Genomic DNA, 57671 nt, shown 5'->3' on the forward strand with positions numbered 1-57671 from the left:
ACGATCTTCAAGCCGCGGGCGTCTGTCATTTTCCGGAATTCGGCATGCGTTACACCCTTCGGTGGATTGGCTTCGAGCTCCACGAAACCCAGAGATTTGATGGTATCGAGCGTGGCTTCTACTCCCTGGGGAAAGCCGTTGCGGAAAGTATAGGTTTGCAGACCGATTTCGCCCGTAAATGGAGCTTTCCCTTTTTGAGCCATCAGCCCGGTGCAGGCCAGCGTGCCGGCGGTTAGCAGGGTAAGAAAGAAACGTCGCATACGATGTTATTGAATTAGGTGGATTGCGTCAGATAAAAATAATTCTTTTTGACTGCAAAATACAATTAAATAGCGGGTTTGAGAAATGGGGGTGAGGGGTAAGGTGTGAGGCCTGAGGTTGGGGGGCCGGGCGGCATCTCAGTAGAATGGCGATTTTAATGGTTCTTTCCTGAAAATGTGATTCCGCCAGTCGTAGAAAGTCTGCATATAGACAAGAACCCGAATCCGGTAATACATACCGCTAACCGGCTTGAGTGAAGCGATGCCATGGTTGTTGAAATAGTAGCGATAGCCTGCCTGAAGTCCCGTTCCGAGCCAGCGGGTTGCTTTCCATTCCCCGTACATGGCTAATTGAAGCGGAAAGATTCTCATTCGTTCTGTATGCCCGGTACCGGATTCAAACGGCGCTGTGAATTTTGCCCGGCCAAGTCCGGCTTCTATAGGGCTTGAAAGCTTCCATCGCCGCCAGTCGTGGAGAGTCAGCCAATAGCCCAGGCTGACAAATCGAATGTCGGTGCTGGTTCCCGCGGGCAGTTGAAACGGGAGATCGAAATTCCGTAGCCCCATCACGTCATTTCTTCCTCTCTTGCCTGTCCAGTAGTAGCCTACCGTAATTTCATCCCTTTTCTTGCCCCATTCCCAGCCCACGCTGGTCCCACCCATTCGCAGCCGCCGGTTTTGGGAAAGCGACGTGCGCATATCAAGATGGACCTTTAGCAAGCCGGTTGTATCGCCCGCACTTTGCCCCGAACTCGCCGAGAGTGAAACCAGGCAAAACAAGGTGGCGGTAACGATCCGGAAGTAGTGAGGCATTTTCATGGGTTAGGCATAAAGGTGATCTTTACCCGGCTCCGTGGTGCGATCGAAGCTCAATATTAGGCAGTATTTTCCTGATTTTGAGAAAAATCAACTTTTATAACGAAGCTTGCCCGGTATATCGTTTACGGAAAACCCGCGCCAGTTTTGTTGAATTTTGCCCTATTGGTTAGTTTTGTATTGACATTTCCTAATGGAATTGGATGAATATAAGTTTACATCGCTTTGGACGAACCCCGTGACCCGACATTAGAGCAAAGGCAGCACAGTTTGCTTTGGGATCGGTTTAGAGCAGGCGATGAGGGGGCTTTTCGTGCTTTGACCGAAACCTACTACCGGGTTCTGGCCAATTATGGGATGAAGCTCAGCCGCGATAAAGATTTTGTGGCCGATTGCATCCAGGAGCTTTTCCTCGAATTATGGGAAAGAAGGCGATTTCTCGGCGATGCCGTTTTTGTCAAGTCCTACCTGCTCAAGGCTGTCCGGAATAAGATTATCAAGGAGAGCATTAAACTGCGGCGTTTTAAGGAACCTGAAGACCTGGAATTCGGCCGTGGCGAATACCATCCGATTGAGCTTGAAATCGTTTCTACAGAAGCCGAGCGCGAAAAAATAAATCATCTCAAAAGCCTTCTGGGTGATCTCACCAAACGGCAGCAGGAAATTATCTACCTGCGGTTCTATCAAAACCTTGAGTTCGATGAGATTTCGGAGGTCATGGGGCTCACCCGCCAGAGTGTAGCTAACCTGCTTCATCGTACCATCAAGGACATCAGGAGCAAATGGATAATATCGCTTTTTTTCTGGATTTTGCTTTAGGGTATGCTCTTGTAAATCAGAGAGATAAGATAATAATAATATTTTATTGAAAAATAATTGTGGGATTTTGGGTATGAAACCCGGAATCGCAGACCCTACCTGTGTAGGTATGGGAGTAAATAACTTTTGCTAAGCAAACGCAGGTAAGCGTACGAATGAAAGATCCGAATTTCGATGTTGAAGACCTGGCCGGCGATCCACGTTTTAAGCAGGTAATTCTTAATCCTGATGAACATGCGGTTCAATTCTGGAACCAATGGCGGGCTTTATCTCCAGCGCATGAATTGCGTTACCAGCGGGCGCGCCTTTTGGTGCTCGCAGTGACGGAGAAATATGACGAGCCCGTTTCGGACGAGGAAGTTGAACTTCGCCTGAGCCGTCTGGAGCAAAAGAGGCTGGACCGCACCGGGAGGACCGACCGCAAGATAGGGAAGCGCGTAAGCTGGTGGTGGGCTGCGGCCGGTTTGCTTGTTGCCGGTGGGCTTGCAATAGGTATACTTCGGCTGAACGGGCCCTTTTCTGCTGATTCTCCGGGCAAAGATACGTTCGCAACCGGCGGATTGATCCGGGCTGAAGAAGAAGCCGGAGCCGGTTTGGTAATAAGAGAAAATAAAACAGGCGCCAACCTGACGCTGATGTTGAATGACAGCAGTGTGGTTACGTTGTTCCCGGGCGGGGTGTTGAAATTCCCGGGCCGGTTTGACGGCGCTCAGCGAAAGGTAGAGCTTGTAGGTGATGCTTTTTTCGAAATCACTCCGAATCCCGAAAAACCTTTTTTAGTATTTGCCCGGGAAACGGTTGTGAAAGTGCTGGGCACGAGCTTCAGGGTTCGGGCGCTTCAAAACGATCACGAGGTCAGGGTCAGTGTGACATCCGGTCGGGTTTCGGTTTTCCGAGCGTCCGATTTTGAAGACGTCACCTCAAAGCGGATTACGGATGAGCGGGCGGGTCTGGTGCTGGTGCCGCACGAGGAAGCCATCATGAACCGGCAAACGTTGAAATTGAAGAAGTCGGGGCTAAAAAGCGGGCTTTCACCCGGCAGGCAGGATTTGGTGCAGGAGCTTATTTTTGACGATACGTCAATTGCCGACGTTTTTCATGCGCTGGAAAAAACCTACGGCATGGAAATCGAATTTGATGAAGACGCTTCGCGCAAGTGCCCGATTACGACCTATTTCAGGGAAGAATCCCTGTTGGAACGGATTAACACCATTTGCCAGGCAGTTGGGGCGACCTACCGGCCTGAGAACGGAAAAATAATAGTGACCGGGATCGATTGCACCAGTTACTGAGGGGAATTAAGCCTTATCGTTATACGTATAAACCAAACGCCTATTGAGAAAAACCTACGATTTTTAAAAAAAATGAGCTAATGGTGATTGCAGCACCACTAGCTCCTGCCCCTTCCAATGTTCGACGAGTGGACACCAATTAATTGGTGACAGGGGGATTTTTGCCTTCAATCTTTCAATGATTTTAACAAAAACGATCAAAAATATGGAAAAAAACCAGGGAGCAATGCGTCTCCTGCGAAGTCTTATGAGAATTTCGATGTTTCAAATCCTGCTGGGCCTTGCATTTGTGGGGAGCAGCCTGGCCCGCCCGGTGGACGCGCAGAATGCGCTCAGCCAAAAGCTGACGATTCGGGCCGAAAACAGGGATCTGAGGCAAGTGTTGATTCAGTTGCAAAGGATTGCTAACGTACGTTTCACGTACAGTTCCGCGATTATTCCATCGAGACAAAAGGTGACTGTAAACGCTGTTAACCAACCGCTTTCAGATATACTGGACCAGGTTTTCCGCAGCAGTGGTGTGCGGTACAAACTCGTGGGCAGGCAAATTATTCTTCAGAAGTCGGTAACGCAGGGGGTCCGGAGCGAGGAGCTGCGGCTGAACCTGCGGAATAATCCGTTTTCAATCCCGGACCGGACCATACGCGGTACCATAAAGGACGAGAGCGGAGAGCCGCTTCCCGGCGTAAGTATTCTTGTAAAGGGCACGCAAACGGGAACTACTTCTAATATCGATGGTACTTTTCAAATAGAAGTTCCTGAAACCCCCAGTAACCTCGTTTTCAGCTTTGTCGGATATGAGTCAAAGGAGATCGTGGTGGGGCCCGAATCGGTGCTGGATGTGGTGCTGAAAGTAGATGTAAAGTCGCTTTCCGAAATCGTGGTAGTGGGTTATGGCACCCAGAAGAAGGTTAACCTGACCGGATCAGTATCGGTTGTAAATGGGGATCAGCTGACACGCCGTCCGGTAGGACAGGCTTCATCGGCGCTGCAGGGTACAGTTCCGGGGCTTACCGTGACCCAACGGTCAGGACAACCCGGAAGAGACAATAGCAACCTCCGGATCAGGGGTGTCGGAACAACCGGTGACTCCGACCCTTTGGTTATCGTGGATGGGGTAGAAGCGAACATTAATAGCGTGGATCCCAACGAAATCGAGAATATTTCTGTGCTTAAAGACGCATCATCGGCCGCCATTTACGGTTCTCGCGCGGCAAACGGCGTTATCCTGATCACTACCAAAAGAGGGAACGAAAAAGGCTTCAGCGTAAACTACAACGCTTATACGGGTTGGCAGAGCCCTACCGATATGCCCAAGATCGTAAACGGCCTCGATCACATGAAGCTGATCAATGAGGCGTACACCAATACCGGGAGAAGCGCTCTCTATACCGATCAGCAAATCCAGGACTATATCACCAAAGGGCCCGGAGACCGGGACCAGTTCCCCGACACCGACTGGCAAAAGCTTACCATGACGCAAAACGGGTTCATGCAAAGCCACTATGTGGGGGTAACAGGTGGTACTGATCGTTTGAAAGTTCTGGGTTCGCTGAGTTATTTTGACCAGGACGGGATTATTCCCAATACCAATTTCAAACGTTATAACCTTCGGGTGAATACCGACGCTAAAATAACGGACAAGCTGAGCACGTCGATGGATATTTTCCTTCAGCGCCGTGACCTGACGGAACCGTCTGTAGGAACTGCGTACATTTTTCACTGGATGCGCCGCATTCCTTCCAATCAGGCAGGTGTACTGTCTACGGGGCAGTACGGCGAGGGCTGGAACGGCGATCATCCCCTCGGGAAAGCAAGGGACGGCGGTCTCGCCCGCGAGAACGAAATCAGCTCGATTATTAACCTTAGCCTGAAGTATAAGCCGACCGACTGGTTGACAGGAAGTGTAATGTATTCTCCCAAGTTCGGCCTTCCTTATGTCAAGAAATTTGTAAATACCCTGCAGACCTATCGTTGGGACGGAACACCGAGCTATGCCACCCCGGTGCGGAATAACCTGCGGGAGCAGATGGACAGAAGCTGGTACAATAACCTGCGTGCTACCATTGCAGTGGATAAATCGTTCAATCAGGTTCACAATCTGAATGTGCTCGCCGGTTATCAGCAGGAAGACCAAACTGACCGGCTCCTGTCGGCTTATCGCGAGGTATTCCTCCTGCCTGACTACGAGGAGATCAATTCTGGGAACCGGTTAAATGAAATGACCGGCGGAACTGCCAAGCATTGGGCGCTTCGGTCGTTTTTTGGTCGGGTGAATTACAATTTCAAAGAGAAATATCTTTTCGAGGCCAATGCCCGCTATGACGGCTCGTCCCGATTTGGCAAAGGAAACAAATATGCGCTTTTTCCATCTTTTTCAGCCGGGTGGCGTATCATTGAGGAGCCTTTCATGAAGTCCTTGTCGTCGACCGTGACCGATTTGAAGCTCCGGGCATCCTGGGGTAAACTCGGAAACCAGAACCTCGTGGACGATAATAAAACGCCTATTCTCTACCCATTTGCTGCCTTTGTCGGCATCGGAAACAGTAACTACGTCATTGGCAACTCCCTGGTGACTGGTTCTGCGCTTAGTGAGTTGGCTAACTCGAACATCAAGTGGGAAACTACGACTGTTTCCAACATCGGACTGGACCTTGCCTTGTGGAACAATTTCAATTTCTCTTTTGAGTACTACCAGCGCCGGACAACCGATATCCTTTTGAGACTCGACGTGCCTACCATGATTGGTCTGACTGCGCCTTTCCAGAACGCCGGGATTGTCGACAACAAAGGATGGGACCTGACGGCTTCCTACCGGAACAAAGCCGGCGACTTTACCTACAGCGTAGCGATGAACCTGTCTGATGTGAAAAACAAAGTGGTCGACATGCGTGGCGTTTCCCGTTCAGACCGCCAGGTGAACAACGAAGGTTCGCCAATCCAGGCGTTCTACGGCTATGTGGCAGACGGCTTCTTCCAGACTGCAGCCGAAGTATCGGAGCATGCTACCCAATTCGGTAATGTTGCCGCCGGAGACATTCGTTACCTGGATCTCAATAACGACGGAAAGATCAATAACCAGGATCAGCGCGTGATCGGCAGCAATATTCCGAGGTATACTTACAGCACCAACATTGACCTGGGTTACAAAGGCTTTGATCTCTCAATTTTCTTCCAGGGGGTAGGTAAGGCCGACGGTATGCTGACAGGACATGGTATTATGCCTTTCTATGAAGGAAGCACCATCCAGGAATATCAGCGTAATAGCTGGCGGCCTGACAACACCGGTGCTGAGTTCCCGCGGTTGGCATTTAATGAAGCAAACAACATCCAGAATTCGTCGTTCTGGCTGAGAAGTGCTTCTTACCTGAGGCTGAAAAACCTTCAGCTTGGGTACAATTTCCCGCAGGAGTGGCTGAAAGGGCGGGTTCAAAAGCTGCGCCTTTATACCAGCGGCCAGAACCTGCTGACCTTCGATAAGTTTTATCCGGGCTTCGACGTGGAGGCGCCGGTAGGGAATGCCGGTTGGTACCCGCAAATGAAGGTGTTTACGGTTGGTCTTGACGTTCGGTTCTAATCTGATTTTCTGTCCAAATATGAAGTCTTCTAAATATATATTGCTGATTTTAGGTGTGTTGACACTGTCGTCCTGCCAGGATTATCTCGAGCGGTATCCGCTCGACAATCCTTCCGACGAAACTTTCCTGCGCACCGAAGCGGAGTTTGACATGGCTGTGACAAGCGTGTACAACTCGCTCTGGTATGACGGTTCGGGAGATGTGGCCGGCCCGTTTTTCCCCCTTATGGATGCCGCTACTGATATTGGCTGGGACCGCAACACCAGCCAGCTGCAGTACATGGGCATGGGTAGCGCCAATTCCGACAATACCTGGGCATCCAGTTTCTGGAGCCACTTCTATCGCGGAATCGGGCGGGTGAACTACATCCTGGCCAAGGCCGAACCTTTGGCCGCATTGGTCCCGGAGGCCAAGTACAAGCGGCAGCTTGCGGAAATACGCTTCCTGCGCGCCTTTTATTATTCGCTCCTGAACGAGGGATTTGGCGGCGTTCCCCTGGTTATAAAACCGCTTACGCTGAATGATTCTCAACTGGCAAGAAGCACGAAAGCCGAAATTACCGACTTCATTCTGTCGGAGCTGACAGCAATTCAGGGCGACCTGCTTACCGAAACCGGTGCGTCCAATAAAGGGCTGGTCAGCAAGGGTGCGGCGCTGGCATTGAAGTCGCGTATTGCACTCTATAACGGACGTTGGGATGTGGCCGCCGAAGCTGCCGATGAGCTGATCAAAATGGGGACCTATACCCTGCATCAGAACTATGCGGAGCTGTTCAGGTATGCCGGCCAGGACTCGCGCGAAATCATTCTTTCCGTGCAATACCTGAAAGGTTATAAAGTTCACTCCTACCCCCGTTTCTTCGGTTCGCGTATGTCATTGGGGCATTCCAACAAAATCCCGGTTCAGGCACTGATCGACTCGTACGAGTGTACCGATGGCCTTAACATCGACAAATCGCCTCTGTTTGATCCGAAGAAGCCCTTTGCTAACCGTGACCCGAGGCTCAATTACACCATCGTGCTGCCGCAGACGCGTTTTGAAAAGTATATTTTTGAAACGCACCCTGACAGCCTCATGACGTGGGACCTTTCGACGACACCGGCCCGGCGGGTGCAAAACACCGAAGCGACACATGCATACGCTACTTTCTCAGGGTACCTCTGGCGGAAGTATACCGATCCGGCCGATTATCCGGATATCAACAACAGTGACCTGGATATCATTATGTTCCGTTATGCCGAGGTGCTGCTCAATTATGCAGAGGCCCGGATTGAGGCGAACAAGATTGATCAGAGCGTGTACGACGCGATCAACGCCGTTCGTGGACGGAAAAGCGTAGAGATGCCTGCCATCAAGGCCGGCAAGACCCAGGCAGAGCTCCGCTCCATAGTCCGCAAAGAGCGTAAGTACGAATTTGCGGGCGAAGGGCTTCGGTTATTCGATATCCGCCGGTGGGGAATCGGGGAACAGGTAATGAATGGCCCGCTCCTCGGACGCGTGCGGAATGCTTTCCTGACCAATGCGCCTGCTATTGATGAAAACGGAACTCCCAATTACAGCAATGTCGGCAACAGGGCCGCTATGCGGGTGATTGAAGTGAGGAGCTTCCGTAAAGACCGGGATTACGTATGGCCGATCCCGCGCCTGGAGGCCGAAGTCAATAAACTGCTTGGGCAGAATCCAAATTACTAATATCTTGTTCTTGTTAGCCCGGGATCGACGGTTCCGGGCTAATTTAGCCCATCTTTCAAGTTGCAGTTCTGCATCATTAAACCCTGAAACGTTTTTAGTATGAAGAAAATTTTGGTTTTGTCAGTAGGGGCCTTGTTTTGCCTGGTCTCGTTGTTCGGTGTAGTGGGGTGTGGAAAAGGCAGCAAAGCAAATGAATATGACATTGTAGTATATGGCGGCACCTCTGCCGGGATTATCGCCGGTTATACAGCCAAGCAGTTGGGGAAGTCGGTGCTGGTAATTGAAGCCGGCAACCACCTTGGCGGGCTCACTACCGGGGGCCTCGGCGCCACAGACATTGGCAACAAATACGCGGTCACGGGGCTGGCTAAAGATTTTTACAGGAGAATTGGGGCGCATTACGGCAAGTTCGAGCAATGGACGTTTGAACCCCATGTGGCGCAACAGGTTTATGACGACTACATCCGGAAAGCCGATCTCGAAATAGTGAAACTTCACCGTCTGAAGGAGGTAAAAAAAGAAGGCGACCGGATTACGGAAATCGTGGTTGAAAACGCTGAATCGCCTGACGCTTCAACGGATCGTGCCATCAAGGCAAAAATGTTTATCGACGCTACCTACGAAGGTGATCTTTTGGCAAAAGCCGGGGTGAGCTACACCGTAGGCCGGGAAAGCAACGAGCAGTACGGTGAAACCTACAACGGCGTTCAGATGTCGCTTTACCACCAGCTGCCCGACGGCGTAGACCCTTACAAGGTGAAGGGAAAGCCTGAAAGCGGGTTGTTATGGGGCGTGGCTGACGGAACGCTCGCTCCGGCCGGTAGCGGAGACAAACTGGTACAAGCATATAATTTCAGGCTTTGTCTTACCCAGGACGCTGCCAACAAGATTCCGTTCACCAAACCCGAGGGATATGATTCGACGCACTATGAATTGTTGTTGAGAATCCTTGAAAAAGAGACCTGGACGACTGTCAGCAGCAGCTATACGAGAGATACGCTGGCCGGCGGGCGTATCGTGGTTAACCATTCCGGTAACTACCTGATCAAAGCTATGCCGAACGGAAAAACGGATGCCAATAATTTCGGCGGCTTTTCGACCGATATGATCGGCGCTAATTATGATTACCCCGAGGCAGACTATGCTACCCGTGCCCGTATCTGGAAAGAACATGAGATTTATACGAAAGGCCTGCTTTATTTCATGGCAAACGATTCGCGCGTGCCTGAACATGTCAGAAAAGACATGGGAACCTGGGGGTATACAAAAGATGAATTCAAAGATCACGGCGGCTTTTCACCCCAGCTTTATGTGCGGGAGGCGCGCAGGATGGTGAGTGACCTGGTGATGACCCAGCACCATTGCCAGGGCAGGGAAGTCGTGGAAGACGGTATCGGGATGGCGGCCTACGGAATGGACTCGCACAATTGTCAGCGTATTGTTGTGAATGGAATGGTGAAGAATGAAGGAGATGTGCAAATCGGGTTGGGCGTTCCTTATCCGATCAGTTACCGGTCTATTGTGCCTAAAAAGAGCGAATGCAGTAACCTTTTTGTCCCCATTTGTCTTTCGGCTTCGCACATCGCTTTCGGTTCCATCCGCATGGAGCCGGTGTTTATGGTGCTGGGACAGACTTCAGCGGTTGCCGCAGCAATGGCCATTGACGGCGGGGTGTCCGTCCAGGACATTGATGTAAAAAAATTACAGGCAAGTCTTTTGGAAAACCCGTTGGCGGACGGAAGCCAACCTGAAATCCTGGTTGACAATGACCATCCGCAATGGGTCGAGAAATCAGGAAACTGGCTGGAAAAACGCGGTGGTTACGGTCGGTCACACCTGGAGCTGCAGGCAAAAGCCGACGCAGCAGATTTTGTACGCTATACGCCCGAAGTGAGCCGGGATGGTGAATATGAAATTTTCATGTACTTCTCCAATTTTGACCGCCTTGCTGACGAGATTGCCGTGAAAGTGACTACGGCGACGGGAGAAAAAGAAGTGAATATTAAGACCGGTGAGGTTCAGGAGCTGGGCCTGCCGTCAGGTGACTGGATTTCATTGGGGAAATACAACGTACAAAAGGGAAAAAGCGCCAGTGTTACCGTTTTAGGTAAGGGTAATTCGAAGGATGTAGTTGCCGACGCGCTTATCTGGCGGCCTGTCCGGTAGAGCTCCGGCCGCTCTTCGGTTCTGGCATCTTTTAAACCGTTTATATTCAGGTATCTAATAAGGTAATTATGGGAAAAATTTCAATCTTTTTACTTTCTCTTTTTTGTGTGCTGATGTCGGGCGCTTTCACGCCTGTCGCCCAAAAAACTACCGCTGCTTCAGAAGCCGATGTGGTGGTTTACGGAGCGACTTCTGCCGGCGTAATTGCGGCTTATACCGCAAAAAAAATGGGGAAGTCGGTTGTTTTGATCGAAGCAGGCGGGCATTTGGGGGGAATGACTTCCGGGGGGCTGGGCTATACCGACATCGGCAACAAGTACGCCATAACGGGCCTTTCCCATGATTTTTATAGGAAAATCGGGAAGCACTACGGTCGTTTTGAACAATGGACCTTTGAACCCAGTGTCGCCAAGAAGTACCTCCAGGAGTATCTCGATGAGGTTGGTATCAAGGTGCTTTATCATCACCGCATTGTCTCAGCCCGGAAAAACGGCGCCAGGATCCGCTCTATTGTAGTGGAAAGCAGCAAACAACCGACTGCCGCCACTAACCTGGAGGTAAAGGGGAAAATGTTCATAGACTGTAGCTATGAAGGCGACCTGATGGCGCGGGCCGGAGTTTCCTATACCGTCGGCCGTGAAGCCAATAAGCAATATGGTGAGACCATCAACGGCGTTCAATTCATGAAGGGGCACCAGTTTCCCGATGGCATTGATCCGTACGTAAAACCGGGGGATCCGGCAAGCGGCCTGGTGTGGGGGGTAGCAAAGGGAGAGCTGGAGAAGGACGGCACCGGCGATAAAAAGGTGCAGGCCTACAATTACCGCATTTGTCTTTCTTCAGACCCTGATAACAGTTTGCCCATAACCCGCCCGGACAATTACGACCCGGCACATTTCGAGCTGCTCGCCAGGTTAATGGCCCATCAGCCCGGGAAAGTGAAGTTGAACGACTATCTGATTTGGAGCCATATGCCCAATAATAAAACAGATATCAATAACAGGAACGGGTTTTCGACCGATATGATCGGCGCCAATTACAACTATCCCGATGGTACTTACGAGGAACGGGCGAAAATCATAAAGGCGCACGAGGACTATACAAAAGGGCTGCTGTACTTTCTCGGTAACGATCCGCGGGTGCCCGAAGCGCTCCGGAACGAAATGCGCAAGTGGGGCTATCCGAAAGACGAGTATACCGACTCCGGGAACTGGAGCCCGCAGCTATATATCCGCGAAGCGCGGCGGATGGTGGGGGACTATGTAATGACCCAGGCCAACTGCGAAAGTAAGGAGATTGTCCCGGACGGAGTTGGCATTGCCGCCTACACCATGGATTCGCACAATTGCCAGCGGGTGGTCGTGAACGGAATGGCAAAGAACGAAGGTAACGTGGAAGTAGGTGGCTTTGGTCCCTACCCGATTGCCTACCGCTCGCTTACGCCGAAAGAGGCGGAGTGCCAGAACCTGCTGGTACCGGTTTGCCTTTCTGCTTCGCACATTGCCTATGGATCTATCCGTATGGAGCCGGTGTTTATGGTGCTCGCCCAGTCTTCGGCCGTTGCGGCTGTTATGGCGATTGATGGAAAAACTTCTGTTCAGAAAGTGCCCGTAGCCGCATTGCAGAAGGAGCTGCGAGAGAACCCCCGTGCAGATGGAAGCACAGCCGAAATTCTTGTTGACAACAGCGACAAGGCCCTGGTGAATACAACGGGGAGCTGGAAGGAAGTGAAGCGGGGCGGTTTCGGTCACGGATATTTTACTGCAGAAGGAGGCGGTCAGGAGGACAATACCATCAGGTACAACGCTGCTATTAAGAAAAGCGGGCGCTACAAGCTGTACGCCTATGTTTCCAAGATTAAGGGACTGGCCAGGGAAATACCTTTTTCGGTACACGACGGAGCGAAAAAGCATGAGTTAGTGCTTGACACGGAGTCGCTGGCGGTGATCGGGCAAACCTCCGGGGAGTGGTTCCCCGTAGGTTCGTTTGACCTTTCTTCCGGGAAACAAACCTATGTGGAAGTAAGCAGCAAAACGGCAAACGGAGTCATAGTGGCTGACGCAGTATTGCTCGTCCCTGAGTTTTGACAGCCGGAGGACGGATTCATTGATCTTTTGGTTTAAACAGAAACTTTATGCACAAAATTTTTCTAGCGGCGGCCTTGTTCGCCACCACTTTTTTGGCTTGCACGCCTAAGCCTTCCGACGGGAATGAAGCGGATATCATCATCTACGGCGGGACTTCAGCCGCTGTAGTTGCAGCCGTACAAGCTGTGAAAATGAATAAGACGGTTATTGTGGTTTCGCCCGATGTCCATCTCGGCGGACTTACTTCCGGCGGGCTCGGGTTTACCGATTCCGGCAATACCGGCTCTATCGGCGGCCTGTCGCGCGAGTTTTATCAGCGTGTTTACCAGGAATACCAGAAAGATGAAAACTGGAAATGGCAGAAAAAAGATGAGTTTAGCAACAAAGGGCAGGGGACTAAAGCGATGAATGAAAGCGACCAGACCATGTGGACCTTTGAACCGCATATCGCTGAACGTGTGTACGACAACTGGGTTGCTGAACTCGGAATTCCGGTACATCGGGACGAGTGGCTGGACAGGTCCGGGGGAGTGGAAGTAAAGGACGGCAAAATAACAGCCATCACTACCCTAAGCGGTAAGACTTTCAGGGGTAAGGCGTTTATTGATGCCACCTATGAGGGTGATCTTATGGCTGCTGCCGGGGTGAGCTTCCATGTCGGGAGAGAGGCCAACAGTGTGTATGGAGAAGAATGGAACGGCGTTCAGACGGGTGTCCTTCACCATCGCCATTGGTTTGCTGCGAACATTAGCCCTTACAAGATTCCGGGGGACTCTACGAGCGGTGTGCTACCCAGGATTTCTACGGCCGACCCGGGTGTAAAAAACGAGGGCGATGATAAAATTCAGGCTTACTGTTTCCGGATGTGTCTCACCTACGACCCTGAGAACAGGATTCCTTTTCCGAGACCGGCCGATTATGATTCCACCCAATACGAATTACTCGCCCGGGCGTACAGTGCAGGTTGGCGTGAGACTTTCGACAAGTTCGATACCATTCCCAATCGCAAAACTGACACCAACAACCATGGCCCTTTCAGCACCGACAACATCGGGATGAATTACGACTACCCCAATGCTTCTTATGAACGCCGGAAGGAAATCATCAGGGAGCACGAAAGTTACCAGAAAGGGCTGATGTACTTCATTGCCAACGATCCCCGCATTCCCAAGGATGTACAGGAGCAGTTCAGAACCTGGGGGCTGCCTAAAGACGAGTTTACAGACAACGGAAACTGGTCGCATCAACTTTACATCAGGGAAGCTCGTCGGATGGTGGGGGAGTCCGTAATGACAGAGCACGAAGTATTGGGGAAGAAAGAGGTAAACGATCCCGTTGGAATGGGCTCCTATACCCTGGATTCGCACAATATTCAGCGTTACATCAAAAAGGACGGCTATGTTCAGAATGAGGGAGATATCGGTGTGAAAGTACCACGCCCCTACAAGATTTCATACCGGTCGCTGATTCCAAAAAAGGAGGAGATCCAAAACCTGTTGGTACCGATCTGTCTGTCGAGTTCTCATATAGCGTTCGGCTCTATCCGTATGGAGCCGGTCTTTATGATCCTCGGTCAAAGTGCAGCTACAGCGGCCGCAATGGCCGTTGAAAAGGGAAGCGCTGTCCAGGACATTGATTATGCCGAATTGAGAGCGAGACTGGAAAGTGACAAGCAACGCCTGGAAGTGGCACAGAAGTAACTACACCTTTCATTTCGACCAAAAGAGCACTAATTACACAAAGGAAACGCTGTGTACTTAGTGCTCTCTCCGTTGAAATACAACCGCAAAACCCCAAAGAACGCAAATAAACCTCTGTGCTCCCTGCGCTCTCTGTGGTTAAAAAAGTACAACCACAAAGCCCACAAAGAGCGCAAAGAAAACTCTGTGCTCCCCGCGCCCTCCGCGGTTAGAAAAGTACAACCACAAAGCCCACAAAGAACGCAAAGAAACCTCTGTGCTCCCCGCGCCCTCCGTGGTTAAAAAAACAACCACAAAGCCCACAAAGAGCGCAAAGAAAACTCTGTGCTCCCCGCGCCCTCCGCGGTTAAAAAAATACAACCGCAAAGCCCACGAAGAACGCAAAGAAAACTCTGCGCTCCCAGCGCGCTCTGTGGTTAATTTTTTAAGTTCCGGAGCCCGTAACCTCGCGCCGCCAACCTTTTTACAGGGTTGAATGGTTTTTATAATTCTTTGTCGAGACTTTTGTATTAAATTAGTGTTTTACTAACATACTGCGCGTGGTTTTGACAGAACGGGATCTGCTCAGGCAATTGGGTACGGGGGATAGGATTGCCTTTGAGCTTATTTACGAACAATATTGGGAGCGCCTTTATCGAATTGCGAGAGAAAAAGTACTGTACCCCGAAAATGCCGAAGAGATTGTTCAGGATATATTCGTAGATCTGTGGGAGCGGAGAAAGGGACTCGCTATACACGACCTGGAGCACTATTTATTGCGTGCTGTAAAGTATAAGGTGCTCGATTATGTGCGGGCGCAAATTATTAGAAGACAACACGAAAATACCGTTATCACCACACTGTCGGAGCAGTTTGACTCCGAAACCGAAGAGGAACTGGCCTACAGAGAGCTCCGCGATGCTTTTCAGACCGCCCTCGGGGATCTTCCCGAAAAGACCAGGGAAATCTTTCGCCTCAGCCGCATCGAACAACTTTCTTCCCGCGAAATTTCCGATCGCCTTCAGATACCCGAACGCACCGTTACCTACCACCTCGCGCAGGGCTTGAGGACACTCCGCGTCCATCTCAAAGATTTTGTCGTCCTGGCATTATCCTGTCTATTGATCCGGTAGTAGTTTGATGACTGTATTTTTTAAAGAAATATTGCGCTTTTTCACGCAATACGTATAATTTATTGTAGTTTTTTTATCTCTATTTGCCGAAAATCCACGTCGGGACGACTTATGTCTAAAGCAGGCGAATGCCCTTAACCCGATATGCGCATAAAAGGATTTCTTTCATTGTTAAAAAAGTACCGGCAGGGGACTTTGCCGGACGAAAAAAAGAAGGTAATGGACACCTGGTATGATGCCTTTGGAGCGGAAAACTCCGAAGAGGCAGACAGCACGCCGGTGGTGAAAGAGAGGATCTGGAGTGCAGTGGTGAGAAGGACTGCCGGAAATGATTCCGAGGGCGTGCAACCGGTGAGAAAAAGGACTTTCCTCCGTTATTCCGGTTGGGCGGCGGCTCTGGCCGGAATTGCCTGGGCCGGCTGGATGTATTATGCGCCCCCACCGGAGCAGGCACTCGCAGAAGGCGATAATACCGTCATAAGGAAGGAAGGGTGGAAATTAGTGGAAAACAGCCTGCAGACAGAGAAAGAGACGCTTCTCCCGGATGGCAGTAAGGTGATTCTGAAACCGGGAAGCTCGGTTGAGTTCCCGGAAGTGTTTGCCGGCCGGGAGCGATTGGTTTATATGCAGGGAAAAGCTTTTTTTGACGTCGTCAAAGATCAAAACCGGCCCTTTCTTGTCCATGCCGGCGAGCTTGTTGTAAGGGTGCTGGGAACCAGCTTTACCATTTCCGAGCTGGGCGGTACTGCAGCAACGGAAGTAGCGGTGATGTCAGGCCGGGTAGTGGTTGAAAAAACGATCCTCAAAGACCGTAAACCAAGTGCCGTTGAAAGCAAGCTGGTGCTGACGCCCAATAAAAAAATTACATTTTTCAAGGATACCGGACATTATATCACCGGTTTGGTGGCGAAGCCGGTCATCATCGAAAAAACCGAGGAGTTCGTTAACCCCGATGCTTTCGACTTTGATGAGGTCCCGTTGCGGCAGATTCTCTCCAAAATGGAAAAGGCTTACGGGGTATCAATTGATTCCAGTAATGAAACCTTGCTGGACTGCGTTATTACCGCCGATCTTTCTTCCGACAATTTATATGGGAGCCTGGAATTAATCTGCGCCGTTTTAAACGGAAGTTATGAGGTGATCGGGAATTCTATTCTGCTTTCGGGTGGTGTTTGCAATGACTGGAAAAAGATCCCCTGAGATACAAACCTGAATTATTTAATTGACCTAATCCAACCAATATGATAGCTAAAATCTATTAACCTCCAATCTTAATAAAAAAACCGGAAGTGAGGGAAGCACCTCCGGTTGATGCTTCCTCAGCCAGAACTGGTCTGATTACTTCGTTTGGCGACGAAGCAGGAAGCTTTTTGTCAAATCTTACAGGATCTAACAAAACAAATTAATGGAAAAAAAACAAAAGATTCTACCACCGATAGGTACTATTATGAAACTTACGGTTATGCAGCTTGCAATTTCATTTTGCACGGCTGTTTCTACATTCGCCAATGTGGTTGAAGCTCAGGAATTGCTGGCGAAAAAAGTTTCGCTTCAAATTGAGCACAAGGAGCTGAAAACGGCTCTGGCGGCAATAGAGCTGAATACCGGGGTAAAGTTCGTATATGGTGCAAAGGCGCTTCCTCTGAAGCGAAAGGTCTCATTCTCAGTGGCCAACAAAAGCGTAGCCGAAGCACTCGATGAATTGTTCAACCCCGACAAAATCAGCTACCGGGTGGTACGGAATAAGATTGTCTTAAGCCTGGAACCTTCTCACGGACAACCTTCCGCAACGGCTGAAACCGGTATGGTAATGCCGGTTGATAAGACTTTGAAAGGAAAAGTGACAGACGAGAAAGGAGAGGGCCTGCCCGGAGTAAGCATTATCCTGAAGGGAACCCAACGCGGGACGGTCACTGATATTGACGGGAACTATGAGCTGAGCATACCCGATGCGGATGCCGTTCTGATTTTCTCTTTTGTGGGGTACTTGTCGCAGGAGCTGCAGGTAGGTACCCGGACAACGCTGGATCTGTCACTTCAGACCGATCAGAAGGCCCTTGAGGAAATTGTGGTGGTAGGATACGGTACACAGAAAAAGCGGGATGTTTCTACCGCCATTTCATCGGTTTCAAGCAAGGAGTTGAAAGACAAGCCCATGGCTAACTTTGCTTCTGCCATGACCGGGAAAATGGCCGGTGTGAGAATCGTCAACAGCAACTCGGCGCCCGGCGGTGGTACTACTATCCGTATTCGTGGGGTGAGCTCACTCAACGCCTCCAATAACCCGCTGATCGTGATTGACGGGTTTCCGCTGAAGGACGGGTTTGATAAAAATGAAAACCCGCTCAACAGTATTAACGTTGCCGATATCGAGTCTATCGAAGTGCTGAAAGATGCTTCCTCAAGCGCAATTTACGGTACTCAGGCGGCTAATGGGGTGATCATGATTACTACGAAAAAGGGGAAGAAAGGGAAACCCACGCTCAGCATCAATGCGAGCACCGGCTACGACAGGATGATCAATAAAATTGATGTGCTCAACCGCGAGGATTTCCTGAAATATATCGACCACGCCCGTGCTGCCGCTTATGTCCTGGAAGACCCGAACTTTGGTACGAATAACCCGGAACTGCCCCTGTGGAAATGGACGGACTCGGATGAGCTGCGGGTTGAAAACTGGAAGAAGTATTCCAGCAATGCACCCGGTATGGCCGCGCCCGGTAACTTGTTCAACCGTTGGATCACCGTTATCGATACGGTCCGTAAAATGCCTTACGATACAGACTGGCAGGACGTGATTACCCGTACCGGCAAGACGACAGATCTCCAGCTTTCTGCTACAGGCGGGACCGACAATGTGAGTTATATGCTGTCGGGAGGATACTTTGACCAGACCGGTATTGTCATGAATTCAAACTACAACCGGTTCTCTTTCAGAGCGAATGTTGACCTTAAGATTACCAACCGGTTGAGAGCAGGGCTCCTGTTGGCGCCAAGCCTGGAGAATTCCAATGTACTGCCCAATATCGAAGGCAGCCCGACAACTAGTCCGACAATCAACCCGTTTTACAATGCGGTGGCTATGCCGCCGATCTGGAACCCGAGAAATGAGGCCGGCGAGCCGGTATTTTACGGCAATACGCTGCTCGATCCATGGGATTGGAATTTCGCGTTCTTTGTTAACCCGCTTCATTTGTTCCTAAAGCAGGACAAACGCCGGATTTTCAAAAATTTGTCAACCTTCTACGGGGAGGTGGATATCATCAAAGGACTGAAGTTCCGTTCTGAATTTCACACGGAGTATCGCCAGCGCGAGCGGAATTATTTCCAACCCAGCTCGGTTCCCACCCAGTCGGCTACTTTTTCCAGGTCACAGGGGATTAACGAGATGCGCAACAGGTTGTACTGGAACTCACAGAATTTCCTGAGCTACCAGCGCGAGTTCGGAAAGCATTCGGTCAGCGCCGTAGCGGGATATTCGGTGGAGGAAACCCAGTACCGGTCAGTTGATCTGATCAAGTATGACTACCCTACCGACATTTTACCCACACTGAACGAAGCGATTACCATTCTGAATGCACAGAATGATGCGCGGAATAACCGTTCGAGCGAGGCGATGATCGGCAGCTTCGGGCGGGTGATGTACAATTATGCCGGCAAATATTACCTTACCGGTAGCATACGCCGCGACGGATCGTCCAAATTCGGGGCCGACAAAAAATGGGGCGTGTTCCCGTCGGTGTCCGCTGCCTGGCGTATTTCCGACGAAAAGTTCTTCAGCCCGTTCCAGAAATATATCAGCGATCTTAAGCTTCGCGGCGGATGGGGTATTATCGGGAATGCCGGTATCGACAACTACCTGGCCCTGGCTACGCTCGAGTCCAAACCCTATGTGCTGGGGGGCGGAGCGGCGGTTTCCGCGGGCTATGCCGAAGGGAAAATTGCCAATTCAATCCTGGGCTGGGAGGAAACAACCGACTGGAGCGCGGGAATTGACGCCGAGATACTCAACAACCGGATCAATTTCAGTATCGACTATTTCTACCGGCATACCCAAAATATGCTGTTCAAAATGCCGCTCCCGGTGTTGACCGGGTTTGGGGAGTACATGGCCAATGTGGGCGCAATGCGCAACCGCGGCTATGAGTATACCATTACGTCGCGCAACCTTACGGGCGCATTAAAGTGGACGACCAGTGCAAATTTGTCCTACTATCGCAACCGCGTGCTGGACACCGGGAAGGACAAAAGACCACTGATAAAGGACGATGGTTATACCTCGGAGAACCGCCCGATTGCAGGGATTTACGGCGGGGTTTACCTGGGCCCGTACCGCGACTGGCAGGACGTGAAGACCTCGCCCATTGTCAATGCCAACAACCCGAGCTGGCGTTTCAGGTCCAGCCCCGGTACCCCCAAGCTGGCAGATGTAAATGGTGACGGGATAATAGATGCCAGTGACAACACGGTGATCGGATCCAATATTCCTGATTTTATCTGGGGAATGACCAATACTTTTGAATACAAGGGGCTCGATCTGACTGTCCAGGTAAATGGTACCCAGGGGGGAGACATTTCCATGCGCCAGATGGAAGGTGTGTTCGGGAGAGGCGCCGGTAACATGAACACCACTTATGACTATTACCGGAATTACTGGACTCCGGACAATCCCGATGCCAAATATGCGGCGCCTAACCGGAAGTCGTACGACGGTACCAACACCAGCGGTACGCTCCTGTACAAGGGGACGTTCGTGAACATTCAGAACATTGCGCTGGGCTACACACTCCCGGCACATCTGACCGAAAGACTGACGCTTTCAAGGGTAAGGTTCTATACCACCATCCTGAATGCCTGGTACATTACCAAGTTCCCGGGTTATAACCCTGAGGCCAATGCCATGGGTGACAGCGCCTATTCGCAAGGGATCAACCGTGATTCTTATCCGATGTCGCGTTCCGTATCCTTTGGTGTCAACTTGTCCTTCTAAACCGGTTTTAGCATTATGAAACAGCCATGAGCTTTGAGGTATTAGCTACAAGAGGCACACAAACGGCTGATGAATAAATAGCTCACCCCTCACAGCTCAAACCTCAAACCTCACGGCTCAGAGCTCACAACTTTTATACAGATGAAAAAGATACTGTTGATAATATCGTCCTGTTTTCTGATGATGGCCTGTTCGGAGGAGTTTCTGAACCGCCAGCCGGAAGATGCACTCTCGCCGGGTGCTTTCTACAAAAACCAGGCACAGGTGAAGGCCTCATTGGTAGGCTGCTACAAGGTGTTACAATCCATCTACAACCAGACCGATTTCCCGTTGGTGCCGGAGCTGATGTCGGATGACGGTAAAGACCGCTTTCGAACCGATGTCTGGCAGACTTTTAAAAAGACCAATGCAGATTCCAGGATCAATATCTGGGTCAATAACTATAAGATGATTGCCAATGTCAACACCCTCCTGGGGGTGATTGAGACTTACAAGGCCAAGGATGCGGCTGAAGAGAAGCAAATACTGGCGTATAAAAGCGAAGCCATGTTTTTGAGAGCATTGGCCTATTTCAATCTCGTCCGGATCTATGGCGATGTTCCCCTGGTCAGCAAGAGTTTTACCGATCTCAACACCGCCTTTGGTATCGGCCGGACTCCCGTTGCGGAAGTCTACAGTAAGCTGATTGTCCCCGATCTGGAATTTGCAGCCGCCAATGCATTGAAAAAGAGCGAACTGAAAGGGGAAGAGGCCCGGGCTTCGAAAGGCGCAGCGCTCACCATGCTCGGTAAGGTGTACCTGACGCTGAACAATCACGCAAAGGCAGCCGAAGTGCTGAAAAGACTGGTAGAAGACAATGAAGCCGGTACCTACGCGCTGTTGCCTAACTACCAGGATGTATTCAGCTCAACCAATAAGTTTCACGCAGAGTCCATTTTCGAGGTAAATTTCAATGTGGCCGCGGGGCAGCCAAGCTATTGGTTCCGGTGGGTCAACAACGATGTAGGACTCATCTGGGGCGTTTCCGGGGCTACCAACCTTTTGGTAGAACATAACCTGATGCGGGAGTTTGTTAACAGCGGGGAGTCTATACGTTACAAGACGACTGTGGATTCCGGATACATCGCTTCCAGTACGATACCCATTCAGGCCTGGGTGATCAAGCACTGCCCGCCGCCGGCCCAACTGAAGCCTTTCAATAACACGGGCACCGATAACAATTGGGTGGTAACCCGTTATGCCGACGCGCTGCTTATGTATGCGGAAGCACTTCTCGCACTTGGCAGGAAAGAGGATGCCGCTAAATATGTCAATATGGTAAGGGTAAGGGGGAAAGTGCCGCCGATTACTGCGGCCGGCCTTGATCTTGACGCCATTCTCCATGAGCGCCGAATGGAGCTTGCTTTCGAAGGGCACCGGTATTTCGACCTGGTTAGAACCGGCAAGGCAATTCCGGTCATTACCAAAGCGTTGATGACGCCATTGGATTATGATACGAATATAGCCATCTCCGGGCCTATTTCTGAAGAGCAGTTAATTCTGCCGATCCCGGTGGCTGAGATTGAAAAGGACCAGACACTTCCGCAAAATTCAGGTTATTAAAATAGTAATGAACAGGCATGAAGTGTGAGGTACCCGAATACATACGGATCGCTTACCGGTCTCCGGGCGCGTACCTCACACCTCAACGCTCAAAACTTTTATACAAATGAAGAACATCCTGTGCAGTTTTGGAATTATGGCCTTAATGTTTCTTACTTCCTGTCTGAAAGAAGATATCATAGAGACACCGGGAGTGAAAGAGGTTAAAATTTATATGACTGACAAAGCCGGTAAAGATTCACTTGTGACCGAGGTCCCCAGTGGGAAGCCCGTTAAAATCGTCGTAGGAACCGATGCCGATATGTGTTCCGTATGGCCGGGCGGCATACGTGAAATTATGAAGAAGAAGGTGAGTACAGATGGCGGCGTTACCTTTCCGGACTCAATTGATATGTTTAATAACCCGGTCCTGGTTAAAAGTGATCTTTATTCCGACTACGGGTTAGTAGGTGCCCGCGGGTTGAAAACAGCATTGTCGGCAGAAGGGTGGTACTGTTCTTATACCTATCCCAAGCCGGGGAGTTTCGACCTGGTAGTTGTGGTCACCAATCATGGGTACGACAGCTACAACTTCAAGCCGGCAGTTGTGCCGATAGGCAAAATAGACGTTCGGTAGCCGCCCGCGAATGGTCGGGCACTGGCTGTTTGGTCCGGGAGAGAAGCTTGCTTTACTCCCGGACTATTTTTTGTGGCTTCAGGTACCCCTTTGTTTATGCGCGCGGGTCAGGCATCCGGATTTAGCCTGAGTTCATTCAGGTGTTCCGTAATGGAAGATACCTCGCTTTCCGAAAGTGAAAGCTCAATCGCTTTCGCATTGCTGATGGCCTGGGTGGCATTTCGGGCGCCGCATAGAAGTACGGTAATCCCGGGCTGGGCCAGCGTCCATCTGAGCACCAGCTGCGAAAGGCTCACCCCTTTTTCGTCCGCAATCGGCTGGATGGAGTCTAAAAAGCGTTGAATACGCGTAAGATTTTCGTCTTTGAAATAAAATAGCCCGGCCCGGTGATCTCCTGCTGCGAAAACATGCCCCGGGTGGATTTTACCGGATAAAACCCCCCTTTCCATCGGGCTGTAAGCCAGAATGGATTTCCGGTTTTCAATACAGTAAGGCACAAGCTCTTTTTCAATCCCTCTCTTGATCATGCTGTAAGGGACCTGGTCGGAAACCAGGTTGATGTGCTTTGCCGCCTCTTCCATTTGCGTGGCATCGTAATTACATACCCCGGCGTGGCGTACCTTACCTTGCCTGATGAGGTCCGAAACGGTATCCATGGTCTCCGCGATGGGCGTGCTGGTGTCGGGCCAGTGGATCTGGTAAAGGTCGATGTAGTCGGTTCCGAGCAGGCGGAGGCTATCTTCCACCTCCTTGATAATACCTTCCCGGCCCGCATATTTATGCATGTTGATGTCCTGCCCCTGGTTGTCCTTGCTTTTAAAGTGAAATACCCCTTTGGTAGTATCCCAGCGAAGCCCATACTTGGTTAGAATCTGCACTTTATCCCTCGGCAACTCCCTGATCGCCTTGCCTACAATGCGCTCACTCGCTCCTTGTCCGTATGCGGGCGCGGTGTCAATACTGGTTACACCGTGGTCATAAGCTGCTCTGATAGCTTGAATGGCGTCTTTTTCTTCGTTTCCGCCCCACATCCAGCCCCCGGCCGCCCAGGCGCCGAAAGTAATGGCCGATAGTTTCAGGTCTGAAGTGCCGATAGATGGATATTCCATAAGTCTGGTGGTATATTAAGCGTTGAACCGGTAATCAAATACGCGAATATACCAATCAACGACTGGTAAACCCAATGTTTCCCGTAGCCGGGCTAGGCTATTTTCTGCAGTTCGGTAAGCTTGTGGTAGACCCCGGTCGGCTGATCGAGCAATTCATAGTGATTTCCCTGCTCAATAATCTCACCATTCTGAAGGACCACAATCTCATCGGCCTCCTTGATAGTGCTGAGACGGTGAGCGATCACCAGGGTGGTCCGGCCTTTCATCAGGTTATTGAGCGCGAGTTGAACCGACTTTTCTGACTCTGTATCCAGGGCGGAGGTTGCCTCGTCGAGAATCAGGATGGCAGGATCCTTGAAGACAGCCCGGGCTATGCTCAGCCGCTGGCGCTGTCCGCCGGATAACCTGATGCCTCTGTCGCCGATGATGGTGTCATAGCCGTTCTCAGTTTGCATGATGAACTCGTGCGCATTGGCAACTTTGGCGGCTTCTATCACTTTTTCACGGTCCGCATCCGGGTACCCGAGCGCGATATTGTTGAAGATGGTATCGTTAAACAGGATAATTTCCTGGGTAACAAAGCTCATATTCGACCGGAGCGATTCCATCTTGATTTTGTTGACATTAATGCCGTCGATCAGGATGTCGCCCGCGGTGGCTTCATAGAAGCGTGGGATCAGGTCGGCAATGGTTGATTTTCCAACCCCGGACGGGCCGACCAGCGCGATGATTTTTCCTTTCGGGATACGGAGCGAGACATTTTTAAGGACAGGGCGGTCAGAGTATCCGAAAGAAACATTTACGAACTCTATCTGGGCTTCGAAAGATTTCATTTCTACCGCGTCAGGCGCGTCTTCAATTTCCACGGGTTTGTCGAGAATCTCGAGGATGCGCTCCCCGGAGGCTTGTCCGATCTGGATGGTGGATAAAGCGGTGACAATCGCCTTGGCGGGCCTGAGAACCTGTGAAAAGATAGCGATGAACGCTATGAAGGAGCTAGCCTGCAGGCCGTTTGTCCCTTCGAGCACGAGTGAGCCGCCATAGATAATGATACAGGCTACCACGAAAACCCCGGAAGCCTCGGAAAAGGCCGGCGCCAGTTCCCGTCTTTTGAAGTTGGAGAGGCTGGCTTTCCTGTAGAAGTCGTTCTCCTCGCTAAAGCGGTTGATAAGGAAGTCGGTAGCATTGAACGACCGGATGATGCGCATGCCGAGAAGTGTTTCATCAATCATGGTGAGCAATCGACCGGCGGAAGCCTGCACTTCGCTGGCCTCCTTCTTAAGGCGCTTGGTGACGGCGGCTATCGATACCGCGGAAAGAGGAATTACAAACAACGTAAAAAGTGTCAGTTCAGGGCTGATTGCGAAGAGCGCTATAAAGTAACCGAGCATGACATAAGGCTCCTTGAAAATCACCTCCAGCGAGCTGGCAGCCGCGCCTTCAACGCCGTAAACATCATGATTAAGCCTTGAAATCAGGTCGCCTTTGTGCTCCTTGGTAAAATATCCGAGATGAAGGTGATTGATTTTACTGAACAGCGCTTCGCGCAATCGCTTCACCAGCAAGGTCCGCGCGTTGATCATACTTCTCTGCGCGAGATAACGGAAAAGGTTCGTCAGGATCACGGCCAGTACGATCATTGCGGCCAGGAAATAGAGCGCGTTTTTCGGGTTAGTCGACTTGAAACTATAAACCAGGTGGTAGAAGTAGTCTTTGAAATAGGCGGCAGAAAGCTGGAAATCAGGCGCCTGAATGTACTTTTCATGCCCGGCCACCGAGTTGGGGTCGAACAGGAAGTTGAGAAGCGGAATGATTAGCGCGAATTGAAATACACTGAAAAAGACGCCCAGAATGGTGAACGTCACAAAGGGAACAATGAATTTTCGGAAAGGCTTCGCGTATTTTAGTAACCTCAGGTAAACTTTCATATGGGTTCGTCCTGCATACCATGCAAGGACTTTATGTTAATGACAAAGAGCCGACTTCTACAGAGAACGATAAACCTCTATATATTGTTTTGCGGCCTTGTGCCAGCAGAACGAATTTGCTCTTTCAATAATAGCATCCTCCATGTTTTTGGAGCTGTATTCCTGCATTCCGTTTTCAAAAACGTTCTGCATGTGGGTTTCCGTAAAGTCGGAGAAGTAAAAAGCTGCATTGCTGCCGATTTCGGGAAGCGAGGTCCGGTCTGAAAGGAAAACCGGCTTGCCTACCGACATCGCTTCCGCTACGGGCAGGCCGAAGCCCTCAGCGATAGAGGGAAAAGCGAAGGCATAGCAGTTGCGGTAATACCAGGATTTCTCGGACTCGTTGATGCTGCCGAGCAGGCGGAGGTTGTCTTCTACCCTCAACCTCCTGGCAAGCGACCAGATGTCATTAAGATAGCTCCTGTCCTGTGTCACCCCTGCAATAAGCAATTCCAGGTGGCGGTTAAATTTGAGCAACGGCAGCAGCACGTGAAAGTTTTTCTTACGGCAGATGGCGCCCAGCGAAAATAGGAACGGTTTCTTGGGGTGGTACGAGCGGCTGTCCAATTGCGGGTTACTCAGGTGGTTGTTCCCGTTATGAATCATATAGACCGGTTTGTCGCCCACTCGGCAGTGGTTGAGCACATCTTTCTTGCAGAATTCCGAAATGCAAATGATAGCGTCGCTCCTGTCTATGTTGTCCTGGAGATGGTTGAGGTGTTTTTTTGTTTTCCTCGGATTTTTTTCCTCGTAAAGGAAATTTAAATCGTGGATAGTCAACACCACTTTAATTCTTTTATTACGTCTTGGGAGGTAATTCGAGCTCTGGTAAGTAGCGTGCCACACGTCATACCCATCCAGGGCGGGCATCCAGAATTTTTGCATTGAATTCTGCATAATTCTGTTTTGACGGCTCCATAAATTCGCGTTTTTATTGGGAGAAAAGAAGGTTAATTTCTCCTTTTCTCCGTCAATATTTTCAACAAGATGATTGCCGAGCTGATAGCAGAAATGATACAGGCCTGAATGCTCATATTTCATTCTTTCGCAATCAAATATGATATTTTTTAGCATATGTTATGAACTAAAAATTCACATAAAAATACCGTTCAAAACCCATGATAAGGCTTTTGAAAACATAAGAATTTCTATGAGGGTGTCCGGGTGAGTAATAGGTGTATTGTTACCGGATTATCCGGTGCTCCCGATTTTTTGTAGGTGGCTATTACTTCCCTTTTGTTAAACTCTCCGGCTTTCGGTTCATGGCTGGGAACCCCATGCAGAGTTAAATAAGCTTTTGAACGTTTTCAAGAATAAATAGTTTTTTGTGTTTTTCTGTGGTTGTTATAAAATCTGGGTATTTGCCGTACTTAATGGTAAGAGTTGTTCGTTGTGTAAATGGTTGTAATAAAATTTAAAAAAATAATGTGCCGTATGAGTCCGTAGATATGAAACGTAAACTGAAACTCCTAAATTATGTCATCCGTTATTTTAGATTGCGATTTGATGAGATTTCCCAATTCCGGGCTATTTCATTATTGTAAGAATCTGGGTGAGAACATTGTAGCTGACAGCACTGACGGGCTTGACGCCCCATTAACCATGTATGTTCCTTCGACTGCAGCCACTGCCTTCGAAAGGAGTTCTATACGCACTATTGTCGAAACTGCCTGGCACAAGGTATGGAAGCCTTTTCTACTGGATTGCAGGGTGTGGCACGCACCTTTTCAATCCGGTCGGATGGTGCCTAACCGTAAGCTTTTCAGGCATATCAGCACCGTATTGACCATACATGACCTGAACGCACTGCATGAAGACAAGCCGGAGGAAGAGCAGCTCCGCAGCGTCAGGCATGTCCAGAAAATGATTGACCAAAGCGACGTTGTCGTATGTATCTCAGAGTTTACCAGGAAGGATGTGGAAACGCATTGTAACCTGGGCCGGACCAGGCTGAAAGTGATTCCCAACGGGATTAACCCGCTCGCAGCCCCCAGGGCATCCGTATTGACCTATAAGCCCGAGCGGCCTTTTTTGTTTGGAATCGGGTATGTGAACCGCAAAAAGAATTTTCACACGCTTGTAGAGCTCCTGCACCGGCTCGAAGGCTGGGAAGTAGTAATTTCCGGCCGACTGGATGAGCCTGAATATATCGCTTCTATCCAGGAAGAGATTGAGCGGTTGGGACTGACGGACCGCTTTCATCTTACAGGGCCGGTGAGCGAAGAAGAAAAGAGCTGGTACCTGCACCATTGTACCGCATTCGTACACCCTTCACTTGCCGAAGGCTTCGGGCTGCCCGTGCTGGAAGCAATGTCCGCCGGGAAGCCGGTTTTCCTTTCTGACAAAACCTCGCTTCCTGAAATAGGTGGCGACGCGGCTTTCTATTTTCGGAATTTCAAACCCGATTATATGGCTGAAGTTCTTCATGACGGGTTGGAGAAATTCAACACGAATCAAATGGAATCTGTAGTGAAAAGTCATGCCAATAGTTTTAGTTGGGGAAGAACGGCAGATGCCTATGCCAGAATTTACAAATCTCTGCTTTGATTTTCGGGATACCGGCCAATTACTTAAAAGCCGCGAATTGTTTTCTGCGGTTGTATGTTGTGCGCGGCATTTCAAATAATTTTTGTCATCATCTTTCAAACGGTTATAGGATCCCGGGGATCATTACAGGGTCTTATTACTTTACATATACTGCTAAACACCAAATTGATCAAATGGAAGTTGTCAAACCGAACGTCGAAAGTTGGAATGCCGCACAATTAAAGGATTCCGGCAGAAGAAATTCCGAACTATGCAAGACGGCCCACTTTAAACTGGATTGGTATAAAAAATGGTGCGACGCCATCAGGGAAACACCCCGGTTGCATCGCAAGCAATGGGAGTATGTTTACATTTTGCAGGCACTTCACGAACGCGGATGTCTGCGCGAAGGAAAGCGCGGTCTCGGCTTTGCAGTCGGTACAGAGCCGCTGCCTTCGGTAATGGTGGGGCACGGCTGTACAGTAATGGCGACCGACCTGGACTATGAAAGGGGGGAGTCGCTGGGATGGGATTCCGGCGATCAGCTGTGCAAGGGCTTAAATTCTCTCAATGAGCGAAAGATCGTGCCGGATGAAGTTTTCGGACAGAAAGCCGACTACCGCGCAGTCGATATGAATGCCATCCCTCAAGACCTGACCGGCTATGATTTTAACTGGTCCAGCTGTTCCTTCGAGCACCTCGGTTCGATTAAGAAGGGCTTGAAGTTCTTAAAAGCCCAGCTGGATACCCTGAAACCAGGAGGATGGGCAGTTCATACGACAGAGTACAATGTGTCGTCCGAATTTGATACCACTACAGAGCATCCCAACACGGTTATTTTCCGCCGGAGCGACCTTGAGGAATTTGCAGACTGGGCTGAACGAGAGGGACATTATGTTGAAAAATTAGATTTTTCACTTGGTACTTATCCTACTGACTTTTCGGTAGATTTGCCTCCCTACGTCTCAGAGCCGCACGTGAAATTGCTTTTGCATGGATATGTGGTTACTTCTATCGGGCTTATCATCAGAAAAGGAGACGCGGGTAAAAAGAAAACCTTTTGGTCTCGCTTGACCGGTACCTAAGACTTCAGGTCTGTGTTTGCATTTTGGAAAATCAAGGGGCGGCAGTTGCGATCGCCCGAAGCAGGCCGGCAGGTTCGGCACAAACCAATCCTTATGAATCCATTATTGGACCTATCAGATATTAATCGGCTGACCAGCTACGAATTTGAGTCGGTCTGTCGTGGCTTTTCCAGTTTTGCCAGGCTGGAAGGGCGCACGGGGCTGACAAGAGTGCTTACCAAGTATAAAATTTTTGTAGATATCAACGACATCAGCCTGGTCCCCCATTTGGTGATGGACGGGTTCTGGGAGACGCCGGTCACACAGTGCCTTGCGCGCCTGGTCCGGCCGGGGGACACCTGTATCGATGTCGGTGCTCATCTCGGGTATTTTTCGGTGCTGATGTCGGCGCTAGCCGGCGGGTCCGGGAAGACCCTGGCTATTGAACCCAATCCCCGCATTGCAAGTTTGCTGAAAAGGACTTCCGAAATTAATCATCCCGGCTTCCGGGTTTGGGAGGGAGCGCTGAGTAATCTTTCCGGTCGCACCGAGATCCACATCCCGAGGCTGCATACCGGGGATTCCAGCCTGCTGGTGCGGAAAGAGGCAGGGGAGGAGGGCTTTATCCGTGAAGAAGTGGCGGTGGATACACTCGACCGGCTTTTGCCTGCTTTCGGATTAGGCCAGGTCGATGTGATGAAAATCGATGCTGAAGGAGCGGAACCGCTGATTTTTAAAGGGATGCCCGAAACATTGTCGGCAAATCCCGACCTTAAAATCGTGATGGAGTTTAGTCCCGGGTTATACCACGACGCGCGGGAATTTTCACGGATACTCTCGGAAAGGTTCGATGCCTATACAATTGAATCAGGGTTCCGTTTCGTACCGTTTCACATAACCGAGTTCCTGGAGAGCAATGAGGCAGGGACTCACACAGATCTTTTGCTATTGGCAAAAGGAGCCCAGATGCCTGATGATTAGGCCGGTTACGCGTTTGCGGATCTGCGACCGGTTGCAGGTTGCCTAAAAAAACAAGGGCGGATGTTGTCGGTAATATTGTTTTTCTTACCTTTGCAGTCCTTTAAAAGGGGAAATAGCATTGTTAAACAAAATTCAGGTCGGGTGACCGCCGGTCTGATGTAAGGAGGTCCTTAGAAGAACTAATTTATGGCAAAGAATTCAGCAAGCCAGGGTAATCCCGATTTTGATTGGGATTCAGTAGATCAGAGGGGTTTTGGACATGGATACTCAAGCGCGGAACGCGAGCGTTTGGAGAACGTTTACGGTGAGACTTTATCTACCATTCAGGAAAAGGAAGTCGTAAAAGGAACAGTCGTAGGTATTACCGACCGCGAAGTAATTTTGAATATCGGTTTCAAGTCTGACGGTATCGTCTCGTTTAACGAGTTCCGTGAGATCGCAGGGTTGAAAATCGGTGATGAAATAGAAGTGTTCGTTGAAAGCCAGGAAAACGCGCAGGGTCAGCTTGTGCTTTCCCGCAAGAAGGCGAAAGTGATTACCGCATGGAGCAATATCCACAAATCTCATGAGGAGGATCTGGTAATCGAAGCCAACGTGAAGCGCCGTACCAAAGGTGGTTTGATCGTGGATATTTTCGGGATCGAGGCATTCTTGCCGGGATCGCAGATTGATGTGAAACCTATCAGGGACTTTGACGTGTTTGTTGGCAAAGTGATGGAGGTTAAGGTAGTGAAGATCAACAACACGAACGATAACGTAGTAGTGTCGCACAAAGTGTTGATCGAGAAAGATCTTGAGGAGCAACGTCAGCAAATTCTTACCAACCTTGAAAAAGGTCAGGTACTGGAGGGTGTAATTAAGAACATGACCAACTTCGGGGTTTTCATCGACCTCGGCGGTGTGGACGGTCTTCTGCACATCACAGATATTTCATGGGGACGTATCAGCCATCCGTCAGAGCTTTTGTCGCTTGATCAGAAGCTTAACGTTGTGGTACTCGACTTTGATGACGAGAAGAAGCGTATCTCTCTTGGGTTGAAGCAATTGCAGGCACATCCCTGGGATTCTCTCGCAGAGGATATCCAGGTTGGGTCGAAGGTGAAAGGACGTATCGTAAACGTTGCAGATTATGGTGCTTTCCTCGAAATTCTGCCGGGTGTCGAAGGTTTGATCCACGTATCGGAAATGTCCTGGTCGCAACACCTGCGTAACCCGCAGGAGTTCCTTAAAGTAGGTGACGAAATCGAAGCGGTCATCCTGACCCTCGATCGCCAGGAGCGCAAGATGTCACTCGGTATCAAGCAGCTTACTGAAGATCCCTGGAACCAGCCTGGTTTGAAAGACAAGTACGCTGTTGGTACTACGCATACAGGACTTGTACGTAACCTGACTAACTTCGGATTGTTCATCGAGCTTGAAGAGGGTATCGACGGTTTGGTACACGTATCGGATCTTTCCTGGACCAAGAAAGTGAAACATCCTTCGGATTTCGTTAAAGTTGGCGAGAACCTGGACGTAGTGGTACTTGAACTGGATACGGAGAACCGTCGTCTGGCCTTGGGTCACAAACAGCTCGAAGCCAATCCTTGGGATACTTTCGAGTCTATTTTTGAAGTAGGCAGCGTTCACCGCAGCACAATCGTTTCAAAAGGTGATAAAATAGCTGTTCTTGAATTACCTTACGGTATTGAAGGAATCGCTACGATCAAGAACCTGGCGAAAGAAGACGGTTCGGTTGCCGAGGTAGGTGAGAGCCTTGACTTCGTAGTGCTGGAATTCTCGAAAGACGACAAGAAAATTGTACTTTCACACAGCAGATCATGGCAGCAGCCTACAGAAGCCGAGAAGACTTCTAAGAAAGCATCGGGTACAAAGTCTGAGAATGTGCTGAAAGAGGCTGAGAAGTCTACGCTTGGCGACATCGATATTCTTTCTGCTCTGAAGACCAAGATGGAGCAGTCGGAGAAGAAAGCCGCAAAAGCTGCAGCCGGTAAAGGCGATAGCGACGAAGCTTAATTTTCGAAAAATATAGCCGGAGTTCACCGAGGTTAATTCGAACCTGAACTCCGGCCAACGGTTCCGTGGCCGAGTGGCTAGGCAGAGGTCTGCAAAACCTTGTACAGCGGTTCGAATCCGCTCGGAACCTCTGAGTTGCAAGTCCAGATTCATTTGAGTCTGGACTTCTTTTTTTGGTCAACGCCGATAGAGGTTTATCGTAAAGTGTCGTTTCCGGTTTGGTCTAACCACGGAGGGCACAGTGAGCACAGAGGTGTTTGAGCCGATGGAATGCTCACTTTCCTGTTTATTTTATCCTCGGATGATTCTTTTGTTCCCGCGAAAGCTTTGTGTGCTCCGTGCACTCTGGGGTTTTTATTTTAACCCATGGAAGCATACAGTATTTGTTGGCTATTTACTGTTCCGGAATTCAGTACTGCTTCCTGGTGTGGAGTTAGTTTCAAAAACGCTTTCGGCTGCCCTCGATTCCGCGGTATTTTCGACGCCTATTTCCCTCAGTTGTGCGGAGCAGATCCGGTTGCGTATGTATGGTTAACGTGTATCCTTTTATTATACCGTTTGAGGGGCTTCCGGCAGGCGGGTTTCCTGGTTAATTTGGGGTTAATAAATATAAATATTCTCAGAATTGATCCCTGTCAAGGCGGGGGGCTTCATTCCTTTAGATTAGAAGTGATATAAATAAGACTCTCCCCTAAAATAAGGTATCAATACTTTTGCGGAAAGGAAATCGTGCATTAGTTTTGCGGGATAAGTATAATGTATTGTGGACTATGAATTCAATTTGTAGGAATTTTTACTCTTTACGCAAGCGCCCGTACCCGACAAGTTTTTTACCCAAGTGTACTTCCGTTCTTTTAGTTCTGGTGTTTTTGGTTTTTGCCAATACGCCGATTTTGCGTGCACAGGACGCTGAGGCGCCTGCTGCAGCCGCTGCCGGAGGCCTTGAAGGTGACGTAGCAGTAGGCGAGGCGCTTTTCAAATCCAACTGTTCTTCGTGTCACGAAACCGGGACGACCAAATCGGTAGGACCAGGTTTGAAAGATGTGCACAAAAAGCACGATTTCCAATGGTTGGTCAAATGGATTCATAACTCCCAGTCGATGGTGGCTGCGGGCGATCCGGCTGCACTGAAAATTTACAATGAATTTAATAAAATTCCTATGACGAGCTTTCCGACCTTATCGGAAGACGAAATCAAAGGAATTTTGGCGTATATAGAAAGCGCTAACAACCAGCCGGCCGCCGCCGCCGCTACAGGAGCCGTTGCTGCAGGCGCGGCGCAGTCGGAAGGCCCGTCCACTCTGTTTGTGGTATTGCTGGTTGTTCTGGTTGTGGTGGTAGTACTGCTTTCGATAGTTTTGCTTGTGGTGTTGAATTTACTGTCCAGGTCGGTAGATGGCGGCCGGGAGGTAAAGAAGTCCGGGGAAAGCTTCGGAAGTCTTTTGGGCAGAGCGGCCCGGCACCCTGCGATCCTTTCAGCGACCGCCTGGGTATTTGTTTTGCTTGTTGTCAAAGTAACACTTGACGGAGCCTTCAATGTAGGTGTTCAGCAGGGTTATGCACCCAAACAACCCATAGCATTCTCGCACAAGCTGCATGCAGGAGAATATGAAATCGATTGTAACTACTGTCATACCGGTGTGAATAAAAGCAGGGCCGCTACTATTCCTGCCGCCAACATCTGTATGAACTGCCACGGCGTTATCAAAAGAGAGTCGCCTGAGATTCAGAAAATCTACGCTTCTATACAGAATAACCAGCCCATTGAATGGGTACGGGTACATAACCTTCCGGATCTGGCCTACTTCAACCACTCACAGCACGTAAATGTCGGTGGGGTCGAGTGTGAAACCTGCCACGGAGATATCAAGAAAATGGAAGTTGTTGAGCAACGCTCCTCACTTACCATGGGATGGTGTATCGATTGTCACAGGACTACCGACGTGAACGCCAAAGGAAATGCATACTATGACAAGCTTGTACAGGTGCATGGCGAAGAAGGAAAAGGTACCTTGAAAGTTGCAGATATTGGTGGTTTGGAATGTTCTAAATGTCACTATTAAGAAATTTGGTTGATAGAGTCTCCGAAAAAAGAAGTATTGAATAGGATTTATGGAAAATAATACGAAACGGTACTGGAAAGGGCTTGAAGAGCTTAGAAACGATGCAAGTTTCATTAAGAGCTCCGAAAAGGAATTCAATGCTCCGGCCGAAGGCGATGTTTCTTACGAGCACCTTTCTGATGGAACCGGTTCTCATCGTCGGGATTTCCTGAAGGTACTGGGTTTTGGTATGGCGGCCGTTTCTCTGGCTTCCTGCGAAGCGCCTGTTCGTAAGGCGGTCTCTTACGTGAATAAGCCAGTGGATGAGTATCCGACCATCGCCAACTGGTACGCGTCTACTTTTGCCGAGGGTGGAGATTATGCCAGCATTCTGGTGAAGACACGGGAAGGAAGGCCCATAAAAATCGAGAGCAACAAGTTATCCGGTGCGTCGAAAGGGGTAAGTGCACGGGCGCATGCCTCTCTGCTCAACCTCTATGATATCGAAAAGCTGAAAGGACCGCAGAAAGGAGATGCTGCAGCAGATTGGGAAACTATCGATAAGGAGATTTCTGAAAAGCTTTCTTCGATAGCTGCGGCAGGCGGCGATATCCGTATCGTTTCGTCTACAATTCTCGGCCCGTCTACCAAAGCGGTTATCGCTGAATTTATTGCAAAGTACCCTACGACTACGCACGTAGTTTATGATACGAATTCGACTGCTGCCTTGGTTGAAGCCAACAGCCGGTCATTTGGAAAGGCTGTTCTTCCCACCTATGCTTTCGATAAAGCGAAAGTAGTGGTCAGCATTGATGCCGACTTCCTCGGTACGTGGGTTGCACCGGAAACTTTCTCCGGCCAGTTTGCAGAAACCCGGAAAGTTAGCAGCGCAGAGGGAGGAAAACGCGAAATGTCGCGGCATTACCAGTTTGAGTCCATCCTCTCGCTTACAGGATCCAATGCAGACTACAGGACTGCTGTGAAGCCTTCACAGTCGGGTCTGGTCGTTACGGCGCTCTACAACAAATTGGCGGCCAAGCTTGGCGGTACTGCAGTCTCTACCCCGGCATTGGACGTCCCTAACCTGGATAAGGCTGCTAACGACCTGATCGCTGCCAAAGGCGCTGCATTGGTTGTTTCAGGTATTAACGACCCGGCGGTACAGGTGGTTGTCAATGCGATCAACAGCCTGTTGGGAAGCTACGGGGTAACCATTAACCTGGATAGTCCGTCGAATCTGCGTCAGGGGAACGACGTTGCCTTTAATCAATTCGTGAATGATGTAAAAGGCGGGAAGGTTAAGGCCGTGCTTTTCTATAAGGCAAACCCGGTTTACGATCATCCTCGTGGCGCCGAATTGGCTGCTGCATTGCCTAAAGTCGATCTTAGCGTGAGCTTCGGCGATCGTGCGGACGAAACCGGCAGCCTGGTTAAATATATCGCGCCCGCTCCTCATTACCTGGAAAGCTGGGATGATGCGGAGCCGCAGGCGGGGTATTTCAGCCTTGGTCAGCCTACCATTAATTTGATTTATAATACACGACAAGCCCAGACCAGCTTGTTGAAATGGGCGGGATCTGCTGTAAGCGATTACCACGATTACATCAAGCAGTACTGGCGCTCAAATATTTATCCGAAGTCAGGTCAAACGGATTTCGCACAGTTCTGGATCAAATGTCTTCACGACGGGGTCCTTGAACTTGGTGGAGCTCCGGCTACAGCCGGCGCTACTTTCGCCGGTGATGTCGCTGCAGCCGGTCAGGCGGTAGCGAAGCGCTACAAGGCTTCCCAGTCGGGTATCGAGCTTGCCATCTACGAGAAAATCGGGGTGGGTAACGGTGCGCTGGCGAATAACCCCTGGCTCCAGGAGCTTCCCGAACCGGTGAGCAAGGCTTGCTGGGATAACTACGCAGGCGTCTCTCAAAAGACTGCAACCGACTTGGGCCTTCAGCAGGGTGATGTTGTTAAGATAGAGGCGAACGGAAAGGAGATTGAGCTGCCGGTCCTTGTGCAGCCCGGACAGGCGAACGATACAGTGTCGGTTGCTATCGGCTATGGCCGTGAGAAAGCAGGTAAGGCCGCCAATGGCGTAGGAAAGAATGTCTATCCTTTTATCCCTGTGGTCGACGGCTTTATCAGCTTCAATGGCGGAGTCGTAACAGTAGCCAAAACGGGCGGATTCAGGCAAATCGCGCAGACGCAGACCCATAACACGGTTATGGCCCGCAAGTCTATTTTGCAGGAAACTATCCTCGGCGAGTATCAGAAAGACGTAAAAGCAGGAAGATTCTTCCCCAAGATCCATACTTCGGAAGGTCCCGTAGATCCTACGGATATTTCTTTGTGGAACGGACATGAGTATAAAAACCACTCGTGGGGGATGGTTGTAGACCTGAACCTTTGTTTCGGTTGCGGCTCTTGCGTGGTGAGTTGTAATGCTGAAAACAATATTCCCGTGGTAGGTCGCCAGGAGGTGATCAATTCACGTGAAATGCATTGGATGCGTATTGACCGCTACTACAGCAGCGATGCGGAAGTTGGTAACTACAGTGCCATGGAGATTGCTTCGGAAAATCCGGAGGTAACTTTCCAGCCTATGATGTGCCAGCACTGTAACAACGCGCCTTGCGAGACGGTTTGCCCGGTGTTGGCAACGACGCACAGCTCTGAAGGTCTGAACCAGATGGCTTACAACCGTTGTGTCGGAACGCGTTATTGCGCAAACAACTGTCCTTATAAAGTTCGTCGCTTCAACTGGTTCAAGTATTTCGATAACGAGAACTTTGACTACCACTTCAACAACGAGCTTGGGAAGATGGTTATCAACCCTGACGTGACGGTTCGTTCAAGGGGTGTAATCGAAAAATGTTCGATGTGTGTGCACCGCATCCAGGAGGGCAAGCTTCGTGCGAAGAAAGAAAGAAGGCGTGTTACCGATGAGGACGTGAATGTTGCCTGTGCTTCTTCCTGCCCGACCGACGCTATCGTTTTCGGGGACATGAACAACCCTGAAAGCAAGATATCGAAATTGCTGGCGGTAGAGGAGAAAGCAAGGGCTTACCACGTGCTGAGCGAAATCAACGTCCGGCCGCAGGTATCTTACCTTACTAAAATTCGGAACAAAGAAAGACAGGCTGCGCCCAAGGCGTAAATCGGTCAGGGTATTATAGAAAAGGAATAATTTTTAGTTCTAGATAGTACATCAGATTATGCAAGTTACTTCTCCGGTAAGGACCCCTTTGGTACAAGGTGGCAAGACCTACGCCGATATCACAGAAGATATCTGCCGGCACGTTGAAGCCAAACCGACCAAAGAATGGAAAATGGCATTCGGTCTCTCACTTCTTGTCCTGGCTTATGGTACCTACTGTCTGGCTTGGACCTGGTGGGAAGGCTTGGGTGTATGGGGGCTCAATAAGACTGTTGGCTGGGCCTGGGATATCACCAACTTCGTTTGGTGGGTGGGTATCGGTCACGCGGGAACCCTGATTTCCGCTATTTTGCTGCTCTTCCGTCAGAAATGGAGAACTTCCATTAACCGTGCTGCAGAGGCGATGACGATTTTCGCGGTAATTTGCGCAGCATCCTTTATCCTGATGCACATGGGCCGGCCCTGGCTTGCCTACTGGGCGCTGCCGCTGCCTAACGCATTCGGTTCTTTGTGGGTAAACTTCAACTCACCACTGGTATGGGACGTTTTCGCGATCAGTACTTATTTCTCGGTGTCGCTTGTTTTCTGGTACATCGGGCTTATTCCTGATCTTGCTACGATCCGCGACCGTGCAACCAATAAAGTTTCGCGTTTCTTCTACGGCGCTTTCTCCCTGGGATGGAGCGGGTCAGCAAAAACCTGGGCGCGTTATGAGTACATAAGCCTTATCCTGGCGGGTCTTTCAACTCCGCTGGTACTTTCAGTTCACACCATCGTAAGTATGGACTTTGCCACTTCGGTTATCCCGGGTTGGCACACTACTATCTTCCCGCCTTACTTTGTGGCGGGTGCAATCTTCTCCGGGTTCGCAATGGTACAAAACCTGATGCTGATTACCCGGGTGGTGTACAAACTGGAGGACTATATCACGATCGAGCATATCGAGACGATGAATAAAATCATCACGCTTACCGGCTCGATAGTAGGTATTGCCTATATCACAGAATTCTTTATTGCCTGGTACGGCGGCGTGGAGTATGAGAGCTATGCGTTCCTGAACAGGATGGGTGGCCCGTACTGGTGGGCATACTGGGCTATGATGACCTGTAACGTAATTTCGCCGCAGCTGTTCTGGTCCAGAAAGCTGAGAAGAAGCGTAACCTGGACTTTCTTTATCTCGGTGATTGTAAATATCGGGATGTGGTTCGAGCGTTTTGTAATCATTGTTACTTCACTTCACCGCGATTACCTGCCCTCAAGCTGGACGATGTTCTCACCGACCATGTATGACATTGGTGATTATATCTTCTCGTTCGGGCTGTTTTTTACCTTGTTCCTCCTGTTCTCCAAATACCTGCCGGTTGTGAACATGGCGGAGGTGAAGGCCGTTCTGCGTTCTTCGTCCGAAAGGTTGCCTGAAAAAGTAGGCGGCGTGGCCAAGCCCCGGGCAACTGTAGTAGAGGATTAATCGAGAGACCTGATTTTAAATATAGAAAACCGCATATTAACAGAGTATGGCAGCATTAAGCGGAAAGTTTTTAGTGGGAGTTTACGACGACGATGAAAAGCTCCTTCACGCTATTCCGAAAATTCGAAAAGAGGGTGTAAAAATCATGGAGGTTTACACGCCGTTTCCAATCCACGGTCTGGATCATGCTTTGGGGCATCCCAGAACGAAAATCGGTATCGCCGCTTTTTTGTTCGGCTTGCTGGGGTGTACCTGCGTGCTGACCCTGATGATATGGACCATGGGTGTGGACTGGCCAATGATCGTCGGCGGTAAAGATCCTATCTCGATTCCGAACTATATCCCTATTTCTTTTGAGGGAACTGTATTATTTACTGCTTTCGGGATGGTAATCACCTTTTTGATTACTAACGGGCTGAAGCCGGATCCCTATCCGCAGCTTTTCGACAAGCGGGCTACCGACAACAAGTTTGTGATGGCTATCGAGCTCCATAACAACAGAATGTCGGAGGATGAGATTACCAGAGTGCTACGGGATAACGGAGCAGAGGAAGTTAACCTAAAGCAATTTTAATGGCGGCAAATATGAGTAAGCGTATATTGGTCAAATTGATTGGCGGCTGTCTGGTTGGGGTAACTTTCCTGGCATCCTGTGGCAAGAACCCGAATAGCCCGGGTAAAGAATTCGCGCCCAACATGTATAATGGTGTAGGCTATGAGCCTTACCGGCAGATTGAAAAGAACCCACTTAACCCTCAGGGATCCAACCTTTGGCTGCCCGTAGACGGCACTGTTGCGCGCCGTAATTATACGACCAGTTTCGGCGAGGGCGATTCGGTACGGAAAGATTTAATGATTTATAACATCCCGGCCGACAGTATTGATATTGCGTCAAGGGTATTGAAGAACCCGATTCCCAAAACCGATGCGGTGGTAGCAGAGGGACAGGTCCTTTTTGAACGTTATTGCATGCACTGCCACGGAGCTTCCGGGGCGGGCGACGGAAAAGTTGGAAAAGCGTACAAAGGGGTACCTAACTACACGTCAGATGCAATGAAGAGCCTTTCAGAAGGCCATATTTTCCACGTGATCACCTATGGGAAAGCACGGATGTGGCCACATGGTTCTCAGGTTAATCCCGAGGAGCGGTGGAAAATTGTACATTACGTGCAGAAATTGCAAAAGGGGTCTTAATCTATTGAAATAAGCGTTATTTATATTTCCAATGGCATCAGCAGTACATTCCATACCTTCCGTAGACGAACAATTCGTTTTTACAGCGTCAGCAAAGAGAAAGTTGCTCATCGTTGGGGCTGTAGGTGTTGTTTTAGTCCTCCTGGGGGTTTTCTTGATGGCTTCGGGCGGACATGATGTTGCTCACCACGCAGCAGAGGGTCACGGGGCTCACGGAGGTGAAGACCACGGCCATGGTTATCACTGGATCAAAAGAGTTTGGGCCAATTTGTGGCTGAACGGCATTTTCTTCACCGGTATGTCCGTTGCGGGCATGTTTTGGCTTTCTTACAATTATCTTGCTCAGGCAGGCTGGTCAGCTGTTTTCAAACGCATTCCGGAAGCAATGCCGGCGTTTTTGCCGATTGCCGGCGTTGTAATGCTGATTACCTTTATCCTTGGTGGGCATGACTTATTCCATTGGACGCACGCCGGTCTTTATGATCCGAACGGTCCGGAATTCGATCCTATTATTAACGGTAAGAAAGGATACCTGAACACGCCTTTCTTCCTGATCAGGATGGTGATCTATTTTGCGGGATGGTACGGTTTATGGCGGATGATGCGTAAGGCATCATTGGAGGAGGACCAGGTCGGCGGACTTGACAATTACCATAAAATGGTGAAGATAGGGGTGATTTTCCTTGTGTTCTTCGCGGTAACCTCATCTACTTCAGCCTGGGATTTTATCATGTCAATTGACACCCACTGGTTCAGCACCATGTTCGGGTGGTATACCCTGGCAAACTGGCACGTAACCGGTCTGGCAGTAATTGTGCTTTTCGTTGTTACGCTGAAAGAGAACGGTTACCTGAAGGCGGTTAATGCAAGCCACCTTCATGATCTGGGAAAGTTTGTATTCGCATTTTCCATCTTTTGGACTTATGTGTGGTTTGCCCAGTTCCTGCTATACTATTACGCAAACATTCCCGAGGAGGTAGTCTACTTCTGGGAGCGCTTCAACGGGTACGGCGGGGCCTATAAGGCCTTGTTCTTTGTGAATATATTCATGAACTTTGTATTCCCGTTCCTACTCCTGATGACGAGGGACTCAAAACGTACCCCGATTATTATGAAAGTAGCGTGCTGGTTCGTTATCCTGGGGCATTATGTGGATTTCTTCAACAATATCATGCCCGGAACAGTGGGTGCTCACGGCGCCATTGGTCCTTTCGAGATCGGCTGTCTGGCCGTATTCGGAAGTGCTTTTGTGTGGACTGTAGCCAGCCAGCTGGAAAAAGCGAAGCTCATCGCAGCGAACCACCCGATGTTGCAGGAATCTGTTTATCACGATATAGAATAGCCTTTTGCTTATTAGTAGTTTAAAATTATGGAGCTTTTACTTGTCCTACTTGTCTTAGTCGCAGTTGTACTGGCGTTTTTAGTGCTGGGAAGGCTTAGCGGAATAATCAAAGGGCTTAATCCGTCGTCCGATTCTTATGTTGAACCCGGCCAGGCAAATCGTGTGAACGGGATGATGTTTCTGGTGCTGCTGGTGTTGGGAGGAATCGCGATAACCTGGTCTTACCTGCATTCGGCGAAGTTTTATCTGCCGGAGGCTTCCTCGGTACATGGAAGGAGAACTGACGACCTGTTCTGGTTTTCGATGGGGCTGCTGACCATTCCTTTTATTCTTGTGAATGCCGTCCTTTTCATTTTTGCCTGGAAATACCAGTACAGGAAAGGCCGTTCCGCAACTTTCTATCCGGAAAACCACCGCCTGGAGCTTCTATGGACTACTATTCCGGCTGTGGTGATGGCGGTTCTGGTGCTTACCGGCTGGAAAGCCTGGAGTGACATCACTTCGGAAGCTCCCGAAGATGCGGAAGTGATTGAAATTACCGGTAAGCAGTTCGGCTGGATTGCACGCTACGGCGGAGTGGATAACAATAAGCTCGGAAATTACGATTTCCGGCTTATCGATGCTCAGAATGAAGTAGGTATTGATTTTTCAGATGAGAATTCATTCGACGATTTTACAAACCCGAGTGAGCTGCACATTCCGGCCAATCGCCCTGTATTGTTAAAGATCCGCGCCAGGGACGTTTTGCACAGTGTTTTTATTCCTCATATGCGGGTTAAAATGGATGCTGTTCCGGGGATGCCCACCAAGTTCTGGTTTGTCGCTGACAAAACAACTGCTCAGATGCGCACGGAAACAGGTAATCCTGATTTTAAGTATGAAATCGCTTGTACGGAGGTGTGCGGACAGGGCCATTTCGGTATGAAAATGGTTCTGGTAGTTGATGATGAAGAGTCCTACCAGAAATGGGTGGCTTCACAGCAGCCTTTCCTGAAAACTTATCCGGAATATATGGAGCGGGTTCCGGCAAATCTGAAAGCGAAAGCCGCCAAATACGCGGGAGATCAGCAAACGGCCAGTGCGGAGTAACTTCAGGTTGAATTCTGTTTTGTATCGAGAGTCTATAAGAATTACGCGAATATTATTGCAATAAATATGTCAGTTGTAGAAGTAGTCGAGCACGGACACACGGAAGAACATGTGCATCATGAGCTTCCTTTCTGGAGGAAATACATTTTTACGGAGGATCACAAAACCATCGCGAAGCAATTCCTGATTACCGGGATTTTTTGGGCGATTCTTGGGATCACACTATCTATCCTTTTCAGGATTCAGCTTGGCTTTCCCAATGCAGATCTTTCATGGTTAAAGCCGGTTCTGGGAGGCTGGATAACGGAAACCGGTAAGATCGAGCCGGAATTTTTCCTCGCATTGGTAACGATGCACGGAACGATTATGGTGTTTTTCGTGCTTACGGCCGGATTGAGTGGTACCTTCAGTAACTTCCTGATTCCGCTTCAGATTGGCGCCAGGGATATGGCATCCGGTTTCATGAACATGCTGTCGTACTGGTTTTTCTTCGCTGCCGGGCTACTGATGTTTGTTTCGCTGTTCCTGCACACGGGGCCTGCCGCCGGAGGTTGGGTGATTTACCCGCCGCTCAGCGCACTTCAGCAGGCGCAGCCCGGATCAGCACTCGGGATGACGCTTTGGCTGGTCAGTATGGCGTTGTTTATAGTTTCGCAGCTTTTGGGCGGTGTTAACTATATCACAACGGTCATCAACCTGAGAACACGGGGTATGACTTTCAGCCGTTTACCGTTGTCTATCTGGTCTTTCCTGATTACTGCGGTTCTGGGACTTATTTCTTTCCCTGTATTGTTGTCGGCAGCGTTGTTGCTGATCTTTGACCGGTCGTTCGGAACCAGCTTCTATCTTTCTGAAATTTATATCGGTGGTGAGGCGCTCTCCAACGTTGGAGGTAGCCCGATTCTTTTCCAGCACCTTTTCTGGTTCCTGGGCCACCCTGAAGTTTATATCGTTATTCTTCCGGCTTTAGGGATCACCTCCGAGGTAATAGCAACCAATGCGCGCAAACCCATTTTCGGATACCGCGCCATGATTGTGTCTATGTTGGGTATTGCGTTCCTGTCCTTCATCGTATGGGCGCACCACATGTTCGTGACGGGTATGAATCCCTTCCTGGGATCGGTGTTTATGTTTTTGACTTTGATTATTGCGGTTCCTTCTGCAGTAAAAGCATTTAATTACATTTCAACGCTCTGGAGGGGAAATCTTCATTTCACCCCGGGCATGCTGTTCGCAATCGGGATGGTGTCGTTGTTTGTTTCCGGAGGGTTGACCGGGATTATTCTCGGAAACAGCGCTCTCGATATTCAGCTTCATGATACTTATTTTGTAGTGGCGCACTTTCACCTGGTAATGGGGGCTTCGGCAGCGTTCGGGTTGTTTTCCGGGGTTTATCACTGGTTCCCGAAGATGTACGGCAGGATGATGAACCAGACCGTCGGCCAGCTCCATTTTTGGTGTACCTTCATAGGGTTGTACCTGATTTTCATACCGATGCACTATGTTGGTATCGCAGGCTTCCCGCGTCGGTATTACCAGTTTACCAGCTACGATTTTACGAGCATATTCTCGGACATGAATACGTTCATTACAGTGGCTGCCATCTTCACTTTCGCATCGCAGTTCCTGTTTTTGTTCAACTTCTTCTATAGCATTTTTAAAGGTAAGAAAGCACCGATGAACCCGTGGCGGTCTACTACACTGGAGTGGACCACCGATAATCCCGGTCACGGTAACTGGGAAGGTGAAATACCGGCAGTTTATCGCTGGCCATACGACTACAGCAAGCCGGGTGCGAAAGAAGACTTTATCCCGCAGACTGTTCCGCATTCTCAGACGCCAGAGTCCAATTTCCCGAGTGATAATGAACTCATAGCGGAAGAGAGGCAAATAGAATCGCAAAACTATAATGACCAATTTAAAACCGGTCATTGATAACAAGGCGGTAGCCAGGTATAAAAGATGGGCGGCCTGGACTTTAGTCACCTTGTACCTTTTGATCCTCGTCGGGGGAATCGTGCGGGCAACGGGGGCGGGAATGGGCTGTCCGGATTGGCCTAAGTGTTTCGGAAGCTGGGTACCACCCACAGACGTCAGTCAGCTTCCGGAAAACTACAAGGAAATATACGGGGCAAAGCTGAAGGGGGAGATTGAGTTCAACCCCGTAAAGACCTGGATCGAGTACGTGAACCGCCTGTTCGGCGTGTTTACCGGTGGTTGGATTTTCCTGACGCTGCTCGCTTCGGTACCGTTCCTGAAGTCAGACCGGAAGTCGATATTTTTCCTTAGCTTATCGGCGTTCCTGCTGGTAGCGTTCCAGGGATGGCTGGGGTCGAAAGTAGTCTCCACCGAGTTGCATCCGGTGATGATTACATTGCATATGATACTTGCGATCGTAATCGTGTTTGTACTTTTGTTTGCCTATGCAAAGGTATCGTACATCGATCGCATCAGGCTTGAGAAGGTGAAAGAGGCGGACAGGCGTAAATTGAATACCTGGGTGGTCGGTGCCATTTTGATCGCGACGGTGCAGGTCATCATCGGAACCCAGGTGCGCGAAGGGATTGACATAGTAGCAGCCTCACTCGGATATGGCGGACGCGGGCGTTGGGTGGAAGAAGTAGGAATGGCATATTGGGTGCACAGGTCGTTTTCGATATTAGTTCTTTTGTCCGTCTTGGGATTGGGCAACGGGATTAAAAAGTTGACCGGGGAGAGGGGTGTTATGAACAGGCTGGTGCATGTAATGTGGGGTTTGCTTGCAGCTGAAATTGTTACCGGGATTATATTGGGCTATTGGGCCGTTCCCGCAGTTCTGCAACCGGTACATCTTACGCTGGCGATAATTATTCTGAGTATACAATTTGTGTTGTTCCTGTTCCTGAACGCAAATAGGATTTTTGAGAAGCGCAATACCGGTATCCCGGCTGCGTCTTAAGAAGAGAGGATGATGATTACAACTTCTGAACAAAGCATACAGGATTCTTCGGGGCTTTCGGCAAAGGCAAAGGCCCTGTTTGAATTGATGAAATTCAGACTTTCGGCGCTGGTTACTTTTTCGGGTGTGATCGGATTTTGCCTGGGAGCTCCTCATGTGATCTGGACAGACGTATTGCTTTTCGCAATTGCTGCTCTTGCGATAACGGGATCGGCGAATACCATCAACCAGATTTTCGAAAAGGATCTCGATAAATTGATGAAGCGTACCTGCGATCGCCCGTTGCCGACAGGAAGGCTTACCGTAAACGAGGCTATCATTTGGGCGGTCTTCCTGGGCGTGTTGGCAACCGCTATCCTGGTTTTGTTTTTCAATATCCGGGCTGCTGCCCTTGCGCTGTTTTCACTGGTTTTGTACGGGTTTGTGTATACCCGTCTGAAGCGTGTGGGTTCAGTTGCCGTGCTTGTCGGGGCTTTCCCGGGAGCGTTTCCGCCAATGATCGGTTGGATCGCTGCAACGAATCACTTCGGGCTTGAACCCGGTATTTTGTTTGCCATCCAGTTCTTTTGGCAGTTCCCGCATTTCTGGGCAATCGCCTGGGTGCTTGACGATGAATATAAAAAAGCCGGATTTAATCTTTTGCCGTCTCAGGGTGGCAAGGATCTTAATACCGCTATCCAGATAATGATCAACGCATTGTTGCTCATACCAATCGGTTGGCTGCCTTATAAGTTGGGCATGACCGGCATCAATTCCGCGTTTATCGCGACTGTTTTTGGTGTGTTGTTCCTGGCACAGACGTTTCACCTGATGCGCAAGTGTAACGACAGGACGGCACTTCAGCTGATGTTCGGGTCATTTGCGTATCTGCCGATTGTACAGATAGCGTTTTTATTGGACAAGGTTTGAAAATTGATGATGTGATGAAAGAAGGACGTTCAACTGTTGCAGAGTTCGGGAGTAAGCCAAATGACACCCTCAGCATGGATCCGGTAAAGTTCATGGTTTGGTTGCTTCTTTTGGCAAGTGTGATGCTGTTTGCGTCTCAAACCAGTGCATATTTAGTAAAAAGAGCAGAAGGAAACTGGCTTGAATTCACTATTCCGGGTATTTTTACCTATAGCACAATTGTTTTGGTGCTGAGTAGCGTAACCATGCATTGGGCATATCTGGAAGCAAAGAAGGATAATTTCTCCAAATTGAAGCTCGCCGTGACCGTTACCTTTTTGCTGGGCGTGGTTTTCCTGGCAATGCAGGTGCTTGGCTGGGGAAAGCTGGTGGAGATGAATGTTTATTTCGTGGGCAACCTGGCGGGATCGTTCTTCTATGTGTTTACGTTTCTTCACCTTGTGCACCTCATTCTGGGCTTGTTAGCCTTGTTGAGCACATTGTGGGCAGCTACCAAAATGAAAGTACATTCCAAAAGACTCAGAAGAATTGAGGTTTGCGCGACGATCTGGCATTTTCTGGACATTTTGTGGATTTATCTTTTTGTGTTTCTTTTGACTTTTAATTGAATTTATAATTTGTATTAACCAATGGCGTCGACTGTTACATCAACTTCTGGTGAACCTAAACTTTGGCTTGGTGGGGTAGAACCTATGAAGGCAAGCTACGGGAAATTGATGATGTGGTTTTTCCTCATCTCTGATACTTTTACCTTCTCGGCTTTGCTGGTCTCATATGGGCTAATCCGTTTCAGCTTCCCTGCCTATTCGGGTGAAGTGGCAGATTTTGCATTCTCTAACCTGTATTGGCCAATCCCCGAAAAAGTTTTTGCAGCGGTGCCGTTCCTGCATGGCGTTTACCTGCCACTGGTATTCGTCGGGATCATGACGTTTATCCTTATTTTCAGTAGTGTCACAATGGTTCTGGCTGTAGAGGCCGGGCACCGGATGGACCGCAAAAATGTTGAAAAATACCTGCTTTGGACCCTGTTGGGTGGAATTACCTTCCTGGGTTGCCAGGCTTGGGAATGGGCGCACTTTATTCACGGAACCGATGAAGGGTCTGTAGTGAAAGAGCTCATTAATGGCCAGTGGATTGAACGTACTGTTTTTGGCGCCTCGCTGAAGGAAAACCAGTATGGACCGGTACCTTTTGCGGATCTGTTCTTTTTCATAACAGGCTTCCACGGAACCCACGTATTCAGCGGTGTGATTTTGAATTACCTTATTTTCTACCGGACGTCCACAGGATTTTACGACCGGAGGGGAAGCTATGAAATGGTTGAGAAGGTCGGTTTGTACTGGCACTTCGTTGACCTGGTTTGGGTATTCGTTTTCACGTTTTTCTATCTGGTTTAAAAATTTAAAGTATAGCTTACTGTTATGGCAGATTCGCACAGTCACCACATTCCTGCAGATGGCGGGGCAGCTCAGAGAAAAGTCATTTGGAAAACATTCTGGATCCTGCTGATCTTAACAGGGCTCGAGTTCCTTATCGCGTTTACAATGCATCATGGCGTACTGAGAATTTCTATTTTCGTAGGGATGACCATCGTGAAAGCGTTCTATATCGTGGGTGAATTCATGCACCTTAAACACGAAACCAAATCACTAATATGGACCATCCTGGTGCCGTGCGTGCTGGTACTCTGGTTGCTGGTAGCTTTAATGGTTGAAGGCGGTTCGATTTTCCAGGAAGTGCAGGTTTTTAAATTCTTCAATTAGGAATGTCCAATATCAAAAAGGCCGGGATGCTGATTGTCTTATTAGCATTACCGGCTTTTTTCTTTGTTTTTCTGAAGCTTTTCGGTTCTAATCACTACGACCTTCCTTACTTTCACCCCTTGCGCGACCCGGGCAACCGTGTGCTAATGAATGGTGCTGATACGGTGTATTACGCGCTTAGTGAACCGCTGGGACGGACCGGCGCCGGCGATACGCTTACCGCCGGTGTGCTCGAAAGCCATATCAATCTTTTTTTGCTGCCGGCGCGGCTTGAGGGGACGGGTGAACGAAGGGTGGCTGCTGTCGAAAGATTGGAGGAACGGTTGAAGGATGTAGCCGATGTACAGCTTTTCGTCCTGGATACACCCGGACGGGATACACTTGCTTCGGCGCAGTTCCCGGGTTTGGCCGTGACAAGTCTTCAGTTATCCGCCCCGGCCTGGACCACTTTGCTGAAACTTGATAACCTGAGCACGGTGGAGGGAACTTTAACGCACGCAACGTCATTGGTATTGGTAGACGGGAAGCGGCATATCCGGGGTTACTACGACGTATTAAACCCGGATGATTTTGACCGGGTCCTGGCTGAAGTAAAAATATTGGCTTATCAAAAGAAGATGGCCGCTAAAAAGTAAGTAACGTATGAATTTGGAAAAGCAGGCCGTCTACAATCGTTGGATTAACATCCTGGCAGTTGTGATCCCCCTGGTGGTGGCCCTTTTATTGGGTATCAGGCAGAAAATTGATTTAGGGGAATGGACGAAGGCGCTCCCCCACCTGAACGGCGGTATCAACAGCCTCACTGCTGTGTTGCTGCTGGTAGGAAGATGGTATATCAAAAAAGGAAATATTGCCGTACACCGGCGGGTCATGACCGGTGCATTCCTCCTGGGTTCGGCTTTCCTGGTTTCGTACGTTCTCTACCACGTTTCGAACGATTCGACGAGCTTCGGCAGCGTTAACCCGTTTGTGCGCGGCATCTATTATTTTCTGCTGATCAGCCACATTGCGCTCTCCGTTGTAGTGGTGTGGTTCGTATTACGGGCCGTCTATTTTGCTTTCAGCGGCCAGATCGAAGCGCACAGGCGCGTAGTGAAATATGCCTATCCGATCTGGTTGTATGTGAGTATTACCGGTGTAGTTGTATATTTGATGATAAGTCCGTATTACTCGTGAAGGCGAGGAGGGGCGCGTGCAGCCCGGCTACCCGAAATCGGCCCACGCCTCAAGACTCATGCCTCAAACCTGTCTACAGATGAAAAAGCTATTTTTTAAATTCAGCGGGATATTGTTGATCGTTTTGTTGAGCAGTGTGGATATCCTGGCTCAATGTGCCATGTGCCGCGGGTCCGTCCAGAGTACCATCGGAAACGGCCGGAACAGCGTGGGGATCGGAATTAATACCGGCATCGCCTACCTGTTTGTATTTCCTTACCTGGCCATTGCTTTTATCGGGTACTTCTGGTACCGTAATAGTACCCGCCAGCTAAAAGAAAGGCAAATGGTTTCCAGCCGCGTTCAGCAGGCAATGGGCGGTCACGACCAGCAATAGCGTCAATCCCAGATCGGGTAATGCTGCAGTTGGATTTTTGATCCGAAGAAGATCTTGGTAGAGGATTCGAACGAAGTAGTATAATCCGATACAAAAAAATCCCTGGTGCCATTTCCGGCAGGGTTTACCAATGAGTTTTGCTCCAGCCATGTTTTTACCGACCGGGCTACAATCTCGGAAGTATTGAGTACCTCAACCGCTCCTTTGTAATAAGATTCTATTTCCGGTTTCAGCAGCGGGTAGTGGGTGCATCCGAGTATCAGCGCGTCGATGTCGTTCAGCTCCGGGTCTGAAAGGTATTGGTTCAGAACACTCAGACTGATGGAGTGGTCAAAGAAGCCTTCCTCAATCATGGGGGCCAGTAATGGTGTCGCCAGCGACTTTAAGGTGATTCCCTTTCCCAGAAGATCAATTTTCTTTTTATAGACGTTCGATTGAACGGTCTGCCTCGTTCCGATAAGCCCGATGGTACGGTTGCCGTGATGGGCGCCGATGTAATCGATCACCGGGTCGATCACGTTCAGTATTTTTGCTTTTGACCCCACATATTCCCGTACCAGGTCGAATGCAGCGGCAGATGCCGAGTTACAGGCGATCAGGATGAGCTTACAGTTCTGCTGTAGCAGCATGTTGCAGATTTTGATGCAATAGGCCTGGATCGCAGCCGTTGACTTGTCACCGTAAGGCAGGTGCGCGGTGTCGCCGAAGTAAATCATGTTCTCGTCGGGAAGCAGATCGGCCAGTGCTTTTGCGACCGTCATGCCGCCAATACCGCTATCAAAAATCCCAATTGGTTCGCCGGCGTCCGCCATAGACAAAAAAAGTTTTAACCAGGTGCAACTTGAAACATGCGAAGATGCATCTTGTTGTTGAAAGTCTTTAAAATAGATGGGTAAAATTTTGCAGCTGTTCAGCCACGAGACTCAATTGATCCGCGCGCTCCGGGCACGGGATCCGAAGGCACAGCGATTGCTGTTCGAAAAGTTTTCCGGCAGGATGATGACGGTTTGTGTCCGTTACGTCGGTGACCGGATGACGGCTGAAGACATTTTGGTGCAGGGTTTCATGAAAATTTTCGACGCTATCTCCCAATTCAGGGAGGAGGGAAGCTTTGAGGGATGGATGCGGCGTATTATGGTAAATGAAGCGCTCGCTTTTCTAAGGCAGCAACGCAGGCTTCTTGAAAATGCGGACCTGGCGGAAGCACATTCGATTCCGGATTACCAGTATGCAGATGAGCATCTCCATGCATCGGAGATTATCCGGATGATCGAGAAGCTTCCTCTCGGTTACCGGACTGTCTTTAACCTGTATGCAATTGAAGGTTTTACTCATATGGAAATCGCAAAAATGCTCGGTATTACCGAAAGCACCTCCAAGTCGCAATTGCATCGGGCCCGGGCAAGTTTACAGGAGATGGTGGCGAAATGGGAAGCCGATTCAGGAAATGGAACAAATTTGAATGACAGCTTGTCGAAATCGATATAGTGATGGATAGCAAAGCAAATAACGAGCGACTGGACGAATTGTTCAGGAGTAAACTGGAAACCTTCGAGACACTAGCAGGAGACCGGGCCTGGGAAAAGCTGCAAAAGGCGCAACGCCCCGCCAGTAGGTTCCCCGCGCCAACGCGGTGGATAGCGGCAGCGGTGGTGGCCGGCGTTTGCCTGGCAGCCGGGTTCTGGTTCGGTATAGAGCGGGAAGAGGAAGCCATGCTGACGGCTGCAGATGCTCCGGTCCGGAAGGAGAATACGGGTCGTCTGGAAGAAAAGGAAAAAGCGGCTCCGGCCGAAAATGGAATACAGGCAGTAGTTTCCGAGCATGAAAGGAAGGACGAAACAGCCCAGACAATGGCTGCCGAAGAGAAGCGTGAAAAGGAGGTGGTGGTGTCTTCACGAAAAGGGTCTGGGGCGAAGGATAGCGTGTCTCCGCCGGTGGAATTACCTCAACCGGTTCCGAGTGACAGCGGCAAGCTAAATACGCCGGTCGGTGCAACCGGCGAACCGGCAACACGGGTTTTGGTGGTGTACGTTACGCCGGTCCCGCTTGATGAGACCCCGGCGATGGAAAAAGAACCGGAGATAGTGGCGCAGGCTGCAGCCGTAGAGGAAGCTCCAGTTAAAAAGAAACGTGGGATTCAGCGCTTTTTCAAGCAGCTGAGGAACGCGAAGACGGGCGAGAAAGTGGATTGGGAAGAACTGGGCCTGTCACCGCAAAAAACTTATGCCAATGTGGAAACTCCCGTCGGCAGCCGGCAACAGCATTACCAGAAGAAAGGAAATTAAACGGGGTCGAATATGAAAAGCAGTTGTATTATTCTGTCGGTTGCCGGTCTGTTGGGCCTTCAGCTGGCACAGCCCGCAGCGGCACAGCACACATTAAAGGATTCCGTTATTATCTCCTTTAATGAGCAAACCAAGATGGTCATCTACGGAACGGACCGTAAGGAAATTGAAAAGTTGTCTCAGTACGATTTTAACCGCCTGATAAAGGATGTGCTGTCCAAACTGGATTCGGTCACTCCCTCGAACGGGGTTTCAAAGGATTGGGTGGATGGACAGCACTACCTGAAGGAGGAGGCGAAGAAGCCGAAAGCGGAGGAGCAGCGGCAGGAGGATAAACGACCTTCGGGCAAGGGGCAGGTGGCGCCGGATGATGACGCCGGGTTTGACGAGGGAGAGACCATTATCCGGGTTACAAAAACTTTCAGAACGTCTGACGGCTACCAGGAAGTCACTACTGATACGGTTGTGGTGAGCCCGCAGATCCGCCGGATACGAAGAAGTCCGCGCCAGGGAATTGATTTCAAGATCGGGTTGAATACCTATGGCGACAGAAGTCCCGAGGGATATCGGCCGGAGGAGTTTGACCTGCGGCCCGGTGCGTCACGGTATATCAGCCTGGGCGGTGTGAAGAGCATACCATTGGTGCGCGGGCGGCGAAGCGGTTTTTTCATGGACCTGGGCTTGGACATATCCTGGTATAACCTGATGTTCCAGGGGAATGAAGTGATCAGGAAGGAAGACCAGCGGGTCGCCTTTCCTACCTTGCCCGATGGAAACGGCGTGCTGGCTTTGAAGAAGAGCAAGCTGGTTGCGCCACACGTCAATTTGTCGGTGATGCCAACGCTTACCTTTGCCGGATCGGTTTTCTCACATGTAAGCGCCGGGATGTACGCGGGTTACCGGTTGGGCGGGTATCATACGAGCAAGCCGGTTGGCGGGGCGAAGTCAAAAGTATCGGGCGACTATTATATGCGGGACATCCGTTATGGCGCTGCTTTTGAATTGGGGCTCCGGGCGTTCCCCGACCTTTTTGTCAACTACGATTTTAATAGTCTGTTTGAAGCCGGACGAGGCCCCCAGGTTAGAATGCTGAGCTTCGGGCTGAGAATTTAGGCGGCCAGAATGGAGAGTTTTGATCGCAGTGACCGGCAACCGGGGAGCATTTGCTTTTGCGGTTGCCGGTCACTGTGTTTTCGCCGGAGGGTCTAAATGCCTGATAACGTGGGTCTTTTGCAGGTCTTTGGAGAGCACCCCGGAGCAGGTGCGAAAAAAAAGAAAATATTTTTTGTAAAAGGCTTTGGATCTATCGCAAAAGCCGATAATTTTGCGACTCCAAAATCTTAATGAAGGTTTTGGCAGGCAAGTAAAAATTGCAATCGGGGGTGTACCAGAGTGGCCAAATGGGGCAGACTGTAAATCTGCTGACTTATGTCTTCGGTGGTTCGAATCCATCCGCCCCCACGATCCGGTTAGTTTTTTTGCAAAGGGTTAACCGGGAGTACCAAGAAATGCGGAAGTAGCTCAGTTGGTAGAGCGATAGCCTTCCAAGCTATAGGTCGCGAGTTCGAACCTCGTCTTCCGCTCCACTAGAAAGCAAGCCCTGTCCCATTAAGGGCTTGCTTTTTGGGGTTTATCGGCCATCGGTTTTGTAAGTGGAACCAAGTGCTAGGCAGGAGTGGGATTTACACAGCCGATGTGTTTTTTCTCACTTTCAGACTTTTAGGCCGGATACAAAATATTGCCTTTGTAGCTCAGGGGTAGAGCACTTCCTTGGTAAGGAAGAGGTCAGGGGTTCAAATCCCCTCAAAGGCTCGGAGAGGAAGAAGATGTGTGTTCTTCATCACTGTAGTGTTGTTTATCAGTAATCATAAATTAAGCATAAAATCAAAATGGCAAAAGAGACGTTTGACCGCTCGAAACCCCACGTGAATATTGGTACTATCGGGCACGTTGACCATGGAAAAACCACCCTTACTGCTGCGATTACTACTGTATTGGCAGATAAAGGTTTCGCTCAAAAACGCGATTTTTCCACAATTGATAATGCCCCTGAAGAGAAGGAGCGTGGTATTACAATCAATACTTCACACGTAGAATACCAGACTGCAAACCGCCACTACGCGCACGTTGACTGTCCGGGTCACGCTGACTACGTTAAAAACATGGTGACTGGAGCTGCCCAGATGGACGGCGCTATCATCGTGGTAGCTGCAACAGACGGTCCTATGCCGCAAACCCGCGAGCACATCCTTTTGGCTCGTCAGGTAGGTGTGCCTCAGCTGGTAGTTTTCATGAACAAAGTTGACTTGGTAGATGATCCCGAGTTGTTGGAGCTTGTTGAAATGGAAATCCGTGAGCTGCTTAGCTTCTATGACTTCGATGGTGACAACATCCCTGTAATTCAAGGTTCTGCTTTGGGTGGTTTGAACAACGAGCCGAAGTGGGTTGCCAAAATCGAAGAGTTGATGGATGCAGTTGATAGCTGGATTCCGATCCCTCCGCGTATGACTGATCTTCCGTTCCTGATGCCGGTTGAGGACGTATTCTCAATCACTGGTCGTGGAACTGTAGCTACAGGTCGTATCGAGCGTGGTGTGATCAACTCAGGTGAAGCAGTTGATATCCTCGGTATGGGTGCAGAAAACCTTAAGTCTACTGTTACCGGGGTAGAAATGTTCCGTAAGATTCTTGACAGAGGTGAGGCTGGCGATAACGTAGGTCTGTTGCTCCGTGGTATCGACAAAGAAGATATCCGCAGAGGGATGGTAATCTGTAAGCCGGGTTCTGTGAAGCCGCACGCTAAATTCAAGGCTGAGGTTTACGTTCTTTCGAAAGAAGAAGGAGGCCGTCATACACCGTTCTTCAACAAATACCGTCCGCAGTTCTACTTCCGTACAACTGACGTAACAGGAGAGATTTCACTTCCTGCAGGTGTTGAAATGGTTATGCCTGGTGATAACATCACGATTGAAGTAGCATTGATCAACAAAATCGCTATGGAGAAAGGACTTCGTTTCGCGATCCGCGAAGGTGGTCGTACCGTAGGTGCTGGTCAGGTTACTGAAATCTTAGACTAAGTCTTTCTGCTAAGGCTACAAAAAAGAACAGTGCATTTCTTCGGGGTGCACTGTTCTAAGTGTAAAAAAATCACTATCTTTGCAGCCCGAAACAGATAAAAAGGGAAACACGGGCATAGTTCAAGGGTAGAATAGCGGTCTCCAAAACCGTTGATGGGAGTTCGAATCTCTCTGCCCGTGCGTAACTCAGAACAAGAATGAACAGAATAGCTGAATTTTTCAAAGCCTCCTGGGAGGAGTTCACACAACATGTGACCTGGCCTACTTTCAAAGAGCTTCAGGCCAATACTACGTTGGTGTTAATTGGCTCTCTGATTTTTGCTCTGGTAGTAGGACTTATGGATCTGGCGTTCGAAAACGGGCTCAATCTTTTCTATAGGTCATTCTAAAGTATTAAGGCTTTTAAACAGGAAACCAAGCGGATATGGGCAGTGGACTAAACTGGTATGTATTGAGAGCGGTCTCAGGTCAGGAGAAGAAAATCAAATCCTACATCGAGAATGAGATCACGCGCCAGAAGTTAGGAGAATATGTTCCTCAGATCCTGATCCCTGCAGAGAAAGTTTTTGAGCTTAGAAATGGTAAAAAGCGGGTTCGGGAAAAGAACTTTTTTCCGGGTTATATTATCATTTCCGCCGACCTTTCGCAAGGGGAGGTTTTTCACATTATCACCAGTATTCCCGGGGTAATCGGGTTCCTGGGCAGTTCTGAAGGTACTTCCAAAACACCCATCCCGTTGCGCCAGTCCGAAGTGAACCGGATCCTGGGCAAGGTAGATGAGGCCTCCGAGGAAATAGCAGCACCGGTAGTGAGCTTTTACGAAGGCGAAACAGTTAAGATCGTCGACGGGCCATTCTCTTCTTTTATCGGTGTCGTAGAAGCTGTTTTTGACGAACGTAAGAAATTAAAAGTAGTTGTAAAGATTTTTGGGCGGAGTCAGCCCGTTGAGCTAAGTTACGCGCAAGTAGAAAAGGATAGTTGAGCATAAAAGCGGCAGGTGCTTCCACTGCTTGAACGCTGATATGAACAATTGACCACATTTAATTAAAACAATGGCAAAAGAGATAGCTGGATACGTTAAACTCCAAGTGAAGGGGGGGCAAGCAAACCCATCTCCACCCATTGGACCTGCCTTAGGTTCGAAAGGGTTGAACATCATGGAGTTCTGCAAGCAGTTCAACGGCCGTACCCAAGACAAGCAAGGGACGGTGTTGCCTGTGGTGATCACCTACTACAAAGACAAGTCTTTCGACTTCGTCATCAAAACTCCTCCGGCAGCGAACCTTCTGTTGGAAGCAGCGAAAGTGAAAGGTGGTTCTGCTCAGCCCAACCGTAACAAGGTAGGTGCTGTAACCTGGGAACAGGTTCGTCAGATTGCCGAGACCAAACTTCCTGACCTGAACTGTTTTACAGTGGAGGCCGGAATGAAAATGGTCGCCGGAACTGCACGCAGTATGGGTATAACGGTTACAGGAACCGCTCCCTGGGAGTAAATAAACTTGGGTGCTTAACCCTGTAAGTAGCAAAGAAATGGGAAAATTGACCAAAAAGAGAAAAGAGGCGCTCTCCAAACTGGAACCGGGTAAAGAGTATTCTTTGGTTGAAGCTGCCGATGTCCTGAAAAGTATCACTTATACCAAGTTTGATGCTTCTGTTGACATCGACGTACGCCTGGGTGTAGACCCGCGTAAAGCCGACCAAATGGTACGCGGGGTGGTTACCCTGCCTTACGGTACCGGAAAGGATGTAAGAGTGCTGGTACTTTGTTCTCCGGATAAAGTGGAAGAAGCAAAGGCCGCCGGTGCAGACCATGTTGGGCTTGATGATTATATCCAGAAAATCGAACAGGGATGGACGGATATTGACGTAATCATTACCATGCCCAGCGTAATGGCTAAAGTTGGTAAGCTTGGAAAGGTACTGGGCCCTAGAGGTCTTATGCCCAACCCCAAGTCGGGAACTGTAACCGCTGAAGTCGGGAAGGCAGTCCAGGAAGTGAAGGCGGGTAAGATTGACTTTAAAGTCGATAAAACCGGTATCATTCATACCAGCATAGGTAAGGTATCCTTTGATTCGGAGAAACTGGCTAAGAACGCACAGGAGGTGATCAACACCCTGGTGAGACTGAAGCCTGCTACTGCAAAAGGTACTTATTTGGGTTCGATTCACTTGTCAAGTACGATGAGTCCGAGTGTGTCAATCGATAAGACAACGATTCCAGGAATTTAATTATGACAAGAGAAGAAAAATCGGCGATCGTAGAAGAACTGAGTGCTAAGTTCGCCACTACGCCTTATTTCTACATTGTTAAGGCAAACGGGATGTCTGTAGCGGAAACTAACCAGCTGCGCCGCCTTTGCTTTGAAAATGGTGTCGAATACAAAGTCGTAAAAAATACACTTATCAAAAAAGCGCTGGATACCCTTGACACGGATTATTCCGGGTTCGATGACAGCGTGCTGAAAGGG

Annotated in this window: 47 protein-coding genes and 5 tRNA genes (2 of these 52 running past the window's edge); 46 read left to right on the top strand and 6 right to left on the bottom strand. The window is 49.6% G+C overall.

The features are described from left to right. Both ABD852_RS21835 and ABD852_RS21840 read right to left on the bottom strand, forming a co-directional pair. Nucleotides 1-260, bottom strand: the beginning of a protein-coding gene (locus ABD852_RS21835) for a sugar phosphate isomerase/epimerase family protein (protein ID WP_345032819.1). It extends 592 nt beyond the left edge of the window; 260 of the gene's 852 nt are visible here — the first part of the coding sequence; the start codon lies at nt 258-260; its stop codon lies off the left edge, out of view. A gap of 138 nt (nt 261-398) precedes the next feature. After that, complete coding sequence (locus ABD852_RS21840; RefSeq protein ID WP_345032821.1) at nt 399-1073, bottom strand: hypothetical protein; 675 nt, start codon at nt 1071-1073, stop codon at nt 399-401. A 228-nt stretch (nt 1074-1301) separates the two neighbouring features. Here ABD852_RS21840 and ABD852_RS21845 point away from each other — a divergent pair, with 228 nt between their 5' ends. The 12 genes from ABD852_RS21845 to ABD852_RS21900 all read left to right on the top strand — a co-directional run bounded on the left by ABD852_RS21845 (nt 1302) and on the right by ABD852_RS21900 (nt 22730). Beyond that, nucleotides 1302-1895 carry an RNA polymerase sigma factor gene (locus tag ABD852_RS21845; protein ID WP_345032824.1) on the top strand — a complete coding sequence of 198 codons (594 nt, stop codon included), beginning with the start codon at nt 1302-1304 and terminating at the stop codon, nt 1893-1895. Between the two features lie 155 nt (nt 1896-2050). Further along, nucleotides 2051-3187 carry a FecR family protein gene (locus ABD852_RS21850; RefSeq protein WP_345032826.1) on the top strand — a complete coding sequence of 379 codons (1137 nt, stop codon included), beginning with the start codon at nt 2051-2053 and terminating at the stop codon, nt 3185-3187. Nucleotides 3188-3392: 205 nt separating this feature from the next. Next, nucleotides 3393-6764, top strand: coding sequence for a TonB-dependent receptor (locus ABD852_RS21855; protein WP_345032829.1), 3372 nt, complete (start codon nt 3393-3395; stop codon nt 6762-6764). Between the two features lie 19 nt (nt 6765-6783). Beyond that, the gene (locus ABD852_RS21860; RefSeq protein WP_345032830.1) at nt 6784-8457 is read left to right on the top strand and encodes a RagB/SusD family nutrient uptake outer membrane protein; all 1674 of its coding nucleotides are present in this window, start codon (nt 6784-6786) and stop codon (nt 8455-8457) included. A gap of 99 nt (nt 8458-8556) precedes the next feature. Continuing rightward, nucleotides 8557-10623: an FAD-dependent oxidoreductase gene (locus ABD852_RS21865; protein ID WP_345032833.1), complete on the top strand. Its 2067-nt coding sequence runs from the start codon at nt 8557-8559 to the stop codon at nt 10621-10623. 68 nt (nt 10624-10691) lie between these two features. Further along, nucleotides 10692-12710: an FAD-dependent oxidoreductase gene (locus ABD852_RS21870; RefSeq protein WP_425568829.1), complete on the top strand. Its 2019-nt coding sequence runs from the start codon at nt 10692-10694 to the stop codon at nt 12708-12710. A 47-nt stretch (nt 12711-12757) separates the two neighbouring features. Beyond that, on the top strand, nt 12758-14410 hold the full coding sequence (locus ABD852_RS21875) for an FAD-dependent oxidoreductase (protein ID WP_345032836.1): 1653 nt from the start codon (nt 12758-12760) through the stop codon (nt 14408-14410). 539 nt (nt 14411-14949) lie between these two features. Then, nucleotides 14950-15522 carry an RNA polymerase sigma-70 factor gene (locus tag ABD852_RS21880; RefSeq protein WP_345032839.1) on the top strand — a complete coding sequence of 191 codons (573 nt, stop codon included), beginning with the start codon at nt 14950-14952 and terminating at the stop codon, nt 15520-15522. 144 nt (nt 15523-15666) lie between these two features. Further along, nucleotides 15667-16722, top strand: coding sequence for a FecR family protein (locus tag ABD852_RS21885; RefSeq protein ID WP_345032841.1), 1056 nt, complete (start codon nt 15667-15669; stop codon nt 16720-16722). 262 nt (nt 16723-16984) lie between these two features. Beyond that, nucleotides 16985-20512 carry a TonB-dependent receptor gene (locus ABD852_RS21890; protein ID WP_345032844.1) on the top strand — a complete coding sequence of 1176 codons (3528 nt, stop codon included), beginning with the start codon at nt 16985-16987 and terminating at the stop codon, nt 20510-20512. A gap of 141 nt (nt 20513-20653) precedes the next feature. Continuing rightward, on the top strand, nt 20654-22114 hold the full coding sequence (locus ABD852_RS21895) for a RagB/SusD family nutrient uptake outer membrane protein (protein ID WP_345032846.1): 1461 nt from the start codon (nt 20654-20656) through the stop codon (nt 22112-22114). Between the two features lie 106 nt (nt 22115-22220). After that, on the top strand, nt 22221-22730 hold the full coding sequence (locus ABD852_RS21900) for a hypothetical protein (RefSeq protein ID WP_345032849.1): 510 nt from the start codon (nt 22221-22223) through the stop codon (nt 22728-22730). A gap of 107 nt (nt 22731-22837) precedes the next feature. On the opposite strand, the gene ABD852_RS21905 is transcribed toward ABD852_RS21900, so the two are convergent. The 3 genes from ABD852_RS21905 to ABD852_RS21915 all read right to left on the bottom strand — a co-directional run bounded on the left by ABD852_RS21905 (nt 22838) and on the right by ABD852_RS21915 (nt 26703). Then, nucleotides 22838-23839 (bottom strand): aldo/keto reductase, encoded by a 1002-nt coding sequence (locus tag ABD852_RS21905; protein ID WP_345032851.1) that lies wholly within the window; start codon nt 23837-23839, stop codon nt 22838-22840. 92 nt (nt 23840-23931) lie between these two features. Beyond that, nucleotides 23932-25767, bottom strand: a complete 1836-nt coding sequence (locus tag ABD852_RS21910) for an ABC transporter ATP-binding protein (protein ID WP_345032853.1) — start codon at nt 25765-25767, stop codon at nt 23932-23934. A 57-nt stretch (nt 25768-25824) separates the two neighbouring features. Next, complete coding sequence (locus ABD852_RS21915) at nt 25825-26703, bottom strand: glycosyltransferase family 4 protein (protein ID WP_345032854.1); 879 nt, start codon at nt 26701-26703, stop codon at nt 25825-25827. Between the two features lie 609 nt (nt 26704-27312). On the opposite strand from ABD852_RS21915, the gene ABD852_RS21920 reads away from it, so the two are divergent. The 21 genes from ABD852_RS21920 to ABD852_RS22020 all read left to right on the top strand — a co-directional run bounded on the left by ABD852_RS21920 (nt 27313) and on the right by ABD852_RS22020 (nt 49841). Continuing rightward, nucleotides 27313-28353 (top strand): glycosyltransferase family 4 protein, encoded by a 1041-nt coding sequence (locus ABD852_RS21920; RefSeq protein WP_345032855.1) that lies wholly within the window; start codon nt 27313-27315, stop codon nt 28351-28353. Continuing rightward, the gene (locus ABD852_RS21925; RefSeq protein WP_345032856.1) at nt 28350-29417 is read left to right on the top strand and encodes a class I SAM-dependent methyltransferase; all 1068 of its coding nucleotides are present in this window, start codon (nt 28350-28352) and stop codon (nt 29415-29417) included. The genes ABD852_RS21920 and ABD852_RS21925 overlap by 4 nt, the downstream gene beginning before the upstream one ends. Before the next feature lie 93 nt (nt 29418-29510). Further along, the gene (locus ABD852_RS21930; RefSeq protein WP_345032858.1) at nt 29511-30377 is read left to right on the top strand and encodes an FkbM family methyltransferase; all 867 of its coding nucleotides are present in this window, start codon (nt 29511-29513) and stop codon (nt 30375-30377) included. Between the two features lie 186 nt (nt 30378-30563). Then, nucleotides 30564-32393 carry a 30S ribosomal protein S1 gene (gene rpsA, locus ABD852_RS21935; RefSeq protein WP_345032860.1) on the top strand — a complete coding sequence of 610 codons (1830 nt, stop codon included), beginning with the start codon at nt 30564-30566 and terminating at the stop codon, nt 32391-32393. A 59-nt stretch (nt 32394-32452) separates the two neighbouring features. Further along, nucleotides 32453-32523, top strand: a tRNA-Cys gene (locus tag ABD852_RS21940). Nucleotides 32524-33163: 640 nt separating this feature from the next. Next, nucleotides 33164-34456: a c-type cytochrome gene (locus ABD852_RS21945; protein ID WP_345032861.1), complete on the top strand. Its 1293-nt coding sequence runs from the start codon at nt 33164-33166 to the stop codon at nt 34454-34456. Between the two features lie 49 nt (nt 34457-34505). Next, nucleotides 34506-37586: a TAT-variant-translocated molybdopterin oxidoreductase gene (locus ABD852_RS21950; protein ID WP_345032863.1), complete on the top strand. Its 3081-nt coding sequence runs from the start codon at nt 34506-34508 to the stop codon at nt 37584-37586. Nucleotides 37587-37644: 58 nt separating this feature from the next. Beyond that, on the top strand, nt 37645-39054 hold the full coding sequence (gene nrfD / locus ABD852_RS21955) for an NrfD/PsrC family molybdoenzyme membrane anchor subunit (protein ID WP_345032864.1): 1410 nt from the start codon (nt 37645-37647) through the stop codon (nt 39052-39054). A gap of 46 nt (nt 39055-39100) precedes the next feature. Beyond that, nucleotides 39101-39628, top strand: coding sequence for a DUF3341 domain-containing protein (locus ABD852_RS21960; protein WP_345032866.1), 528 nt, complete (start codon nt 39101-39103; stop codon nt 39626-39628). Nucleotides 39629-39639: 11 nt separating this feature from the next. Further along, nucleotides 39640-40248 carry a c-type cytochrome gene (locus ABD852_RS21965; protein ID WP_345032868.1) on the top strand — a complete coding sequence of 203 codons (609 nt, stop codon included), beginning with the start codon at nt 39640-39642 and terminating at the stop codon, nt 40246-40248. A 31-nt stretch (nt 40249-40279) separates the two neighbouring features. Beyond that, nucleotides 40280-41590: a quinol:cytochrome C oxidoreductase gene (locus tag ABD852_RS21970; RefSeq protein WP_345032871.1), complete on the top strand. Its 1311-nt coding sequence runs from the start codon at nt 40280-40282 to the stop codon at nt 41588-41590. 27 nt (nt 41591-41617) lie between these two features. After that, entirely contained in the window at nt 41618-42679 is a 1062-nt protein-coding gene (locus ABD852_RS21975) for a cytochrome c oxidase subunit II (protein WP_345032872.1), read from the top strand. Between the two features lie 66 nt (nt 42680-42745). After that, nucleotides 42746-44614: a cytochrome c oxidase subunit I gene (locus ABD852_RS21980; protein ID WP_345032873.1), complete on the top strand. Its 1869-nt coding sequence runs from the start codon at nt 42746-42748 to the stop codon at nt 44612-44614. Further along, nucleotides 44589-45617, top strand: coding sequence for a COX15/CtaA family protein (locus ABD852_RS21985; protein WP_345032874.1), 1029 nt, complete (start codon nt 44589-44591; stop codon nt 45615-45617). The genes ABD852_RS21980 and ABD852_RS21985 overlap by 26 nt, the downstream gene beginning before the upstream one ends. 12 nt (nt 45618-45629) lie before the next feature. Further along, nucleotides 45630-46526 carry a heme o synthase gene (cyoE, locus tag ABD852_RS21990; protein WP_345033165.1) on the top strand — a complete coding sequence of 299 codons (897 nt, stop codon included), beginning with the start codon at nt 45630-45632 and terminating at the stop codon, nt 46524-46526. Nucleotides 46527-46540: 14 nt separating this feature from the next. Continuing rightward, on the top strand, nt 46541-47134 hold the full coding sequence (locus ABD852_RS21995; protein WP_345032875.1) for a cytochrome c oxidase subunit 3: 594 nt from the start codon (nt 46541-46543) through the stop codon (nt 47132-47134). 21 nt (nt 47135-47155) lie between these two features. Beyond that, nucleotides 47156-47923, top strand: a complete 768-nt coding sequence (locus ABD852_RS22000) for a cytochrome c oxidase subunit 3 (RefSeq protein ID WP_345032876.1) — start codon at nt 47156-47158, stop codon at nt 47921-47923. A gap of 24 nt (nt 47924-47947) precedes the next feature. Next, nucleotides 47948-48289 carry a cytochrome C oxidase subunit IV family protein gene (locus ABD852_RS22005; protein WP_345032877.1) on the top strand — a complete coding sequence of 114 codons (342 nt, stop codon included), beginning with the start codon at nt 47948-47950 and terminating at the stop codon, nt 48287-48289. A 2-nt stretch (nt 48290-48291) separates the two neighbouring features. Then, entirely contained in the window at nt 48292-48924 is a 633-nt protein-coding gene (locus ABD852_RS22010; RefSeq protein ID WP_345032878.1) for a hypothetical protein, read from the top strand. A 7-nt stretch (nt 48925-48931) separates the two neighbouring features. Beyond that, on the top strand, nt 48932-49465 hold the full coding sequence (locus tag ABD852_RS22015; RefSeq protein WP_345032879.1) for a DUF420 domain-containing protein: 534 nt from the start codon (nt 48932-48934) through the stop codon (nt 49463-49465). A 79-nt stretch (nt 49466-49544) separates the two neighbouring features. Continuing rightward, a complete protein-coding gene (locus ABD852_RS22020) occupies nt 49545-49841 on the top strand; it encodes a hypothetical protein (protein WP_345032880.1) in 297 nt (98 codons plus the stop codon). Between the two features lie 2 nt (nt 49842-49843). Here the strand turns inward: ABD852_RS22020 and murI are convergent, their stop codons facing one another. Further along, nucleotides 49844-50653, bottom strand: coding sequence for a glutamate racemase (gene murI / locus ABD852_RS22025; protein WP_345032882.1), 810 nt, complete (start codon nt 50651-50653; stop codon nt 49844-49846). Between the two features lie 76 nt (nt 50654-50729). Here murI and ABD852_RS22030 point away from each other — a divergent pair, with 76 nt between their 5' ends. The 13 genes from ABD852_RS22030 to rplJ all read left to right on the top strand — a co-directional run. After that, nucleotides 50730-51329 (top strand): RNA polymerase sigma factor, encoded by a 600-nt coding sequence (locus tag ABD852_RS22030; protein WP_345032884.1) that lies wholly within the window; start codon nt 50730-50732, stop codon nt 51327-51329. Between the two features lie 2 nt (nt 51330-51331). Beyond that, complete coding sequence (locus ABD852_RS22035) at nt 51332-52126, top strand: hypothetical protein (protein ID WP_345032886.1); 795 nt, start codon at nt 51332-51334, stop codon at nt 52124-52126. Between the two features lie 12 nt (nt 52127-52138). Then, a complete protein-coding gene (locus tag ABD852_RS22040) occupies nt 52139-53239 on the top strand; it encodes a porin family protein (protein WP_345032887.1) in 1101 nt (366 codons plus the stop codon). Nucleotides 53240-53504: 265 nt separating this feature from the next. Next, nucleotides 53505-53587: transfer RNA gene (locus ABD852_RS22045), tRNA-Tyr, on the top strand. Between the two features lie 49 nt (nt 53588-53636). After that, a tRNA-Gly gene (locus ABD852_RS22050) sits at nt 53637-53712 on the top strand. A 154-nt stretch (nt 53713-53866) separates the two neighbouring features. After that, nucleotides 53867-53938, top strand: a tRNA-Thr gene (locus tag ABD852_RS22055). A gap of 77 nt (nt 53939-54015) precedes the next feature. Further along, nucleotides 54016-55203, top strand: coding sequence for an elongation factor Tu (tuf, locus tag ABD852_RS22060; RefSeq protein WP_345032888.1), 1188 nt, complete (start codon nt 54016-54018; stop codon nt 55201-55203). Between the two features lie 109 nt (nt 55204-55312). After that, a tRNA-Trp gene (locus ABD852_RS22065) sits at nt 55313-55383 on the top strand. Nucleotides 55384-55400: 17 nt separating this feature from the next. Then, the gene (gene secE / locus ABD852_RS22070; protein ID WP_345032890.1) at nt 55401-55592 is read left to right on the top strand and encodes a preprotein translocase subunit SecE; all 192 of its coding nucleotides are present in this window, start codon (nt 55401-55403) and stop codon (nt 55590-55592) included. A 35-nt stretch (nt 55593-55627) separates the two neighbouring features. Further along, complete coding sequence (gene nusG / locus ABD852_RS22075) at nt 55628-56185, top strand: transcription termination/antitermination protein NusG (RefSeq protein WP_345032892.1); 558 nt, start codon at nt 55628-55630, stop codon at nt 56183-56185. Nucleotides 56186-56255: 70 nt separating this feature from the next. After that, nucleotides 56256-56696 (top strand): 50S ribosomal protein L11, encoded by a 441-nt coding sequence (gene rplK / locus ABD852_RS22080; protein WP_345032893.1) that lies wholly within the window; start codon nt 56256-56258, stop codon nt 56694-56696. Nucleotides 56697-56733: 37 nt separating this feature from the next. Next, a complete protein-coding gene (gene rplA / locus ABD852_RS22085) occupies nt 56734-57432 on the top strand; it encodes a 50S ribosomal protein L1 (protein ID WP_345032895.1) in 699 nt (232 codons plus the stop codon). A 2-nt stretch (nt 57433-57434) separates the two neighbouring features. Then, nucleotides 57435-57671: the 5' portion of a 50S ribosomal protein L10 gene (gene rplJ / locus ABD852_RS22090; protein ID WP_345032897.1), read on the top strand. Its footprint extends 300 nt past the window's final position; the window shows 237 of its 537 coding nt (coding positions 1-237); its start codon is at nt 57435-57437; its stop codon lies beyond the right edge, outside the window.

Origin of the sequence: Ravibacter arvi, from assembly GCF_039540405.1 — a bacterium.
In the GTDB taxonomy this organism is placed as follows: Bacteria; Bacteroidota; Bacteroidia; order Cytophagales; family Spirosomataceae; genus Ravibacter; species Ravibacter arvi.

Coding starts and splice junctions, on each gene's coding strand:
- ABD852_RS21840 (WP_345032821.1), bottom strand. CDS start 1,073: ATGCCTCACTACTTCCGGATCGTTACCGCCACCTTGTTTTGCCTGGTT.
- ABD852_RS21850 (WP_345032826.1), top strand. CDS start 2,051: ATGAAAGATCCGAATTTCGATGTTGAAGACCTGGCCGGCGATCCACGT.
- ABD852_RS21855 (WP_345032829.1), top strand. CDS start 3,393: ATGGAAAAAAACCAGGGAGCAATGCGTCTCCTGCGAAGTCTTATGAGA.
- ABD852_RS21860 (WP_345032830.1), top strand. CDS start 6,784: ATGAAGTCTTCTAAATATATATTGCTGATTTTAGGTGTGTTGACACTG.
- ABD852_RS21865 (WP_345032833.1), top strand. CDS start 8,557: ATGAAGAAAATTTTGGTTTTGTCAGTAGGGGCCTTGTTTTGCCTGGTC.
- ABD852_RS21870 (WP_425568829.1), top strand. CDS start 10,692: ATGGGAAAAATTTCAATCTTTTTACTTTCTCTTTTTTGTGTGCTGATG.
- ABD852_RS21875 (WP_345032836.1), top strand. CDS start 12,758: ATGCACAAAATTTTTCTAGCGGCGGCCTTGTTCGCCACCACTTTTTTG.
- ABD852_RS21885 (WP_345032841.1), top strand. CDS start 15,667: ATGCGCATAAAAGGATTTCTTTCATTGTTAAAAAAGTACCGGCAGGGG.
- ABD852_RS21890 (WP_345032844.1), top strand. CDS start 16,985: ATGCAGCTTGCAATTTCATTTTGCACGGCTGTTTCTACATTCGCCAAT.
- ABD852_RS21895 (WP_345032846.1), top strand. CDS start 20,654: ATGAAAAAGATACTGTTGATAATATCGTCCTGTTTTCTGATGATGGCC.
- ABD852_RS21900 (WP_345032849.1), top strand. CDS start 22,221: ATGAAGAACATCCTGTGCAGTTTTGGAATTATGGCCTTAATGTTTCTT.
- ABD852_RS21905 (WP_345032851.1), bottom strand. CDS start 23,839: ATGGAATATCCATCTATCGGCACTTCAGACCTGAAACTATCGGCCATT.
- ABD852_RS21910 (WP_345032853.1), bottom strand. CDS start 25,767: ATGAAAGTTTACCTGAGGTTACTAAAATACGCGAAGCCTTTCCGAAAA.
- ABD852_RS21915 (WP_345032854.1), bottom strand. CDS start 26,703: ATGCAGAATTCAATGCAAAAATTCTGGATGCCCGCCCTGGATGGGTAT.
- ABD852_RS21920 (WP_345032855.1), top strand. CDS start 27,313: ATGAGATTTCCCAATTCCGGGCTATTTCATTATTGTAAGAATCTGGGT.
- ABD852_RS21930 (WP_345032858.1), top strand. CDS start 29,511: ATGAATCCATTATTGGACCTATCAGATATTAATCGGCTGACCAGCTAC.
- rpsA (WP_345032860.1), top strand. CDS start 30,564: ATGGCAAAGAATTCAGCAAGCCAGGGTAATCCCGATTTTGATTGGGAT.
- ABD852_RS21945 (WP_345032861.1), top strand. CDS start 33,164: ATGAATTCAATTTGTAGGAATTTTTACTCTTTACGCAAGCGCCCGTAC.
- ABD852_RS21950 (WP_345032863.1), top strand. CDS start 34,506: ATGGAAAATAATACGAAACGGTACTGGAAAGGGCTTGAAGAGCTTAGA.
- nrfD (WP_345032864.1), top strand. CDS start 37,645: ATGCAAGTTACTTCTCCGGTAAGGACCCCTTTGGTACAAGGTGGCAAG.
- ABD852_RS21960 (WP_345032866.1), top strand. CDS start 39,101: ATGGCAGCATTAAGCGGAAAGTTTTTAGTGGGAGTTTACGACGACGAT.
- ABD852_RS21965 (WP_345032868.1), top strand. CDS start 39,640: ATGAGTAAGCGTATATTGGTCAAATTGATTGGCGGCTGTCTGGTTGGG.
- ABD852_RS21970 (WP_345032871.1), top strand. CDS start 40,280: ATGGCATCAGCAGTACATTCCATACCTTCCGTAGACGAACAATTCGTT.
- ABD852_RS21975 (WP_345032872.1), top strand. CDS start 41,618: ATGGAGCTTTTACTTGTCCTACTTGTCTTAGTCGCAGTTGTACTGGCG.
- ABD852_RS21980 (WP_345032873.1), top strand. CDS start 42,746: ATGTCAGTTGTAGAAGTAGTCGAGCACGGACACACGGAAGAACATGTG.
- ABD852_RS21985 (WP_345032874.1), top strand. CDS start 44,589: ATGACCAATTTAAAACCGGTCATTGATAACAAGGCGGTAGCCAGGTAT.
- cyoE (WP_345033165.1), top strand. CDS start 45,630: ATGATTACAACTTCTGAACAAAGCATACAGGATTCTTCGGGGCTTTCG.
- ABD852_RS21995 (WP_345032875.1), top strand. CDS start 46,541: ATGAAAGAAGGACGTTCAACTGTTGCAGAGTTCGGGAGTAAGCCAAAT.
- ABD852_RS22000 (WP_345032876.1), top strand. CDS start 47,156: ATGGCGTCGACTGTTACATCAACTTCTGGTGAACCTAAACTTTGGCTT.
- ABD852_RS22005 (WP_345032877.1), top strand. CDS start 47,948: ATGGCAGATTCGCACAGTCACCACATTCCTGCAGATGGCGGGGCAGCT.
- ABD852_RS22010 (WP_345032878.1), top strand. CDS start 48,292: ATGTCCAATATCAAAAAGGCCGGGATGCTGATTGTCTTATTAGCATTA.
- ABD852_RS22015 (WP_345032879.1), top strand. CDS start 48,932: ATGAATTTGGAAAAGCAGGCCGTCTACAATCGTTGGATTAACATCCTG.
- ABD852_RS22020 (WP_345032880.1), top strand. CDS start 49,545: ATGAAAAAGCTATTTTTTAAATTCAGCGGGATATTGTTGATCGTTTTG.
- murI (WP_345032882.1), bottom strand. CDS start 50,653: ATGGCGGACGCCGGCGAACCAATTGGGATTTTTGATAGCGGTATTGGC.
- ABD852_RS22030 (WP_345032884.1), top strand. CDS start 50,730: ATGGGTAAAATTTTGCAGCTGTTCAGCCACGAGACTCAATTGATCCGC.
- ABD852_RS22035 (WP_345032886.1), top strand. CDS start 51,332: ATGGATAGCAAAGCAAATAACGAGCGACTGGACGAATTGTTCAGGAGT.
- ABD852_RS22040 (WP_345032887.1), top strand. CDS start 52,139: ATGAAAAGCAGTTGTATTATTCTGTCGGTTGCCGGTCTGTTGGGCCTT.
- tuf (WP_345032888.1), top strand. CDS start 54,016: ATGGCAAAAGAGACGTTTGACCGCTCGAAACCCCACGTGAATATTGGT.
- secE (WP_345032890.1), top strand. CDS start 55,401: ATGAACAGAATAGCTGAATTTTTCAAAGCCTCCTGGGAGGAGTTCACA.
- nusG (WP_345032892.1), top strand. CDS start 55,628: ATGGGCAGTGGACTAAACTGGTATGTATTGAGAGCGGTCTCAGGTCAG.
- rplK (WP_345032893.1), top strand. CDS start 56,256: ATGGCAAAAGAGATAGCTGGATACGTTAAACTCCAAGTGAAGGGGGGG.
- rplA (WP_345032895.1), top strand. CDS start 56,734: ATGGGAAAATTGACCAAAAAGAGAAAAGAGGCGCTCTCCAAACTGGAA.